We start from the raw sequence: 49,687 nt of genomic DNA, 5'->3' as shown, positions 1-49,687 counted from the left end.
ATAGAGAGGGTTATTATTAATGGAAACTAACCCACCACTATGATAAGCGATCCTAATTTCTAAAATGAAAAATAGTGTTCCAAATCAGGCTTTCCCTCGGAGCAGTCCAGACACCTCGAGACTCCTGCGGGAGGCCGGCTAAGTACGGTCACGTCCTGTGACCAATGCCGGCATTAGAACTTCCTGTTCGTCGATAGGCTTGGTGAGACCCCGCAGCAGGCTTGCCTGCGAGGAGGCTCACCAGCCGCCCGCGGAAAGCGAGAGGTGTCTGGACTGCGAACCTCCAGGAGAAACTTGCACTTACGCTGTATGAAAGTAATTCTCATTCAAAATGAAAATTCACTTTGGTCAAAAATGAGAAAGGTGAGTTGGTTATTTATGCGACTTGGCATTCGGGACAGAGGCCGTAGATTTCAAATTTGTGGTCCTCGATCATGTAGTTCTCCAGTTTATTTTCAACTTCATCCATCGGACAAATATTAATTTCTTTCGTTTTCCCGCACCTGCTGCAGATAAAATGGTGATGATGGTGGGTCGCACATTTCATCCGGAAGTGTTTCTCCCCATTTAACTCTGTGCTTTCAAGAATTTTCATTTCATCATATAAATGTAAATTCCGGTACACGGTGTCAAAGCTAATTCCTTCATATTTATCTTCCATAAATTGATGCAGTTCTTTCGCTGTCCGGTATCCATCGGCTTTTTCGAAAAAAGTTAAAATATCTTTCCTGCGCCCAGTTGATTTATACCCATTCTTTCTTAGCACTTCCATCGCATTCTGTAAATTCATTAGGCTTCCCTCATTTCTTGTTGTGATTTCCGACTCCGTTTAATCCCGATTGTTAACAGTAAAATCGTGACGGCAATCATGACAATTGTTCCACCTGGCGGGATACTTAAATAATATCCGCTTATAATACCAATGATAACAGAAATTTCACCGAACAAAATAGATAAAAACAACATTTGTTTAAACCCTTTTGCAATCCGCATCGCTGCAGCGACAGGGAGGGTCATAAGAGCGGAGACGAGTAAGACTCCAACAATCCGCATTGAAGCAGCAATAACAAGAGCAGTTAGCACAATAAATAACAGGTGAATGTGTTTCGTATGAATGCCTGAGATCGTTGCATGTTCTTCATCAAAGGATAGAGTAAGCAGTTCTTTATAGAAAAAAGTGACGATCAGAACGACGATAATAAATATTATGAAAATCAATAAGAAGTCACTTTGGCTTACAGCGGAAACCGATCCGAATAAATATCCGAATAAATCCGTGTTAAATCCATTAGCTAGAGATATGAAAATAACACTTAATCCGACACCGGCAGAAAGGATAATCGGAATTGCCAATTCCTGATATGTTTTATAAACCGTACGCAGCTTTTCAATAAAAATGGAACCGATGACGGAGAAGGCCATCCCGCTGTAAAGAGGGGGGAAGGTGATGAGAAGTAACTTCTCGATCATTAACCCAAAGGCAATCCCTGCCAATGTAACATGGGATAAGGCATCCGCAATTAAAGAAAGCCTGCGGACGACAATGAAAGTTCCGAGTAATGGAGCGATGATTCCAATTAATAAGCCAGTTATAAATGTATATCGTAAAAATTCATAGTTTAAAAAGTCAGCTAGCATAATATTCCTCCATTACGAATGATGGACAATCGTTGTGACTGGATGTCCATAAAATAAAGATAGGTCTTTATCGGAAAGGGAACAATATTCTTCAGGATTTCCATGGAAATGCAGTGTCTTATTCAAACAGACAACATCTGTCGCATATTCCGTCATAATCTCAGTGTCATGGGTGACTAAAAGAATCGTTATCTCTTGTTCCTCATTCAATTTGTGTAGTAACTCATAGAATCGTTTCACATTTTCCTGGTCAACTCCAACAGTTGGCTCATCGAGAATCAATAATTCCGGCTCACTTACAAGTGCCCTAGCGATGAATACCCGCTGTTGTTGTCCGCCAGAAAGCTTTCCGATATTTTCATTGGCAAAACCACTCATATCGACCAATTCAAGTGCTCTTAGGATGTTTTGTTTATCTTGTTTATTTAAAAATTTAAAATAGCCAAGCTTTGCCGTAAGACCGGTTGAAACGACTTCAAAAACAGTTGCAGGGAAACCTGTATTAAAGCTATTTGCTTTTTGCGAAACGAACCCGATTTTATTTCTTTCTTGAAACTTTTCCAGTGGTACGCCGAATAAAGTTACATTTCCTTCATCTGGTTTAAGCAAGCCGAGAATCAGTTTGATCAGAGTGGTTTTTCCACCCCCGTTCGGACCAACTAGGCCCATAAACTTGCCCTTTGGAAGTTCAAAATTAATCCCATCGAGTATTGGTTTGTTTTGATAGGAAAAGCTGACATTATGCATCGTTATAATAGGTTCATTCATTGGAACACATCCTTTCAATTCATTGCTTCATCGAGAACTGCTAAATTATCTTTCATAATGGAGAGGTAATCCCGATTTTCTTTAATATCTTCATCGGTGAGTACTGCAAGATTATGGATAATTAACGGTTCAGCATTTATCTCTTGCTGAATCACTTCAGCAACTCGAGTTTTTACATTTTGTTCAAAAATAATATGATTGATGTTATTTTCTTTTACTACGTCAATGATTTCTACTAATTCTTTCTGGGATGGTTCATTTTCCGTGGAAAGCCCGTGGATGGAAATTTGTTCAATTCCGTAGCGTTCTTCCCAATAACCGAAAGCTGCATGGGTGACGAGTAATTTTTTAGTTGACTTTGTTGCAAGTAATTCTGTGAATTCATCATCTATTGCTTGAAGTTGTTCTTTTAAATGGGTAAAGTTTTCCGCAAACCGTTCTGCTTCATCCGGATATTGTTCACTTAACTCATCATGAATAATCTCAGCAATCTCAATCATGCGAATCGGATCGAGCCAAATATGCGGATCCTTGTCTCCGTGGTGATGATCATGATCTTCGTGAGCGTCATGGTCATCTTCTTGGGCTAAGAATAATTGTTCATGCTGACCGATTTCGATTAACTTCACATCTTCATTTTCTAAAGCGCTGGCAGCGGTACTTGCTAATGCTTCAAGCCCTGCGCCGATATAAATAAAAGCATCACCTTCCGCAATCTTTGCCAATTCCTTTGCCGCAGGTTCATACGTATGCTCATCCACACCAGGAGGATAAACGGTCTGTACTTCAACAAGATCACCAGCAATCTCCTCAACGATAAATTGTAACGGATATATTGTTGTATATATTGTCCCTTTTGATTGGTCGGTATCATTTGATGCCGTGTTACAACCGGCTAATAATAAAATAAATAATAAAAAGATAAAATTACGTTTCAATACTCTCAATGAACATCCTCCTGTACGATGAAATTCTTCCTATAATAATTCCTTATTAATATTCAACAATCATGGACCTGAAAGGTGAGCAGAGCTCTAATATAAGCGGAAGAGCAAGAATACTTATGCTGAATGATGGCAATCAGCTTATGAAATTCTTTTCTAATCATATCGTAACCGTTACGATTTGTAAATAATAATCATTTCGATTTAGAAAAAAATCAACATCTCTGTTGCGAAATATCAGAAAGTATTTTATACTAAAAGCAGGTTAAGAGATTGTTCTCTTATTTTTTTAAAGAATAATGAATGAGCATTCATTCAAAGATATGGATTGGGGGATAAAACATGAAACGGTCAATCAAGCGAGCTGCTGTATTAGGCTCTGGAGTAATGGGGTCTGGAATCGCCGCACACTTAGCAAATAACGGCATTCCTGTACAAATGCTCGACATTGTACCATCTGAATTAACGGTGCAAGAGGAAAAACAAGGATTGTCGCTAGAAGACAAAAGAGTGCGTAATCGGATAGCCGAGAAAAGTAAACAGGCATTATTAAAGCAAAAGCCATCACCCATTACATCGAAGGCAAGTCTTGATTTGATTGAAATTGGGAACTTTGAAGATGATATGGAACGCTTAGAGGAAGCCGATTGGATTATTGAAGTAGTGACAGAGAATCTCGAAATCAAGAAGCAAGTATTTGCAAATGTGGATAAACACCGGAAGAAGGGCAGTATTGTTAGTTCCAACACATCAGGAATATCTGTAGAAGCGATGATTGAAGATTGTAGTGAGGATATGAAGAAACATTTCCTAGGAACCCATTTCTTTAATCCACCGCGTTATTTAAAATTGTTGGAAGTAATTCCAACCTCACATACCGATCCAGATGTACTTGAGTTCATGAAAGTATTCGGTGAAAATGTTCTTGGTAAAGGGGTTGTGGAAGCAAAGGACACGCCCAACTTTATAGCAAACCGAATTGGAACATATGGGCTTCTTATCACACTAAGGGAAATGCTTGAACAAGGATTTAGTATTGGGGAAGTTGATTCGGTTACTGGTCCACTTATCGGAAGACCGAAGAGTGCCACGTTCCGTACATTGGATGTAGTCGGCCTCGATACATTCTTGCACGTCGCACGAAACGTCTATGACAAAGTGGAAGGAAAAGAAAAGGAAGTATTTGATCCACCGGCATTTATGCAGAAAATGGTTGAAAATGGTTGGCTCGGTTCTAAATCAGGAAAGGGATTTTACGAGAAAAAAGCTGGAGTCATTTATGAAATTAATCCGGATACACTTGAATTTGGTGAACGAAAGAAATTACAAACACCAGCAATCGAAATGGCAAAGCAGGCAAAAGGCTCTCGCGCCAAAATGAAAGCGCTTCTATCTATGCCTGATGATCCGGCAGCTAAGCTCGTTTGGTCTTTATTAAAGCCGGTCCTTATTTATTCCGCCGAACTGGTCGGTGAAATTGCCGATGATATTACGGCTATTGACCAAGCGATGAAATGGGGATTCGGTTGGGATATCGGACCATTTGAGACATGGGATGCGATTGGTTTAAAACAAGCAACCGAGCGGATGCAACGTGAAGGGGAGACAGTGCCAAGCTGGGTGCTAGAGTTAATTGAAAAAGGATATGAATCTTTTTATAAACAAGCAGATGGAGAAATAACTTATTATAATGGCAATGATTTTGAAAAGCTTAAGACAAATCCGAAAGAAGTGAATCTAAGACTCTTTAAGAATAAATCAAATGTAATCAAGAAAAATACTGGTGCAAGTTTAATAGATTTAGATGACGGTGTCCTATTACTTGAATTCCATTCACCCAATAATGCGATTGGCCTTGATATTATGCAAATGGTGAACACAGCGATTGAGGAAGCCGAAGCTAACTATGAAGGGCTTGTTATCGGAAACCAGGGTAAAAACTTCTGTGTTGGTGCTAATCTCGCATTAATGTTAATGGAAGCACAGGATGATAATTTCTATGAACTTGATATGGTCATCCGTATGTTTCAAAATATGACGACAAACATTAAATATGCAAATAAACCAGTAGTCGTCGCTCCGTTTAATATGGCGCTTGGAGGCGGGGCAGAAGTGTCGCTACCTGCAGCAGCAATTCAAGCGTCACCGGAAACATATATGGGACTTGTCGAAGTTGGTGTCGGTCTTATACCTGGTGGGGGCGGCACGAAAGAACTTTATCTAAAACAACTTCGCAATATGCCAAAGGGGATCGATTTTGACTTATCGAAGGTCGCGAATGATGTCTTTGAAAAAGTGGCAACGGCGAAAGTATCAACTTCCGCAAAAGAAGCACAAGAGCTAGGATTTCTAGACCAAAAAGATGCGATCAGTGCGAATCCAGATCATTTAATTTACGATGCCAAACAAAAAGTACTTGCACTGGCTCATGCAGGTTACCGGGCACCTGCAAAAGAAAAAATTCCGGTCGTTGGAAATGCAGGCTATGCGGCAATGCTGCTCGGGGCAAAAAATCTCCAGATGAGCGGTTATGCATCTGAACATGATGTAAAGATTGCCGAAAAGCTAGCCTATGTCTTATCCGGTGGAAGAATTAAAGAAGGTTCGCTTATTGATGAGCAGACAATGCTCGATTTCGAGCGAGAAGCATTCTTAAGTCTAATCGGTGAACCGAAAACACAAGCCCGGATGCAACACATGTTAATGAAAGGTAAACCATTACGCAACTAAGGATTAAGGGGGAGAAAATGTGAAGGAAGCAGTTATCGTTGCAGGAGCAAGGACTCCGGTCGGTAAGGCGATTAAAGGTAGTTTACGAGACGCAAGACCGGATGATTTAGCTGCACTGACAATCAAAGAAACATTGAAAAGGGCAGGCGACTATACCGGAAATATTGATGACGTCATCATCGGTTGTGCGATGCCGGAAGCAGAGCAAGGGATGAATATGGCAAGAAATATTGCGGGGCTTGCCGGTCTTCCGAAAGAAGTTCCGGGAATTACAATTAATCGCTATTGTTCTTCCGGGCTGCAAGCAATCGCCTATGGTGCTGAACGTATTATGGTTGGCGCGAGTGATACGATTATTGCTGGTGGGGCAGAGTCGATGAGCTTAATTCCGATGGGCGGACATGTCATTAAACCAAACCCGAAACTCGTAGAAGATGCGGTTGGCTATTATATGGGCATGGGACATACGGCAGAAGAAGTGGCGAATCGTTTCAATATATCCCGAGCAGATCAAGATGCCTTCGCAGCACAAAGTCATGAGCGGGCAGCCAAAGCAATTGAAGAAGGTAAATTCGCTGATGAAATTGTCTCGGTGGAAGTCACAGAACGTGTTATCGGTAAGGATAATAAGGTTGTAGAACAGACAAAACAATTTGCAATGGATGAAGGGGTACGCGCAGATACAAATACAGAAGTCCTTGCTAAACTGAGACCTGCATTTCATATAAAGGGATCTGTAACAGCTGGAAACTCCTCGCAAATGAGCGATGGGGCAGGTACCGTCCTATTAATGGAGCGCGAGAAAGCCCAAGCAGAAGGATTAACCCCCTTATTAAAATTCCGTTCCTATGCTGTAGCTGGAGTGGAACCGGAAATTATGGGAGTAGGTCCTGTGAAGGCGATACCAAAGGCACTGGAAATTGCCGGTCTTGAGTTATCGGATATTGGATTGATCGAGCTGAATGAAGCGTTCGCATCCCAATCGTTACGAGTTATTGAAGCGCTTGACTTAGATACTTCTATTGTGAATGTAAACGGTGGAGCGATTGCACTCGGACACCCGCTAGGAATGACGGGAACGAAGCTGACGCTAACTTTAGCCCATGAGATGCGCCGCAGAAATGTTCAATTTGGAATTGTAACGATGTGTGTTGGCGGTGGAATGGGAGCAGCAGGAGTATTTGAGCTAATTTAATCTTTACAACTAACTTTTAATAAAAGGAGAAGATCAATTATGAGCGAAACAAAAGACAAACTTTTTAAAGGAGGAGCCTTCCTCATTGAAGAATTAACCGGTGAGGACATTATCACTCCTGAGGACTTAACAGATGAGCATAAAATGATTGCGAAAACAACAGAGGAATATGTTAACAATGAAGTCGTCCCGCTTATCGACAAGTTAGAAAACCACGAATTCGAACATTCCGTAGAATTATTGAAAAAGGCGGGAGAGCTAGGTCTGCTCGGTGCAGATGTTCCGGAGGCTTACGGTGGGCTTGGTCTGGATAAGATTAGCTCATCCTTGATTACAGAGAAAATGGCACCAGCGGGAGGATTTTCCATTACTCATGGAGCCCATGTCGGTATCGGCTCGCTGCCAATTGTGTTTTTCGGGAATAAAGAACAGAAGGAGAAGTATTTGCCGAAGCTTGCGACGGGCGAGCTAATCGCTGCCTATGCCCTGACAGAACCTGGCTCCGGTTCAGACGCTCTCGGGGCAAAAGCGACTGCTAAGCTGAATGAGGCAGGAACCCATTATATTTTGAATGGGGAAAAGCAGTGGATCACGAACTCCGCGTTCGCAGATGTATTTGTCGTCTATGCAAAAATTGATGGTGAACATTTCTCTGCGTTCATTGTAGAACGCGATTATCCAGGTGTGTCCACTGGTTTGGAAGAGAAAAAGATGGGGATTAAGAGTTCATCAACCCGGACACTGATTTTGGAAGATGCAGAAGTACCGGTAGAAAATCTCCTAGGTGAAAAAGGTAGAGGACATATTATTGCCTTTAATATTTTAAACGTTGGACGTTACAAACTAGCCGTCGGTGGTGTCGGTGGTTCGAAACGGGCATTTGAACTAGCGGCAAAATATGTGAATGAACGGAAACAATTCAGTGTACCAATTTCAAGCTTCTCCCTAACCCAATCTAAGCTTGCTACGATGGCGAGTGAAATCTATGCAAATGAGAGTGCGGTTTATCGTACAGTTGGATTGTTCGAGCAGCGGATGGGTGCTTTGTCTGATGAAGAACTTGAGGACGGTCGGGAAATTGCCCGGGCAATTGCTGAGTACCAAATCGAATGCTCGATTACGAAATATATGGCGACAGAATTACTTGACCGCACCGCTGACGAAGCGGTTCAGCTGCATGGTGGGTATGGGTTCATGGAGGAATATGAAGTAGAAAGAATCTACCGGGATTCCAGGATCAACCGGATATTTGAAGGTACGAATGAAATCAACCGACTGCTCGTTCCGGGAACATTGCTGAAAAAGGCAATGAAAGGGGAACTGCCATTATTACAGAAAGCCCAAGGACTTCAGGAAGAGCTTATGATGATGATGCCTGAAGAAGTTGGCACAGAACCACTTGATCAGGAAAAGCATTTAGTGCGTAATGCAAAGAAAATTGTTCTCTTAGGTGCAGGTTTGGCGGCACAGAAATACATGCAGAAACTTGAGAATGAGCAAGAAATTCTCGTCCACTTGGCCAATATGGTTGGAGATGTCTTTAATATGGAATCAGCCCTCCTCCGTACTGAAAAAGCGATTCATCAGACGGGAGAGGAGAAGAATGAGCTGAAACTGCTTTATACACAAGTATATGTACAGGAAGCATTCAATCGGATTGAGGCAGCGGCAAAAGAGATCTTAATTGCGGTGGAAGATGGAGATACTCTACGGATGATGCTCTCTTCCTTACGTAAATTGACCCGTCATGAACCGACGAATGTTATTGCGAAGAAACGGGAAATCGCCAAATCACTCATCGAAAGTGAAAAATATATCGTATAATTTCAGTTCGTCCGGAGTATAGAATATGCTCCGGACGATTTTTTTAAAACCATACGAGCTCTGTAGCAAATACATGTGTCAACAAACCTTCTATGTTAAAATAGTGGTAATTACATAAAGGAGCTGGTTTTTAAAATGAGTATGACTTTTTACTGGTATCCAAAATGCGGCACGTGCAGAAATGCGAAGAAGTGGTTGGAAGCGAACGATATCGACTTTGAGGCAGTCCATATCGTTGAGGATACACCATCTAAGGATAAGATTTTACAATTAATTGAAAAAAGTGGTCTAGAACCGAAGAAGTTCTTTAATATGAGCGGTAAAAAATATCGCGAATTGAATATGAAAGAGAAGATTAAAGATGCTTCAGTTGAAGAAATGGCAGAATACCTAGCTTCTGACGGCATGTTGATAAAACGGCCGATAGCAGCGATGGGAGACAAAATCACTGTTGGTTTTAAAGAAGACGAATACGAATCAACTTGGAATTAGTACAGAAGGTAAAGAGAAAATGTGATGTACAGTAGATTTTCTAATCTATCCATTGTATAGTTGGAGTAGAAGAAACGGAAAGGATGATAACCGATGAATTTACCAGAGGACTTACGTTATACGAAAGAGCACGAGTGGATTAAGAAAGAGAGCGACAATAAAGTGCGCATCGGAATTACTGATTTCGCTCAAGATGAACTTGGAGATATCGTGTTTGTCGAACTTCCGGAAGAGGGCGACACAGTCGAAGCGGACGATTCATTTGGCAGTGTAGAATCGGTAAAAACAGTTTCCGAGCTATATGCACCAGTCAAAGGGACAATAGTTGAAATCAATGAAGAATTGGAAGACAGCCCAGAACTTGTCAACGAATCTCCATATGAACAGGCTTGGATGATCGTTGTAGAACTAGAGGACGCAAGCGAATGGGATAATTTACTGACAGCTGAAGAATACAAAGCAATCATAGAAGAATAATACTAAAGCAAGACAAAAAAGGAGGGGGACTAACTATACAATAAAACAGTATAGTCAGCCTCCTTTCTTTCATATGCTATAATAGGTGGATGATTTGATCGGATAAGGAGTGGCAGGGTATGATAGCGCACGAAACCGAAAAAGTTATTATTGTGGAGGGGTTGACAGATAAACGTAAGATAGAAGAAATTCTAAGCGAAGAAGTCACGATTATTTGTACAAACGGCTCACTAAGCGTCCATTGGTTTGATGAGCTGTTAGAAACATATAACTTAGATGAAAATGATGTCTACATCTTTGTCGATGAAGATAAAAATGGCTTGAAACTACGAAAACAACTGGCACGGGAACTCCCTCATGCCGACCATATTTATATTAGCAGGGATTACCGTGAAGTCGCAACTACCCCTTATAAAATCCTTGCCTCCTTACTCGTTGCAAAACATTTTTCAGTACGACCAACATTTTTATATTAGTCAGGTGAGTCTATGCAGAAAGTAATATCAAAACAGCTAAAGAAAGATTCTTACTTATTATATATTTATTCGCCATTTTGTGGCACATGCCATATCGCTAGGACGATACTTGAAAAAATTGAAGACATTCATGGCGAAGAAATATTTTATGAAATGAATGCCAATTTTGAAGAAGCTTTCTTACACGAACATAAAATAGAGAACGTGCCTTGTTTATTAATTAAGGAGAATAATGAAGTAAAGGAGAAAGTGTATACTTTCTATTCTACCGGTAATATTTATCGTTATCTTTTCGAATATAAGCCTGAGCTCTTCGCTGGGGAAAGCTATTGACAGCATAACTCAACTCATGCTATGATTTCTTTATGTTAATTGAATAGGTATGCTCTTATCGAGAGCGGTGGAGGGACTGGCCCTGTGAAACCGCGGCAACCTTCAAAGTCGTTTGAAAGGTGCCAATTCCTGCTAATATCTTGATAGATAAGAGAACAAGAAATGCAACTATAGGTAAAAGCGTCTTTCTGTTCTCGAATAGAAAGACGCTTTTTTGATTTATTTGGAAGGAGATAGTACGTTGATTTCCATTAAAGGTTTAAGGAAGCAATACGTTACAAAAGAAAGGCAAATCATTGCAGTTGATGATTTGGATCTGGATATAAAAGAAGGAGAAATATTTGGCGTTATTGGTTATAGTGGTGCTGGTAAAAGTACCTTCATCCGCTTGCTCAATCGGTTGGAGGAGCCATCAGGTGGATCAGTAACAATAGGTGATAAAGACATAACACGTTTGAAGAAAAATGATCTCCGCATTGCACGCCAAGATATTGGAATGGTGTTTCAACATTTTAATTTACTATGGTCGCGGACTGTGGCAGAGAACATTGCATTCCCGCTTGAAATTGCTGGAGTGAGCAAAACGGAGCGTAAACAGCGGGTTCAAGAATTGATCGACTTGGTCGGTTTAACTGGTCGGGAAGATGCTTATCCATCTGAATTAAGTGGTGGACAAAAACAGCGTGTCGGTATTGCTAGATCACTGGCGAACAAACCGAAACTATTACTTTGTGATGAAGCGACATCTGCTCTTGACCCGGAAACGACAACATCTATTTTGGATCTACTCGTTGACATCAATGAAAAGATGGGACTCACAATTATTCTGATTACCCACGAAATGCAGGTCATCCGGAAAATTTGCCACCGGGTTGCTGTTATGGAAGAGGGAAAAGTAGTGGAAATGGGAGATGTCCTCGATGTTTTCCTTCATCCGAAACAACAAATAACAAAGAAATTTGTTAGCCAGGTGATGGGAAATGCAGAGGAAGAGGATGCGATCCCAAGTATGCTGCAAGATAATCCAGAAGGAAAGCTCATCAAACTGCAATTTATCGGAGAATCAGCAAACAAAGCTTTAATCAGTCAGCTTGCGAAACAGTTTGCCATCGATATCAATATTATCCAAGGCAAGATTACGAATACGAAGACCGGAAGTTACGGAACATTGTTTGTTCAAATTACTGGTGAGGATGCGGAAATTGACCGTGCTATTCTCTATGTTCAAACGAAAACCTCCGTGGAATTGGAGGTCATCCTAAATGTTTGAAAATGTGAATATGGACGAGCTGTTAACAGCGACTAATGAAACTTTTTATATGACAATTATTTCGCTATTAGGCACCTTGGTCATCGGAATACTTCTTGGATTATTACTATTTCTTACAGCAAGAGGCGGTATTTGGGAAAATAAAGTCATTAATGCAATAACCGCATCTGTTGTCAACGTATTCCGTTCGATTCCGTTTATAATATTGATTCTGTTATTATTTCCATTTACAAATTTCCTTATTGGGACGATTCGAGGACCAAGTGCTGCGCTACCAGCGCTAATTATCGGCAGCGCGCCATTTTACGCTCGGCTTGTGGAGATTGCGTTCCGGGAAGTTGATAAAGGTGTCATTGAAGCTGCAAAATCAATCGGTGCGAAGACGAGTACGATTATATTTAAAGTATTGATACCTGAATCCTTACCAGCTCTCGTATCAGGGCTGACCGTTACAGCTATTGCACTTATCGGCTATACCGCGATGGCAGGAATAATTGGGGCAGGCGGTCTTGGAGATTATGCTTATTTCTATGGTTTCCAGCGCCGGAACTTTGATCTTGTGTTTATTTGTACGATAATAATTTTGATCATTGTATTTATTATTCAATTTATTGGAGATTTCATTACCAATAAAATAGATAAAAGATAAAAAGGAGAGGAATAAAGATGAGAAAGTTTCTAGGATTAATTCTACTATCATTCATTCTGTTGCTGGCTGCATGTGGTACAAGTGGAGAAAAAGAAGATACCGCAAATGGTGCAGATGATGCAGATAACACCGCTGGAGAAGAAGCCACAGAACCGGTTGATATCGTTATTGGCGCATCAAGTACACCCCATGCCGAAATTTTAGAAGAAGCTAAGCCGTTGCTTGAAGAGGAAGGAATCAATATAACAATCGAGATGTATCAAGATTATGTATTACCGAATGAGGACTTGGAATCGGGTACGCTCGATGCGAACTTCTTCCAGCATATTCCGTTCCTCGATCAAACAATTGATGACACAGGGTATGATTTAGATTATATTGATGGAATCCATATTGAACCGATGGGTGTTTACTCGAAGAATATCACATCACTTGATGAGATTGAGGATGGTCAAGAGATTATCATCAGCCGTTCCATTCCTGACCATGGACGTATTCTTTCATTATTTGAGCAACAAGACTTGATTACATTGGATGAGAGTGTAGAGAAATCTACGGCAACAATTGATGATATTGTAGACAATCCATTGAATCTAACATTCTCACCAGATGTGGATCCATTGTTATTACCAGAAATGTACGAGTCGGAGCCGGATGCATTAGTTGCAATCAACACAAACTATGCCATCGATGCAGGCCTGAATCCGCTAGAAGATGCGTTATTCATTGAAGACGAGAATTCAGAGTATGTAAACGTCATCGCCGTCCGCAGTAAGGACAAAGACAATCCTGCGTTCCAAACATTAGTTGATGTTTTACAATCGGAAGAAATCCAAAACTTCATCTTAGAAAATTATGATGGGGCAGTTGTTCCGGTTGGCGGAAGCAATTAAAATTTGTGAAATCGGTAGTAAAAGGAAGCATAAGCTTAAATGTTTATGCTTCCTTTCTTTATATTACAGCATCGTTCATTTCCAGTTAAATACTCCACCCTATACGTTTATTTCTCCTTTGAGCAGGGTAGCGTTATTGTGTTAACCTTTTAATGTAGAAAACAAAGGAGTGGTTTATTATTAATTCGGTTAATAATGAGTATTATACGCAAGAAATGGAGAAGGCAATGAACGAATATCATAAAATGAGCATTGCCGAATACGAATCGAATTTAGCAAACCGAATGAAAGTAGAGCGGAAACGCGAACGGGAATATCAGGAATCAAAACAAATCATCGCTGAAATTGACAATCAGCTTGGATACTAAAAGAACAGAAGACGGGCCTACTTGGTCTGTCTTCTGCTCTTTTTAGCTCATACCTCATTCATCATACCGCGAATTGTAAAGCCGTCATTTTTAGACCATTCCGCGTAATAGATTTTACTGATTTCGGTATAGCCTAACTTCGCAAGTTCTGACTTTAGCCATGTTTCACTTTTTCCGATTTTTTCTAGTATTGTTCCTACTATTTTCCCTTCATCAATCACTAGATAGCTAAGGGCTGCTTCTTTTGGTTGGATGGAAAGCATTTCTGCTGTGACTGGTACGGATCGTTCATACTCTAACACACTCAGCTGTCTGCTTGGCTCGAGTATTCCATATTTCACTTCATTAATTGAGAAAATGCCTTGTTGCCTTAGCATTGTACGCAACTGTTCCGATTCAAGCTTATTCTTTTTCAAAGCTTTTATATCGAGTTCACCATCATGGATAATGACGGTAGGTTCTCCTTTTACTGCTTGCCTTGTTATATCGAATTTCTGAACGATCTTTTCAATACTGTAAATGAGAAGGGACCATAAGGCAATGGCTGCCAATACTTGCCAAACAGTGACTTTGTCATCATAAACCGATTCTTCGAGCAAGCCTCCGAGTACAAGGATATATACAAAATCAAATGGAGTAATTTGAGATAGTTCTTTCTTTCCTAACAAACGGACTACAATCAGTAATGCGAGTAAACCACAGATTATTTTTATTGTCATCGATGTCGCCATACTTGTTATTCACCTCTGCTTTATTTTTTTAATTGTAATACCCTTTATTGAACGAACTAATCTACTAAGTTGAATATATCGCTGCTTCCGTTTTCCACTTGGGTGACACGGGTAAGGAATACATATAAAGTGAAACTTCATTCAGTGGGGATCCTTACCGTTTCTTACCTCCCCACTGAATGTTAGTTGAATAGAATCAGGGATTTACAAATAACCAATAAAGGAGCATTCGAAAATGACGGCTGAAGTGGCAGTACTGAATAAACAAGGAATCGCAATGGCTGCAGACAGTGCAATAACAAGCGGTAGAGAAGGTGTACAAAAAGTATATAATACGGCCAATAAATTATTTTCATTATCGAAAGAACATTCAATTGGAATCATGATATATGGGGCTGGGTCCTTTATGGAAGTTCCTTGGGAAGTCATTATCAAAGCGTACCGGAATAATCTCGGGACAAAAAAGTTTCCGAATGTAAAAGATTATCTCCATGATTTCTTTTGCTTTTTGGATGAAGATGAACGGTTCAGAGATAAATATGTCGAAGAAATTATTGTGTATCGTATTTTTTCCGATAATCTAAAACGGATAGTCAAAGAAGTGGAAGAACGAATGGCAAGAAAAGAGCATATGGAGGAGGGGGTCTCGTCCGAGCGGGTTACCAACTGGCTTGGGGAAGCTACTCGTCAACTAATTAAATCCTATCAAAAAGAAGAAAATAATTTTATAGAGATGGAAGAAAATGCTTTTAAAGAACGCTTTGGTTCGGTAGTTATTGAAATAATCGATGAACTGATTAAATATGATGTTCCGGCAGAACTGACAGAGCAGTTTTACAAATTAGCTTTTGAAGCTGTTCGGAAGGACTATTTCAGCGTAGGGAGTACTGGATTTGTAATTGGCGGATATGGAGAAGAAGATATTTTTCCACGTCTATTAAATTATAGATTGGAAGGATTTATCTTTGGTCAACTGAAATATAAGAAATTAAAAGATAAAAAAATTAGTTATACGACGGATAAAGATGATGGTACAGCCACGATTACCGCATTTGCTCAAAGAGAAATGGTTGACTCCTTCATAAGCGGTATCGAACCGAATATGGAAGATCTTATATTTAATATCATTTCGGGTGTATTGAGAAATTATCCTGAAGAAATTCAAAAACGTCTATCACTCGATTTTACAAAAGAACAAGTTAAAGACTTGAAAGTAATGGGTAGAGAAATGTATGAGTCTATAGAAAGTGCTATTACAGAATACCAGGAAAGGAATTATATTGAACCCCTACTTGGTGTTGTCCGTTCCTTGCCAAAAGAAGAGCTGGCAGATATGGCGGAGGCCCTCGTCTCCTTGACGACATTTAAACGCCGAGTAACGAGAGCGACCGAATCAGCAGGACCGCCAATTGACGTCGCGATTATTACAAAGGGAGACGGTTTCATCTGGATGAAACGGAAGAATTACGTTGATGAGGAAATAAATGCCTATTTATAGCATTGGAAAGGAGAGAGTGACATGCTGCCTAAGGATAATGATTCAAAGAAGAATGCTTATTTTCAGCTGCCGCCGGAGGACCGGATGGAGTTTGAACTAGAGGATAAAGAGAAAAAAGAAAAAGAAATTGCCGTCGAAAAGGTCTACGATAAGTTGAAGAAAAATAAATAGATGTTACAAATGTTACAAGTGGAAAACAACTCTATTAAATGTCGTTTGTTGGGTTTAACTTTAATAAAATGTGGAATCTAAAGTAATGTACGAGCAAGAATTATCATCATGAAAGGAGTTTTTACAAATGGTTAAAAACAACAATAATGGTAAGATGTCTCGTGAGCAAGCAGGAAGAAAAGGTGGTAAAGTAACTTCAAGAAACCACGACCAAGATTTCTATGAAGAAATTGGTCAAAAGGGTGGCGAGGCTACTTCACAGAACCATGATCAGGAATTTTATGAAGAGATCGGTCAAAAAGGCGGGGAAGCTACAGCGCAAAATCATGACCGCGAATTCTATGAAGAAATTGGTCAAAAAGGTGGCGAGGCAACTGCACGGAACCACGACCGGGAATTCTATGAAGAGATCGGTCAAAAGGGAGGAGAAGCTACTTCCCGAAACCACGATCAGGAATTCTATGAAGAAATTGGTCAAAAGGGTGGCGAGGCAACTGCACGGAACCATGACCAAGACTTTTATGAAGATATTGGTGAAAAAGGTGGAAAATCTCGAACACGAGAGCGCCGAAACAATAATAACAACAAATAATTTAAATTATTTACACTCCACTTAAGGTGAAAAAGCGCAGCAGTCCATTCGGTACTGTCTGCGCTTTTAACATGTTTTACATAACTTACGAACGATATCTTCTGGGGGCAGCAAGCTACTTTAGAGGGCGCAACAGTGTAGGGATAGCAACATCATGTTGTAAAGTTGCTAAGCTTACCTTAAGAAGTGTATTGTTGGTGAAAAGCTTCTACTTAATCCAAAAGAACCCCACGGCTTTAACCACAGGGGTTGTCAGTTAAATGAGAACGAGATATAGTGTATACTAGATATATATTATAGAAGAAACGGGATGATCAGTTATCATGCTGTTTTTCTTATGTATAAACAAAGAGGATTGGAGGGGTAACTTTCGGCGAGAAAATAAAAAGGGCGATAATGGCGAACGCTTCTGTCCGTTGGATTTAAGCGCTTATATACAATCTTATTGCAAATAGACCGAATGGGTTGATAATTAATTTGAAATGCTTTAAGATTGTAATGAGAATAGATTGAGAATGAATATCAAGTTCATCTCGGAAAACTAGAATAAGCATTTGGAGGTATTGATTATGTCAGGATCAGTTTTAGAAATCAAAAATCTTCATGTTTCCATTGAGGATAAACAAATATTAAAAGGTGTAGACCTTACAATTAAGGGCGGGGAATTCCATGCAATCATGGGACCGAACGGAACAGGTAAATCTACATTAGCATCAGCAATTATGGGGCATCCCCTTTATGAAATAACAGAAGGAAGCATTACGTTTAATGGTGAAGACGTATTAGAAATGGAAGTAGATGAGCGCGCAAGAGCAGGTCTTTTCCTAGCAATGCAATATCCAAGTGAAATCAGCGGTGTAACAACTTCTGACTTTTTACGCAGTGCAATTAATGCAAAACGTGAAGAAGGCGATGAGATTCCATTAATGGAATTCATTAAAGAACTTGATGAAACACTTGATTTCCTTGAAATTGATAAGAGCATGGCTACACGTTACTTGAACGAAGGATTCTCTGGTGGGGAGAAGAAACGTAACGAAATCCTTCAATTAATGCTACTAAAACCGGAAATCGGTATTTTAGATGAAATTGACTCAGGACTTGACATCGACGCGTTAAAAATAGTTTCTAAAGGTATTAACAAACTACGTGATGAGAACTTCGGAACATTAATCATTACTCACTACCAACGTTTATTAAACTACATCACACCGGATTATGTACATGTCATGATGCAAGGCCGTGTCGTAAAATCTGGTGGTCCAGAGTTAGCTAAGCGTCTAGAAGCGGAAGGCTACGAATGGATTAAAGAAGAGTTAGGTATCGAAGACGAAACAATCGAACAAAATGCATAAACGTTAGGAGGAGTATCATGACTGTGGAAACAAAACTGTCATTTGATAAGGCTTATGTTGAACAGTTTTCAAAGAAAAGAAATGAGCCAGAGTGGATGCAGAAATTCCGCCTGGATGCGATAGAGCAGGCTGAAAGCTTGGAAATGCCAAAGCCTGATAAAACAACAATTAGAAATTGGAACTTTACAGAGTTCAATCATGATTTCAAAACTGGTGAATCAGTATCTTCCATTCAAGACCTTCCAGAAGAATTACGTGATTTCTTTGATGAAAAGCAAGCACCGGAAAACTTGATCATTCAGCGTAATCATTCTGTTGCTTACGCTGCATTGAATAATGAATTAAAAGAAAAAGGTGTCATCTTCACTGACATCCATACTGCTATCCGTGAACATGCGGATCTCGTTCAAAAGTATTTCATGACGGAAGATGGTGTTGCTGTTAGCGAGCATAAGCTGACTGCACTTCATGCCGCCCTTGTTAATGGTGGTGTATTCCTTTATATACCTGAAAACTTGCAAATTGAAACACCAATTCAATCCATTTTCTGGCAAGAAGACCCAGAAATCACACTCGTGAACCATGTACTTGTTGTTGTGGATAAAAACAGTTCCATCACATATGTGGAAAACTATCTTTCCCATAATGAAGAATATGAAACGGTTGCCAACATCGTAACGGAAGTATATGCACTCGACGGTGCTAAAGTTGCATACGGCGCAGTTGATAACTTTGCAGCTGCAACTACAACATATGTGAACCGCCGTGGTATCGCAAGCCGTGACGCAACAATTGATTGGGCATTAGGACAAATGAACGACGGAAATACCGTTTCAGAAAACGTCACTCGCCTAGTCGGTGATAACTCCACTTCCCAAGCGAAAGCTGTATCGGTTGGCCGTGGAAAACAGACACAAAACTTTACTTCTGTTATGCACCATGACGGAAAAGCTTCCGATGGTTTCATTTTACAACGTGGTGTAATGACGGAAGGTTCTACAGCAATCCTTAACGCGATTGGTAAGATTGAGCATGGTGGAACGAAAGCAAACTCTGAACAGGAGTCTCGCGTACTTATGTTAAGTGAAAAAGCTCGAGGTGACGCTAACCCTATTTTGCTTATCGATGAGGATGACGTTACAGCAGGACACGCAGCTTCAGTAGGTCGTGTTGATCCATTGCAAGTATACTACTTGAAGAGCCGTGGGTTGACTGAAGAGGAAGCGCAACGTCTGTTAATTCATGGATTCCTTGATCCTGTTGTTTCCCAGCTTCCGATTGAATCTGTGAAAAAACAATTAACACAAGTGATCGAAAGGAAAATCAACTAATGGACGTAAGAGCCATTAAAGAACAGTTTCCGATTCTGGGTCAAGAGGTGAATGGACACCCGCTCGTATACCTGGATTCCTCAGCTACTTCACAGAAGCCCGTTTCTGTGATAGAAGCCGTGGCCAAGTACTACCGGGAGACGAACTCCAACGTTCACCGCGGCGTGCATACTCTAGGAACACGTGCTACCGATCAGTACGAAGGAGCACGTGAAAAGGTCAGAGCTTTCATTAATGCTAAAAGTACTGCCGAAGTTATTTTTACCCGTGGAACTACAACCGCTATTAACACAATAGCTTGGAGCTATGCGCGTGCCAATTTAAAGGAAGGCGATGAAATTGTTATCACGCCGATGGAGCATCATAGTAACATTATTCCTTGGCAACAGGCAGCTAAAGCTACTGGTGCAACTTTGAAATATATTCCGTTACAAGAGGACGGCACCGTGTCACTGGAAGACGCTCGGGAAACAATTACTCCAAACACAAAAGTTGTCGCTATCGCTCATGTTTCGAATGTTCTTGGAACAATCAATCCGATCAAAGAGATTACAAAGATTGCACATGAAAATAATGCAGTTATTGTCGTTGACGGAGCCCAGGGTGCGCCACATATGCAAGTGGATGTACAAGATCTCGATGTAGATTTTTATGCATTTTCTGGGCATAAAATGTGCGCCCCAACTGGAATTGGTGTATTATATGGGAAACGCGAACTTCTAGTGAACATGGAACCGGTAGAATTCGGTGGGGAAATGATTGATTTCGTTAACCTTTATGATTCTACTTGGAAAGAACTGCCATGGAAATTCGAAGCTGGTACTCCAATCATTGCTGGTGCAATTGGTCTCGGAGCCGCAATCGATTTTCTAAATGAAGTTGGTTTAGATAATATTTTAGAACATGAGAAAAAATTGGCGGCATACGCAACAGATAAGTTGCGTGAAGTGAATGGGATTACAATTTATGGTCCAAAAGAGCGTGCTGCCCTTGTAACCTTTAATTTAGGAGAGGTTCATCCGCATGATACGGCAACCGTACTCGATGCGGAAGGAATTGCAGTTCGTGCAGGTCACCACTGCGCACAGCCGCTGATGAAATGGTTAGACGTTACGGCAACAGCTAGAGCAAGTTTCTATCTGTATAATACAGAGGAAGATGTAGACCGTCTCGTCGAAGGACTGTTAAAAGCGAAGGAGTATTTTGGTGATGTCTTATAATTTAGATACGCTTTACAGACAAGTAATCATGGATCACTATAAAAATCCGAAGAACCGCGGATTAATTGAGGGTGATTCTCTTACCGTTGATATGAACAATCCTACTTGTGGAGACCGGATTGAACTGCAACTGCAGCTTGAAGATGGCATTGTAAAAGATGCCCGCTTTGAAGGAGAAGGCTGCTCCATCAGCATGTCATCCGCATCGATGATGACCCAGGCAATTAAAGGGAAAAAGGTTGACGAAGCACTTGCGATGTCTGAACTTTTCTCTGATATGATGCTTGGAAAAGAAATCGATACTGATGGCTTTGAATTAGGGGATATTCAAGCCCTTCAAGGTGTATCCAAATTCCCGGCCCGGATTAAATGTGCAACATTGGCCTGGAAAGCTCTTGAAAAAGGTGTCCATGAACAGGGATAAGGTGTTTTGAAATATCTGAAGGAGGGTTACAACTATGGCTAGGAATATGCCTGAAATAGGAGATTATAGATATGGTTTCCGTGACAAAGACGTATCGGTTTTCCGTACGGAGAGAGGATTAACTCGAAAAGTCGTTGAGGAAATCTCCAAAATGAAAGAAGAACCACAATGGATGCTAGATTACCGCTTGAAAGCGTTGGAGCATTTCTATGCACGTCCAATGCCGCAATGGGGCGGTGACTTATCAGGACTTGATTTTGATGAGATCATCTATTATGTAAAACCATCGGAGAAACAAGGTAGAACTTGGGATGAGGTTCCAGCAGAAATTAAACAGACATTTGACAGACTTGGAATTCCTGAAGCAGAGCAGAAGTATCTTGCTGGTGTATCTGCTCAGTATGAGTCTGAAGTAGTTTATCAGAGTCTGAAGGAAGATCTTCAAGAATTAGGAATCATTTTCACAGATACAGATACTGCTTTGCAGGAGAATGAAGAATTATTTAAAGAGTATTTCGGTACAGTAGTGCCATACTCCGATAACAAGTTTGCCGCTCTGAACTCTGCAGTATGGTCCGGCGGTTCCTTCATTTATGTTCCAAAAGGAGTCAAAAGCTCAACGCCGTTGCAAGCATATTTCCGTATTAACACGGAAAATATGGGACAGTTTGAACGTACGCTAATCATTGTTGATGAAGATGCATCTGTTCACTATGTGGAAGGATGTACAGCACCAACTTATTCATCAGCATCCTTGCATAGTGCAGTAGTTGAAATCATCGTTAAGAAAGATGCATACTGTCGTTATACTACAATCCAGAACTGGTCCAGCAACGTTTATAACCTTGTTACGAAACGTGCAACTGTAGATGCGAACGGAACAATGGAATGGATTGATGGTAACTTAGGATCGAAATTAACGATGAAATATCCTTCTATTCTCTTGAAAGGTGAAGGAGCAAGAGGTAATACACTATCGATTGCGCTAGCTGGTAAAGGACAATTACAGCATGCTGGTGCAAAAATGCATCACTTAGCACCGAATACATCTTCAACGATTGTATCGAAGTCCATTTCCCGTAATGGTGGTAAAGTTTCTTATCTTGGACTTGTTCACTTCGGACGTAAAGCGGACGGAGCACGTGCGAATATCGAGTGCGATACATTGATTATGGACAATGAGTCTACATCTGACACAATTCCATACAATGAAATCTTAAATGACAATATCTCACTTGAGCATGAAGCGAAAGTATCCAAAGTTTCCGAAGAACAATTATTCTATTTAATGAGTCGTGGCTTAGATGAATTCGAAGCAACAGAAATGATTGTTATGGGCTTCATCGAACCATTCACAAAAGAACTTCCAATGGAATATGCAGTTGAAATGAATAGACTGATCAAATTCGAAATGGAAGGCTCTATCGGATAATTTTAAATAAAACATCCCCGTCACAGATATGTGGCGGGTTTTTTGTGCGTTTGGCAGCACATCGAACTAATCGCTGATAGCCTCTAACACGTCGTTGTGGCGAAAGTGTCTAGCTGAAAAGCAGCAGTGCGTGGTCGTGGGGCAATGTCGGAGGGTTTGAAGGGACAGGCGACATCAAACCAAAACCCATGCTGGCAGAAGCGGATAACCTTGCACAAGAAGGGAATATCCCATAATCGATACGGATTCCATTAGTTATGAAGGCTGGTTTCGGGGGAAAGTTCGGTGGCATGACCCGAGGAGGTCTTACTGTCTCTACTCCGTGGTAAACCTTAGGTAAGTCTGTGATGGACAAGCCAAGCTTATGGATAGTAAGAAGTAGAGCAGGGAATAGTAATGAAAAGGCCCACTGGAAAAGTTGCAAAAGTGAGTGACTCCGTATGATAAGTAGAAAATGGTGTGCTTACTCTATTGTTGTACGGGAAATTATAAATAAAAAGATGATAATAACTTGAGTTACTTGTAATGGCATGTTCTGAATAAGCTTTTTTTGTACTGTACCCGCTAAAATTGTGGAGTTTTTCAAGTAAATAGTGTATTTTAGTATGATGGAGAATGTCGAAGGAAATTACACTATTAGGATGATGATTAAGTTATGAAGAATATATGGGAAATTTTTAAAACAGATTTAAATAATATACGGAAGAAACGTGCTGCAATCATCGTGATTGTAGCTCTAATGATTTTACCTTCCATGTATGCGTGGTTCAACATTTTACCTTCGTGGGATCCATATGCCAACACGGAGAATGTTGCGGTAGCAGTTGTGAACCTGGATGAGGGCGCGGAGGTAGAAGGAGAAACGGTCAATGTCGGGGATGAGGTTGTTACAAACTTAAAGGATAATAAGAAGCTAGGCTGGCAATTTGTTGATGAAAAGGAAGCGAAAGAAGGTCTTGAAAAAGCGGATTATTATGCGTCTATTACGATTCCGTCTAATTTCTCCGAGAAATTAACGAGCGTTCTGGATGATAAACCCGAAAAGCCTGTATTGGATTATTATATTAATGAGAAAGTGAACGCCATTGCTCCGAAAATTACGAATGCAGGGGCAACTGGTATTGTGGAAAGTGTCCATCAAGGATTTATTAAAGTTGCCAATGAAGCGATTTTTACAGCATTCAATGAAGCCGGAATTGAACTGGAAGCGAACAAAGAAAGCATTGAACGCTTAAGGGATGCCATCTATCAGTTAGAAGAAGACATGCCTGAAATTGAGCGACTTTTAGGTGTTGCGGGAGATGATTTAGACAAAGCGGAAGATGCGAGCGAAAAAGCGCATGAAGGTGTTAAGAAAGCAGAAGAAGTGAGTGTACAAGTTCAGGCACTTAGTGAAAGAGCTAAGGAGATTCTTAATGAAACTGATAAGTATGTAGACGAATATGTTCCCATTGTTAAAAATGATTTAACAACAGCACAAAAAGTTATCAAAGAAGTTCCAGGGGTAATTAGTCAAATATCCGAGAAAGAAGATTCTTTTGATGAAGTTGTAACAAAAATAGAAAATAGCACAGGAAAAATCGATCAAGGAATCGAAGTCCTGCAGTTATTGGAAGAAGCGTTGAAAAATGCGGATGAAGAAGCAACCAACGGCAACCAAATCGCCAATCTTGTTGCCCAATTAGAAGAAGACAATGAACGGCTCGAAAAAGCGAAACAAGATCTACTGGCTACGATTGATGTCATCGAAAATGCACCAGATAACGGGGAAGATGCACCAAGTGAAGATGAGAAGTCTTTAGAGCAGTTAAAAGCGATGGTAGAAATTATCGAAGCTAGACAAGCAGCAATTCAGCATGCAATCGAGGCAAGTAAACAAGTTGAAGAATCTATTGCAGATGGTATTTTCCTTGACGGAGTTGATAAGGTTGCGGGTTATGAAGAAGATCTAAGACAATTCAAAGATGAAGTGCTTGCAAAAATTACTGCAGCTAAAGAAGGGAAAGCAAAACTAGCCGACGTATTAGATTATATAGAGGAACACGCTTTACGAATTAATACAACCATTAATGATTTATTAACATTTATCGATCAAGATTTAATGCCAACCTACAATAAAGAAATGAACACGGCCCGAAATGCAATTCATGAAGCAGATAAAAAAATAGAAAAAGTCACTTCCTACTTTCCGAAAGTAGAGGAAATTTTAAATAAAGTTGATGCAGGAATCGGTACAGGAAAAAAAGAGTTGGACAAAATTCAATCTGTTTTTCCTGAAGCGAAAGAGAAATTATTTAGTTTAGCGAAGAAAACGAGGGAATTAGAAGCTAAAGGAGATCTCGAAGAACTGATTGACTTTCTACGGAATGATCCGAACGCAAAGGAAGAATTCTTCGCAGATCCAATCATTCTTCAGGAACACAAATTATTCCCAATTCCGAACTATGGATCAGGCATGGCTCCGTTCTTTACGACACTCTCCCTCTGGGTTGGGGGGCTGATCCTCGTTTCTACTTTGATTGTTGACGTACCGAATAAGCATAAATACAAGGGCTATGAAGCATATTTCGGCAGATTTATAACATTTTGGTTGATTGGACTGGTACAGGCTTTAGTTGTCACTTGCGGTAATTTGTTCTTGCTTGAAACATTCGTTGTACACAAATTCCTATACGTTCTATTTGCTTTTCTGATCAGTACAGTGTTTATGGTGATTATTTATACATTTGTCTCCGTCTTTGGAAATACGGGCAAAGTGATTGCGATTATCTTGCTCGTTATGCAACTCGGAGCGTCGGGGGGTACCTTCCCAATCCAGACAACACCGCAATTCTTCCAAACAATCCACAAGTTTATGCCGTTTACGCATGGATTGGGCTTGTTAAGGGAAGCGACAGGTGGAATTGTTTGGTCCGTCGTGCTCACCCATATCGCTTGGCTTGTCGGTTTTATGATCATCTTCTTGTTTATCGGTATTAAACTAAAAGAAACAATAAATAAACGAAGCGATAAGTTCTTAGAAGAAGCACGTGAAAGTAAAGTTATTTTATAATGAAAAACCCGCCATTTTTAGTGGCGGGTTTTTCCTCATTGCATAGCGTCCTATAAAATATAAATGTTGTGCATAACTTAGATATCCAGGGCTAGCCACGTCCGCTCTGCGCCCAGCAACTATCAAACTTCACACTCCTCCAATCGATAAAGAAGACTTGCCGAGCGGTCTTTGTGAGGCTTAGTCGCCCTTATACCCTTGTGGTGAAAGCGGGCATCAACTCAAAGAGGAAGGCCGACTAAGAACGGGCCAAGGCCCAACTCACGTCTACCCTAAAGGGGCATGTTTCCTTTATCTCATTCCGTAAAGGGGAAGTTCGATTAAGTTCGCTCACGTATGGGGCAACATCGAACTACCTCCCGTCCTGGGAGGCACAGTTTGTACGTTGCTACGACGCACAGGATGTGCTAGTGCAGGTGTTGCGACAGGACGTCGCGTTTTTAACCTGCAAGGGCGCTTACGCCTTTGTTTTTTCGGGCAGAATAGGAGTAACAAATTGATTAGCTATAAGGATGGAGGTGAAAATCATTCTTGAATTACGCAAGGGTATCTGGGTAATGACGCAAACATGGAATGATCTTTTGTTCATGCACCTACCTGTTCCAGCAGACATTCTACGCGAACAAATTCCGCAGGGCTTAGAACTTGATACCTATAATGGAAAGGCTTGGATTTCGATTGTCCCATTTGCAATAACCGATATGCGTCTCCATTTTACTCCGCGACTTCCTTATTTCCATTCCTTATTGGAATTGAACGTACGCACATATGTAAAAAGAAATGGAGAAGCAGGAGTTTATTTTTTCAGCCTTGATGCGAATCAGTGGCTAACTGTTCTGGGAGGGCGGATATTTCATGCGCCATATCATTATGCGGGTATCCATATGAAGAAAGAACGGAACTGGATAAATTTTACAAGTAAGCGCAAGGGAAAATCATCGATCGGTTTTACTGGAAAGTATCGACCGGTTACTGGTGAATATAAACCGAGTGCATCGAGTCTTGCCTACTGGCTTGTGGAAAGGTATATATTCTGGTCGGAGCGAAACAGCTCTCTTTATAAAGGTGATATCTACCATGAACCATGGAAATTACAAGAAGCAGAAGTGATTCTTTCCAAACAGAATATGTTGCCCGATTTTCTAGGAATAGAAGAGGCTGGTAATCCGGTATTCCATTACGCCGCAAAGAAGAAGGTGTATTCCTGGTGCGTGAGGAAAATAGAAGAACTATAAAAAACTGCCCCTTTTTCATCATTGGACCTAAATAAGAATAAGCTATAGTACATGTCCAAATTCAAAGGAGGGGCAGCGTGAAAGAAATCTTTATAAAGAATACGCTTGTACTTGCCGGTGGGGCAATACAGGGCTTTGCTATGGGGCTGTTTCTCTTCCCGCAATATATTCCTTCAGGGGGAGCGGGCGGGATTACCGTTCTTTTTAATTATTTATTTGGAATGAGCATGGGAACTGCACTTTGGGTGATCAATTTTTCGCTCCTGTTACTCGGACTTTATATATTAGGGAAACGTTTTGCAAGCTGGACCGTGCTTGCAATTACAATGACTTCTATAACTGTAACCTTCTTTGAGCATGTTACAATTCCGAACCGATCGCTCTTCTTTGATCTTATTGTTGGTTCAATATTTTTAGGGATCGGGATTGGAATCCTGATGCGCCAAAATGTTTCCAATGGTGGTATTGGTGTCATTGCTCTAATCTTAGCAAGGAAATATGGTTTCCTGCCCGGCCGTTCTTTATTTTGGATCAATAGTTGTATCTTTTTATTCGCTGCTTTGTTGATCGACTGGAAAATAATCATCCTCGCCTTCATCAGTCAGTGGATTGCCACGAGGATTGTTAATATCATTGTTCAATTCCAGTTTACAATGAATGAGTCCTATTCGCTTGATTGGCGAAAGAAGTAGCTTATACATACGTATAGCGGAAAGCTTTCTTCGGATCCTTCTTCCCGTCTTTTCCTTTTACATGAATAAGAAAGAGAACGAGCAAAGCAACGAGGAAAGTGAAAGCAGCGATGGTTGTGAACATGCCAGTTCTGGACCAGTCCATTAACCGTGTGAATATGGGTGGTCCGAGAGCGACACCAAGAAAACGGACGGAACCGTACAAGGACGAAACGAAGCCTCTGCGTTCTTTACCGACTGCTCCAGTAATTAAACTGTTCACACACGGTAAAGTAAGTCCGGCTCCGATACTGCTTAAAGCAAGTCCTATTAAAAAGGGAACGAGACTCTCAAGCCAGATAAGCGAACTATAAGATACCGTCATAAACAGCAGTCCTATGACGGAAAAGCGCTTCATGCGGACTAAGTTATTTCCAATCTTACTCCCCGTCAGATAAGACGTACTCACCATGACGAGAAGTGGAATTGCTAAGATAAGTCCTTTTCGTACACCGTCAATTTGATACGTTGTCTCTAGAACATCGGATAAATAAAAGAGAATCCCAAATAGTGTAAATAAACAAGTGCCTCCCGCAAGATAAGCAGTGAACAGCCATCTACCTTCGTGTTTAAACACGCTGAGAAGTCCCCGTGCATACTTGCGAAATGGAGGAGGAGATTGGCGATTTTTCTTCTCTTTTACAAAAATCCAAACTAAAATTGCCGCTATGATGCTTAGAACCGGAAAAGCGAAGAACACGGCATACCAGACAATTAAAGCGAATAGCGAGCCAATTATCGGCGATAGTACTTTACCTAGCCCATTGGAAGCTTCGAATATTCCGAGAACCCGGCTGCGTTCGCCACCTTTGAATAAATCACCAATCAGCGCCATAGCTATCGGGGCACTGCCAGCTGCTCCAATACCTTGTATCGTCCGGCCGACAAGAATCCATCCATAGGAATCAAATAGTGCAGCTGCAAGCCCAGCAAGCAAAGCACCGCTTGCAAAGAGGATGAGCGATGGTAACATAATGATTTTCCGAGAATAGCGATCGGACAGATAACCGACAATCGGAATCATGATTGCTGCTGCAATTGAAAATACGGTAATTGTCAAACTAACTTGGAGCTGGGATAAGTCGAGCGAAGATTTCATCTCCGGAAGAATAGGAATTAACATGGAATTCCCAAGAGTCATCATGAGTGGAACAGATCCGACGGCTAGTATTGTCATTCCATTGTTCGTTTTTTTCAACGTTGTGCACTCCTTGCGCTTATTTGATATTAATTGGCGGAAGGACGAGCCATCCTTTTTCCCTTGCTATATCTATTATTTTCTGTTCATATTCCTCTTGTTGGCCATGGAAGTCACTGAACATGGAACGGATGTCTTCGTTTAAAGCGATTCCTGTCACATAACTGCTGTCAGCCCTCGTCGACACCAGTTCCCTCTGAATAAGGTTGAAGATTTCCGCATCATTAAATCTTGCACCGGCGGGAATATCTTCCACATCTACATTAGGTCTGTCCGGAGGTGCCGGTGGCAAGCGGATGCCAGCTTCTTTTAAAATCCCTTCGACTTGCTGTTCTTCCTGAATGAGACAGCTTTCAACAAAGTCTTCGCAATATGTTTTTAAATCATGATCTCCTGCATGATTAATAAGCACTTGCATCGTAACGAGCAGATGCTTCGTATGATATAAATAATTCCATAAATGGTACACCTCACCTGAATGGAATGGTTCATCTTGTTTCTTTGTAGTCATACTAACCCTCCTTTTAATCCTGTATAGTTTCTCTCTTCGCTTCGGATATTATCCAAGAAATGAACAAAATAGGCAGCCCCTGTTAGGCGTAGCGACATGTAATGAAGAATTGAAATAGACAGTAACCTAGATATTTTTTGTTCATAGGCTAACATCAGAAATATAATTATAAAGGATGGTAGCTATTGTGAGGAAATTGATGTTACTTGCTTTTTTTATCGTTTTATTTGTCATTGCAGGCTGCAACAGTACAGGGACGATTACCAGTTTGGATCAAGATGAAGAGATCGTTCGGATTGGATATCAGAAAAATGGTCCCCTGCTTTTACTAAAATCCTTAGGTACGTTAGATGAACGTCTGGAAAAACAAGGGTTTAAAGTTGAATGGAAGGAGTTTCAGGCGGGTCCGCTACTTGTTGAGGCGTTAAATGCGGAAGCAATCGATTTTGGCAGAACCGGAAATACACCCGTTATCTTTGCTCAAGCTGCTGACACTTCATTTACCTATGTTGCTGTAGGATTTTCCAAATATAAGGGAAGTGGTATTTTAGTACCTAACGATTCTGATATCACGAAACTTGAAGATTTAAAAGGGAAAAGAATAGGTTTTTCAAAAGGATCAAGTTCCCATTACCTGTTAATTAAAGCATTAGAAACAGCAGGACTCACGTTGGATGATATAACATCGGCATATCTTACACCAGGAGATGCCCGGGTTGCTTTTGAACAAGGTACGATTGATGCAATCGTTGTATGGGACCCGTACGTGGCATCGACTGAGCTTGAATCAAATGGCAGACTTCTTATTGATGGGGAAGGTTTAACAACAGATAGAGATTTTTTTGTAGCTACCGAAACCTTTAAGGAGAAGTATCCTGAAGTCATTGAAATAATTATAGAGGAAGTTGCCGCATCATCAAAATGGGCTAACGAAAATCCTGATGAGTTAGTTGATATGTTAGTACCTATATTGGGAATCGATGAAGCGGCTATTCGCATGATGATTGAACGGAGAACGTATGGTGTAGAAGATTTGTCAGAAGAGATCATGGAAGAACAACAGGAAATTGCAGACATTTTTTACCAACTGGATATTATACCAAAGTCCATAAAGGTTAGGGAAACAATGGAGTAACGGAAGATGGGGGTATTGATATGAAAGGAAATAAGCGAACATCAACAAGAAGCCTATTGCCTTGGCTTATTCCATGCTCGTTAATCATTGTTTGGCAACTTATGTCCATTACAGGCATTCTTTCAGAAAGAATAATACCTGCCCCAACACAAATCATCGAAGCGGCAATTCTTCTACTAGGAAACGGGGAATTGTATGACCATATGTCCATTAGCTTAACAAGAGCAGCAGTTGGCTTTATCATCGGTGGATCAATCGGTTTTATGCTTGGTTTACTAAATGGCGTATTTCGCATTTCCGATTTACTGTTTGATACATCCATTCAAATGTTGCGGAACATCCCGCATTTGGCTTTGATTCCGCTTGTGATTCTTTGGTTTGGGATAGGGGAAACATCAAAGATATTTCTCGTAGCTTTGGGGGTGCTGTTTCCCGTTTACATTAATACGTATCACGGAATTAAATCGGTTGATAAGCGATTAATTGAAATGGGTGAGTCTTATGGATTAAAAGGCTACAAACTATTTTTTCATGTCATTTTACCAGGTGCACTATCTTCCATTTTAGTTGGAATTAGATTTTCCCTTGGAGTGATGTGGTTAACACTAATCGTCGCGGAAACAATCTCTGCTCAATCGGGGATTGGCTATATGGCTATGAATGCTAGAGAGTTTATGCAAATGGATATTATCGTCTTAAGTATTCTCATTTATGCAGTGTTTGGGAAGGTGTCTGATGTTATTGCGAGGTATCTCGAAGGAAGGTTATTAAAATGGAATACATGAAGAATATTAAAGGGGGAGAAGTTGATTTGCTATCGTTACAACGAAATGGCGTAAACGTTCAAATCAATAGCCTTGAAAAAAGTTATGGTAAGCGCGAAGTATTAAATGGGGTAAACGTAAATATAAAGGCAGGAGAATTTGTTGCGATTGTAGGGAAAAGTGGTTGCGGGAAAAGTACATTCCTCCGCCTTGTTGCAGGTCTAGAAGATGCCAAGGCTGGTTCGATTCAATTGAATGAGGAGCGATTACAAGGTCTAAATAAAAAGGCCCGAATGATGTTTCAAGATGGCAGGTTGCTTCCGTGGAAGCGGGTAATTGATAATGTCTGTATCGGACTCCCTGGCGATCAGCAAAAGAAAGCTTTAGAATCCCTCACCCAAGTGGGGCTGGAAGATAGAGCAAATGACTTTCCTTCCATGCTTTCCGGTGGTCAAAAACAGCGGGTTGCTTTAGCAAGAGCATTGGTTCATGAGCCAAATTTACTTCTACTAGATGAACCTCTAGGCGCACTTGATGCGCTAACAAGGTTAGAAATGCAAGAACTGATTGAAACATTATGGACAGAAAAGAAATTTACAGCAATTCTTGTTACACATGATGTAGAAGAAGCAGTTGCAATAGCGGACAGGGTGATATTAATAGAAGATGGGAGGATAGCGTTAAACCAAAACATTGCGTTGGCACGGCCAAGAAAACGAACAAACCCGACCTTTGGTATGTATGTAGAAGAAATCCTTACAAGAATTATGAATAAAAGAACAGAAAAAGAATATACACAACCGTTTCATGAAAAATCACTATCCCTTCTTAATTCCGTAAATAATTAGAGCAACGCCAAGAAAAATCCACAGGAATTTACTAAAGGATATTTTTGTGGACATCCCGATAATCCCAATTGCAGTAGTGAGCAGGAGGATAAGGGGACCGACAAAAGCGAGTGAACTGTTAATGATTAAAGTTTTTTCTATCTCATTAAATTTAATCATTAAAAATGCCGCAAATATTTCGATCGAACCGGAAAAAATCCGTAATAAGGCTATAGACAGAACAGCCTTTTCCAATAGACTAAACATCGTACTCCCCCTGCAAAAATATGTTTATTTTTAAATATATGCCCGGCCAGTCCAAAAAAGGACTGTATGAAAAATTACAAGCTTAAAAAGGGAAGTATGTATGCAAAAGATGAAAGAAGGGGTTTATACCTTTATATAGGAAAGAGATCTGTATTCTTCCGATGACCTTACAACCCGCTGCAAAATAATATTAAAACTGCATTAAAAGCAATTTTTATTAATTTAAATACCTATCTTTTAAGGGGATTCTCTTAAAAGATAGGTATTTTCTGCAGACAAAGATAGGACCACTTCAAACAAACCATCTTACCAGCTTCGACTATGCAGAGACTGCTGCAGAGGGAGAATTCTTAATGAGACACAGCGACCGATGCAGTCTCCAAACGCACTTAGTAAATTTCGAGAGCGTTATTATGATTTGTAGGGTTTATCTCTAGTGTTATATCCCACTTTCATTTATTTAATCCAAAAACAGTAGCTGTCTGGATTTTTTCAAAAACCGTATCAAGATCTAAAATGAGATCATCAATATGCTCAATTCCAACAGAAAAGCGTAAGAGACGGTCATCGACCCCGCGACTTTCCCGCTCATCCAGCGGAATATCGGCATGGGTCTGTGTGGTCGGATATGTAATAAAGCTTTCGACACCACCTAGGCTTTCTGCAAAGGTGATCAGCTGCAGATTTTGTAAAAATGGATTAATTAAAGCTTCATCCTGTAAACGGAACGAAAGCATCCCGCCAACTCCTGGATATAGAACATTCTCGACTGCATCGCGCACATTTAAATATTCCACTATTTTCTTCGCATTCTCCTCATGACGCTTCATGCGCAGTCCAAGTGTCTTCATCCCTCGAACAATTAAAAAAGAATCGGCAGGGGAAAGCACTGCCCCGGAAGAATTATGATTCGTTGCAAGGAGTTCTGAAATATCTTCATCTTTTGCGACGACTAATCCCGCCAATACATCATTATGGCCGCCAATATATTTCGTTGCACTATGAATGACGATATCGGCACCGAGCTCTAGTGGCTGCTGTAAATAAGGTGTTAAAAAAGTGTTATCGACAATGAGTAATAAATCATGTTCTTTAGCGAGTTCGGCATATGTTGGGATATCAATTGTCTCCATGAGCGGGTTCGTTGGAGTCTCAATGAAGATAGCTTTTGTACTTTCCGTAATCAATGCCTCTACAGCAGCGACCGATGCGAAATCGGAATAGCATGCCTTTATATTGTATTTTTCCTCATATTGCTTTAATAAACGATAGGTTCCACCGTACACATCCGCTGAAAACAATAAGGAATCCCCAGATTTAAACAAGGATAATACAAGTTGAATGGCAGCCATTCCGGAACTGCAGGCAAATCCTGCATAGCCATTTTCCAAATCGGCAATGCCCTTTTCCAGGATCTCTCGCGTCGGATTTTTCGTTCTGCTATAATCGTATCCGGTTGATTCACCGAGACCCTGATGTTCATAGGCAGTAGTTAAGTAAATCGGTGTACTTACTGCTCCCGTTTTTTTATCCGATCGATTTCCTAATTGGACTAAACGACTTTCAATCTTTTGTTTTGTCATCTTATCACCCTATTCTTCGTAATAAAAAAGAGACCTTCTATAAGAAGAAGGTCTCGGTATCTACACAAGTACGCTCTTCTTATCTTCAAGACGGCAGGTCGTCAATTGGAATTAGCACCGGGCTCACGTGTTTAAGCTGGTTGCTGAGACTTCATTGGGCCAAATCCCTCCGTCTCTCTTGATAAGAAAAAATTATGAAGTTTTTAATGATTGAATATATAATAGTACAGCTATTCAGAAAATGCAAGAGAAATAAAGAATACATAATGAATATGCAAAATAGTTTGCATCAGGAGGAATCGCTGATATAGTTTCTTATAGGAATCCATTTGATTATGGACGGTTTAGGCTAAGGAGCAATATTTATGAAGGAAAAACTTTATTTTTATTATACAAATGATTTGCATAGTGATTTCAGCCAGTGGCCGCGGACAGCTGGCTATTTAAAGGATATGAAAAAGAATCGTATCGCTCGGGAGGATGCCCATTATTTAGTTGATGTTGGTGACCATATGGACCGTGTTCATCCAATATCGGAGGCTTCGATGGGAAAGGCGAATGTGAAGCTTTTAAACGAGGTCGGTTATGATGTCATCACACTTGGGAACAACGAAGGGATTACACTATCCCATGATGATTTATATCATTTATACGACGGGGCGGAATTTGAAGTTGTCTGTGCGAACTTGAAGCATAAAGAACATAATCCACCTGCATGGCTGCACGATACTCGAATTATCCAGACGGAATCGGGAGTACGGATCGGAATGATCGGGCTTACTGCTCCGTTCAATGCTTTTTACGGGCTACTCGGCTGGTACCTAACTTCCCCCTTTGAAGAGTTGGAAAAACAGCTGGCCTCTTTAAAGAAAGAAGCGGATATTATCATTCTTCTATCCCATTTAGGAATTAGTGAAGATGAAGCGATTGCGCGGAAATTCCCGGATATCGACGTTATTATTGGAGGGCATACTCACCATCTGTTGCGGACCGGTGAATATGTGAACAACAGTCTTCTCACTGCTGCTGGCAAGCATTGTATGTATGTTGGCGAAGTTATCTTAACATATGATCATGATAAAAAGGAGCTCATCCATAAAGAGGCTTATACAACAGATGTATCAAGCTATCCCGAAGATGAAGATACGAGAGGGCTGCTTACTGAATTGGAAAAAGAAGCTTCTGGAATATTGGGAACAGAAGTTGTTTATCTAGAAGAAGGGTTTCAAGCGGACTGGTTTAGCGATGTGCCGATGATGCAAGATTTGACGGAAACAGTACGGAAATGGACGGATGCTGATGCATCTTTGTTGAATGCTGGACTTCTGCTTGACGGCTTGCCAAAAGGAATGGTCACTTACGGTGATATCCACCGGATTTGTCCGCATCCGATCAACCCAGTTGTCGTGCATTTGAGGGGAGATGAATTGATTGAAGTGATCCGTGCTTCCTTGAAGAAAGATTTCATGGAGATTCAATTGAAAGGATTCGGTTTCCGCGGGAAAGTCATTGGCAGAATGCTTTTTGCTGGGTTATCCATATCTACGACACTACGGGCGAACGGAACGGAAGCAGTGACTGGGGTAACGTTCTGTGATGGTTCAGCTGTGGAAAAGCAGAAAACATATCGCATTGCTACTGCCGATACATTTACTTTCGGTCGCCTTCTCCCTGAAATTGCCAAATCAGAAATGAAACAATATTTCCTACCTGAATTTTTAAGGGATTTATTACTCGATACGTTAAGAAATAAAACACCGCAGCCTTAAGATGCCGATTGTGACAGAGGAGCCTGCTTTTGCATACTTTATTATGTAACTAAAGGAGGCATCCGGAGATGATTACTGTTAATCCAATTGAAATTGAAGGGATGCAGTTCACAGCAGTAAGTGTCGAACTGCCAAAGACGACATTACTCACGGTTTCAAACGAAGTCGGCTATATTATGTGTGCTGCACTGGATGTGGATATTTTCAATGAGATTCCGAAGTTGCGGGAAAGGGAGGTAATTGCAGGGAGAGCGATAGGCGTGCGGACGATTGACCAATTACTCGCTGCTCCACTCGAGAAAATTACGGATGCATCGAAAGAATACGGCTGGAGAGAAGGAATGACGGGAAGGGAGGCTCTTCTTCTTATTTCATAAGTTTAGCACGTCTAACCCCTTGCATCGTTGCATAAGCATGATGTGAGGGGGTTTTTACATGCGGAAGAGACGTATCCCTAGAAAATTTGGCTCACCTCCAGCGCAAATCATATTGATACTTACAGTCATTATCTTTACGATATCGATTCTTGTGAGCATTATGGTTATCGATAAGGGAATTAAGCCAACGTTAATGGAGATTGCAACGGAAAAGACGAATGAATTCGCTACCCGGGCGATTAATCGTGCAGTTAGTTTCACGGAGGACTATAATTTTTCAGATATAGCGAATATTACATATGATAATAATGGAAATGTTGCCGCTTATTCCGTGGATCCAGCAGCTATGAGTGAAATAACTCGGAATGCAACCAATCGGGTAGAGGAATACTTTCACCGTTTAAATCGGGGAGATCCGATCTTCCATGATGATGAAGAGCCTTTCCCGTATGAGGAAGGGGCAACGGATCGTATTAATGATGATCCTACCCTAGTAGAAATCCCTTTAGGGCAAGTTACAGGGAACACCGTTTTAGCCAATCTCGGACCGAAAGTACCGATTAATTTGGAAGTGATTGGCACAGTGCGAACCAATATTACAAGGGAACAGACAGAGTTCGGTATTAACGGGGTATGGATTTCCTTTTATTTGGATGTGGAAGCAGATGTACAAGTCATTATTCCATTCACTTCGGAAGTGACGACAGTAACTGCAGAAATCTATATTGATGGGGGTGCAATACTTGGAGATGTACCTGATTTTTATGGAGGCAATTCCGGTCCATCGATTGCCGTCCCAAGGAATGAAATCGGCCGGGACTTGCAGAATGCGGAATAATCTAGTATAGTAGGTTCAGAATTGAATAGTCGCCTTTTTGATCGGTGAGGTAGAGGTGCGAGTAATATGAGTAGCCAACAGGAGAATGACAACGTTGAATGTTAGTGAAAGGATTGTTTGCCGAAGCGTAATAAGCGTCAACTTATTATTTGCTGGTATGTCTTTGAATAAGGGGCATACTGTCATGCTAATACATTGCATGGAGAACTACTGATCGAAATGGAGGATAACGTATATTGTTAAAGAAACAATGATGGGTTATTTTCTATCATTGTTTTTTTATGTGAATATGTACCTTCCATTCGTTCAACTTGTACTCTATGCTATGAAATTTTTAAAATGGAGGAAAGACGAAATGGTAGGTACTTTTTATTCCCTTATTCCTGCACTTGTAATGCTCGTGCTCGTCATTGTCACGAAACGGATTCTGCTTTCTTTAGGGGCAGGAATTGTTTTGGGTGCTTTTTTCATACATGAATTCAACATACTAGATTCCTTGCAGGAAGTATGGCTCGTATTCTATGAAATATTTGTGGTAGATGGTTCCCTTAACGTTGATAATCTATTCTTACTTGCATTCCTGCTCTTATTGGGAATTATGACGGCCTTTCTTCAAGGATCCGGTGGTAGTCGGGCGTTTGGAGAATGGATGTTAAAACATGTAAAGACTCGTACAGGTGCAAAGTTAATGACAGGAGTTCTCGGTGTTATTATTTTTATCGATGATTACTTTGCCAGTTTAGCAGTTGGACAAATTGCCAGGCCGGTAACAGATCGGCACAACATATCCCGTGCGAAATTGGCCTATTTGATTGACTCTACTGCTGCTCCAATGACTGTGCTTTCGCCAATCTCCAGTTGGGGTGCATTTATTATTGGATTGTTAAGCTCCATTTTTGTAGCAAATGGTATCACGGGTATTCAGCCAATGGAAGCTTTCATTAAAATGATTCCAATGAATTTATACGCCTTGTCAGCAATCTTACTTGTGTTCCTTGTTTCTTATTTGAAAATGGATATCGGAAAGATGCGGGTACATGAGAAGCGCGCAATGAAAACAGGTGAATTGATCGATCCAACTAATAGTAAGGTCCCTGGTGACTTAGGTGATACGGTTGAGGCCCATCCAAAAGGAAAAGTCTATCATTTGATTTTACCCATTGTTGTGCTTGTCGTAGCGACTGTATCAATGATGCTAATTACAGGTGCAATCGCAACAGAAGGTAAGGTAACCATCCTTTCTATGTTTGCTAATACTGACGTGAATCTGTCTCTCTTGATTGGGGGAGCAATTGCGGTCTTGCTTGGACTTATTCTACATGTGATGCATGATCCGCCAAAAGCAAACATCGGGAATATTTTTGTCCAAGGAATGAAATCGATGTTGCCTGCGATTTATATACTAATACTCGCATGGATGATCGGATCGATTATTTCATCCCTTGAAACGGGAACATATTTAGCAGAGTTGCTTCATGGAGCAAATGTTAGTTCGATGTACTTACCTGTGTTGTTCTTTATTATTTCCGGTTTAATGGCACTCGCAACCGGTACTTCTTGGGGAACATTTACCATTATGCTTGCTATTGGTGCTGAAGTTGTGATGGTGATTGATCCTGTACTATTACTTCCAACACTTGGAGCTGTACTAGCTGGGTCCGTGTTTGGGGACCATTGTTCACCGATATCTGACACGACCATTCTTTCTGCAACAGGAGCGGGTGCAAATCATATTGATCACGTTTTAACGCAGCTGCCATATGCACTGCTTGCTGCTGGTGTGTCGGCGTTAGGATTCTTGTTGATGGGTGTGTTGGATATGATAGTTCTGCCACTAATCATTACATTAGGATTGATTGTAATTATCGGATTTATCATCCACCGCAATAATACAATGAGAGAAGCCTAATAAAGTGAAACTCATTCAGTGGGGTATTACAGACCGTTAAAAAGCATATCCTTTTTCTATATGAAAAGGGATATGCTTTTTTAATTGAAAATACGTCTAAATAGGAAGGTATCGCAATATCTATAAGAATACATCATGTTTTATAAGAATGGAGGTGGAATACGGATGTAAATGTAAGAATATTATAAAAATGATGTACTAGCACTCATAATCGTAGTGAAAAAGGAGGGTACAAAAATGAAGGCGCGTTCAGAGTGGGGAACAAGGGCTGGTTTTATTTTAGCGGCAGTTGGATCAGCGATTGGTTTGGGGAATATTTGGCGGTTTCCAGCAGTAGCGTATGAAAACGGTGGTGGTGCATTTTTCATCCCGTATTTATTTGCGCTGTTAACAGCTGGGATTCCCATTCTCATTATGGAGTTCACAATGGGGCACCGCTATCGGGGTTCTGCACCGTTAACGTTCAGGAGAATGAATAAGAAAACTGAATTTATCGGTTGGTGGGGCGTGCTTGTTGCATTTATCATTTCGACTTACTACTCTGTCATTATTGCATGGGCAATTTCTTACTCCTATTTCTCATTATCTCTTGCTTGGGGGGATGATACGGGAGGGTTTTTATTCGGTGAGTATTTAAAGCTTGCTGAAAGTCCAGGTCAGATAGGAAGTATGGTTCCAGGTGTACTATTCCCGCTGCTTATTGTTTGGGCGCTTGTCTTGTTCGTGTTGTACCGCGGTGTTAGTAAAGGTATTGAACTAGCCAATCGAATTTTTATTCCAGCACTTGTCGTTGTGTTTCTCATCATTGTAGTACGTGCGGTGACATTGCCTGGAGCGTTAAGTGGATTGGATGCTTTTTTTAGACCTGATTTTAGTCAAATTTTATCCCCTGATGTCTGGATTGCTGCATACGGGCAAATTTTCTTCAGTTTATCCATCGCATTTGCCATAATGATCACTTATTCTAGCTATCTGTCGAGAAAATCAGACATTACAAACAATGCATTTATTGTAGGATTTGGGAACTCTGGATTTGAATTATTAGCCGGGATTGGTGTATTCGGTATTCTTGGATTTATGGCAACACAGGCTGGGGTGTCCATTGATGAAGTTGTTGATGGTGGAGTTGGACTTGCGTTTGTTGCTTTTCCAGCAATTATTAATGAGTTTCCTGCCATGAATGAACTATTTGGACTCCTGTTTTTTATATCTTTGACATTGGCTGGTTTAACCTCACTTTTATCCATTACAGAAACCTATGTTGCAGGAATGGTGGATAAATTCAATGTATCCCGTAAGAAAGCTGTCCTCTTCGGTGGAGGGGTTGCAGCGATTGTTTCCTTGCTCTATGCTTCTCAAGGCGGTTTATTCTTCCTTGATGTTGTTGATTACTTCATTAACCAATTCGGTGTCGCTTTACTTGGATTAGTGGAAGTTGTTCTGATTGCATGGATTTTACGGAAATTGAAAACGTTAAAAGACCATGCAAACCCCATTTCAGACATTCAGCTCGGTTCGTGGTGGACGATTAGTTTAGCAGTTATTACACCAATTGTGATGGGGTATATGATGTTTGGTTTATTCAAGCAAAATCTGCTGAAATTATTTGATAATCCTACCGGGAACTATGAAGGGTATACGGATACGTTTATATTCTTTGGAGGCTGGGTTGTTGCTGCAGCAGCACTGATAATTGGGATACTACTCTCCTTGACGAAATGGAAGGCAAACGTTGAAATTAACAAAGATGAGAACTATTATGACGACGAGGAGGCAAGATAATGAGTGCTTCAGCAATCATAGTGATGATTATTGGAATTATTATTCTATGGGGAGGATTAGCGGCAAGTATATGGCACGCATTCCGTGATAAAGGAAAAATGAATTAAAACTAAAGAGGTTGGAGAGCAAGCGCTCTTCCAACCTCTTTAGTTTTTCGCCATCTGTTCCCATCTTCTTAAATAAGGATAAGGGTCAAAGGACCATTCTTTATAGCCGTCGTCTTTGTACATGCCGTAATGCAAATGGGGCGGGAATTTACCGGACGTACCTGGTGGGCCATATCCACTTGACCCGACACTGCCAAGAACATCACCCGGCTGTACGACTGTTCCGATTTCAATGGCATCGTTAAAGCCACTCAAATGAGCGTAATAATGATAAATATTATAAATGTCGCGTATCCCTATCCGCCAGCCGCCAAATCGGTTCCAACCCATAATTTCTACAACTCCATATGTTGTGGACTTGATCGGCGTTCCATAGTCTGCGAAAATGTCTGTACCTTCATGAATCCGAAGCCCGCCGTATCCGCGCCTATCTCCCCACGTATTCCGATAACTGTAATTATAATTTATATCCACGGGAAAATCCCGGTCTGTCAAATTGATTTCATTAAATGTTTGGAAAACTTTGGCGGTGTTCATAATTGATTTAACCGTTAAGTCTCGTTCATAAAGCTTCCATAATCCAATTTTAATATCATCCCTTGTAGGACCTTCTTGAAGCAACAACATAGCAAGTGTATAGAGAACATCTTCTTCTTGTTCAGGACTTGCCAAGCCATCGCCGTTTCCATCCAATCCGATACCATTAAATAACTTGATAATATCTGGATTCGAATTTTTCGGATAGTTTCCTATCCCATACCAGCTTTCTTCATCAAATGTAATGGAAATAAGTGGCTCATCTTCAGTAGCCGTTTCCTTATTCCGTTCGTAATTGTCAATGGCAGCGAAATAATACCAAGGTATGTGCGAGATTGCTTCCGTCTTCCGGTATAGGGCCATTCGTTCTGTATGAATTGAAGCTTCCTCCGCCTGAATTACTGACCCACTTAAGCAAAATAGGAAGAAGATAAAGCTATATATCGTGAGCCGTCTGGAGAACAAGCTTATTACCTCCAATCTTGTTCAGCGTGATCTGCTTTGATTTCCTCAATAACTCGTTCGATTACTTGGAGATCGTCTTTATTATTCATCTGCTCTCTATGCAGGCTATGGATAACATCCATATGATTAGGTTCATCGGTTGTATATATTTTATAGAAGCTTGGAAGGAGTGAACGAGCAGTCTTACCTGCAATCTCTGCGGCTAGATTTGCATCGAGATTATCACGTTTCTCAAAGGCTATGATAACCTCCTTATCTGTAACGAGGGAAGCTGCTTCATTGAAATTGCCGCTTTGGAGGATTGTTCTCGTAATCATATCCGCTAATTGTTCCCGATCAAAGTTGATTTCGTTGTTATCATCTTGTACAGCGAGATCCTCTTTCGTATATCTGACATAGCCCAACTTGGCCCGACGCTCTTCATTCACCGCCTCCCCACGATTATTGGGATTCAGTATTTCCAATTGTTCATTAGTGTTTTCCGTTTGGCCGCAACCACCGAGATAGAGTACGATTCCAAGCAATGCATGGATTAGAATGAATTTCTTCATGGTTTCTCTCCTTAATTCTATTTGTGATTTAGTTTGGTTTAAAGATGGGAAAACATACATGCAAATATTTCACTTCTGATGTGCATATGGTAAACTAATGGAAGGTAAAACAGGGGGTGTAACAAGTGATTGAACTAGGTGGCAAGCATTATGAGTTAGTGAAAAATATAAAAGAGGGTTTTCAGGAAGATGCAATCCGGGATCGGTATGCGGATATATTAGGGAAATATGACTATATTGTCGGTGACTGGGGCTATGAACAGTTACGGATGAAGGGATTTTACCATGATCGGAATGCAAAAGCGCCAATTGATTCCAAGTTCAGCGCTATAGAGGATTATTTATTGGAGCATTGTAATTTTGGATGTGCTTATTTTGTCCTGAAAAAAGTTACAAAATAACAATAAATGGCACGTGAAAAACTCCTTTCTCATACTAAGAAAGGAGTCACTGACGTTTTAATCCAATCTTTTGCACCGTCTATACCCGTGATATTTCTTTTCAATAATGGAACCGAGTCTAAAAATGGCTGCTTCGTTTCCAATAGAACTGATGATTTGAATACTTACAGGCATATCGTTTTCGTCTTTACCGACGGGCAATGTAAGGGATGGGAGACCCCATACATTTGCATAAGCGATATATGGCATATAGTCCAAAAACGTTTTACGAATGGAGAAAATCTCTTTAAATACTTGCCCATGTATTGGAGCAGCAGTATGATAAACAGGAAAAATAAGTAGTCGATTGTTTAAATAATCATTTAACCATTCATCACCACGGAGAATAATATCGTTTATTTCCCGAACTCGTTTTTTCGATGGTTTGAACATTTTCGAACCAAGTATTGCCCAGGATAGATAAGGGTGCATCTTTGTTCTGTTCGTCAATCGTTCTTTTAAATAGGAACGGATGAGAGGTGAACGGTCATTACTGAAAGCCTCCTTCTCGACAGCAGCACTTCCATCGATGGACATAATCTCCTGCCAAAGTTGCGCACTTTCATCAAATAGTGGTGGCGCGCCACGTTTCGTCTGAATTAATTGAATGAGGAAATCCTCTATTCCCCGCATTATATTTTTGGTGCTTTTCGCTAACGGGTAGGTCGTCTGTTCGACTAATATCTCAACTTTGTACTCATTTAGAAAGACTGGTTTCGGATTCGTGCCAGTTAGAATCCTGTTCATCAGTTCCATATCCCTCACAGATTTCCCCATTGGACCGATCCCGAGCATTCTTTGCTGCAATGGATGGGTTGGTTCTGGATAATGACCTTCGACAGTGACTTGGTGCATTCCCGGTTTAAAACCGACGACACCATTGAAATGGGATGGAAAACGGATCGACCCACCGATGTCAGAGGCGATTCCCACTGCAGCTCCACCTGCTGCAAGTAAAGCACCTTCACCGCCACTCGAACCTCCAGCAGTCCGGTTAATATCCCATGGGTTATTCGTCCGTCCATAAAGCTTATTATCGGTTTCCTGGCAATAGGAAAGGGCTGGGGTATTTGTTTTGCCTAAAATAATGGCACCTTCCTTGCGCAGTTTCGTAATCGCTTTCGCATCATCCCGAGAAATTAAATCTTGACGATGTTCAAGGCATCCCGTTGTTTTCATGTTGGTAACATGGAATGCTTCCTTCACACTGATTGGTACTCCAGCAAGCTTTCCGGTTATTCTTCCCCCCATGCTCTTTGTTTCATCAAATTGTTTTGCCTCAGCAATTGCTTTCTCGAAGCGATCTTCTACTAGTGCGTTAATGGGAGGGTTTACTTTTTTGATATGATTGATGTAAGTTGTTACGACCTCTTCACTTGTCCAAGTTCCATTTCTTAACATTTCGGCAAGTGCGGTCGCATCTAAATCCAATATCGCAGTAGATATTTTCATTTCCCCCTCTGTTAAGTATGTATTCCTCCACTTTCAGCAACCAATACCTTTTATCAAACATCAGAAAACCAGCGCCATTACTTTCATTCAGCGTAAGTCCTCAACTCTCTTTCCGGGGTCCGCAGTCCAGACACCTCTCGCTTTCCGCGGGCGGCTGGTGAGCCTCCTCGCGGGCAAGCCCGCTGCGGGGTCTCACCTAGGCCTATCGACGAACAGGAGGTTCTAATGCCGGCATTGGTCACAGGACGTGACCGTACTTAGCCGGCCTCCCGCAGGAGTCTCGAGGTGTCTGGACTGCTCCCAGGGAAGACCGAATTTGGAATACTAATTTCGTTTCAATAGAGCAATATTCGCTAAGATGGAATAATTTCCATTAAGAATAATCTTCCGCACGAGTTCAGTTGCTCGGCGGACGGTGACTCCTACGGGAAAAGCACGAGTCCAGACCTGAGCAGGAAGCGATTTTCTTCCGAGGCAGACTAAATTCGCTCTCGTATGTGGCAACGTCTGACATTAACTTCCTGCGCATCGAGGCTTCGGCTGTGCCTTAGGATGCGCATCCGTCCGCCGGGCAACTGAACGGTAATTAGAACGCCAATAAAATGAATGCGCAAAATACTTTCGCTGAATGAAAGTATTTGGTTGTTAAGGTGTGAAAGTTGAGTGTATTACATTAACTATAGCATTTTCCCTCCAAAATCCCAATTTATATGGTATGATTAAAGGGGAAGATAGATAATGGAGGGGCATAGCATGTATTTTGTCGACCGGAAAAAGATAGAAGAAAACTTAACATATATGGATCATTTACTTAATTTATTAGAAAATGAATCATTTGATTCACCAATCGAAAAACTTGGCAAAGAGCGAATTGTTCATATCTTAATTGAATCTACACTTGATGTTGGGAATATGATGATTGACGGATTTATTATGCGAGATCCGGGAAGTTACGAAGATATTATCGATATCCTTGTCGATGAAAAAGTAATTCCTGCCGAACACGAAGTAGCTTATAAAAATTTTATCTCGCTGAGAAAGAATCTCGTCACGGACTATGTGAATGTGGAAGAAGTGCAGCTGGATGAAACGATTGCTGAGTGTCTTCCGGTGCTTAACGGTTTTAGCTCACATATTCAAGCTTATTTGAAAAATGAACTTGGTGTCGCAAACGCTTTTTTAAAAGAGTAAGCAAAGGTGATGGAGATGAAACAAACGACGAAGGACAGACTCATCGTGATCTTAAAGAAGAATAAGGCAATCACGATGGATGAATTGATGAAGTTTTTCACAATATCGGAACCAGCGGTGCGTAAACATCTTCATGAACTTGAAAACCAGGAGCTTGTTAAGAAGAGCAAGCATAAACAAGAGATTGGCCGTCCTTACTATACGTATGAGTTGACCAATAAAGGACATGGTCAGTTTCCGAACCAATACGAACAATTACCGGTTGAATTATTACAGGATTTGGAAGAACTTCAAGGTCCTGAATCGGTGAAGGCATTGTTATATAAACGGATGGAAAGAGAACAGGGGCAATTGCTTGAGAAGCTAGATGGAAAGAGCTTTGATGAAAAGGCTCATGCCCTTGTTGAGATGCAGAACGATGCTGGCTATATGCTAGAAATTGAGAAAACATCAGATGGGGATTATATATTGACGAACTATAATTGCCCAATTGTTAACATTGCTAAAGAGTATCGTCACGTCTGTTCCAATGAAAAAATAATGTATAATCATGTATTCGATGAAAGTGAAGTAAGGCCAGAAGGATATATCACAACTGGTGCCCATGTATGTAAGTGGGTTATAAAAGCACCAAAAAAAGATGATTGATCGCGCAATCATCTTTTTTATTGCAAAGAAACTAAAAATACGGTGGTTCTAGTGATAGCCACATCCGCTCCGCACGTACTTAGCTTGTAACGGCGCTTGCGCCTTTGATTTTTCTAGTCAATTAAATTTTCGGGGTCGACGGTGGAGTGGGCGAGTCTGCTAGATGCCGCTGCCGCGATTGCACCGACAATGTCATCAAGGAATGTGTTGACGCTGCCAGTTGAATGGTCATTCAGCTTTTTTAAAATACCTGGTTTCTGTTTGTCGATATAGCCGTAGTTTGTAAGCCCGATTGATCCATAAACGTTTACAATCGAAAGGGCAATAATTTCATCAATGCCGTATAAGCTTTCGTCTGTAACGATCGTTTCAAGTAAAGGCTCGTCCAAAAGTTTTTTCTCCGCCAGAACGTCTAATTGAATACCAGTAATGACAGCATTTTGCACTTCTCGTTTGGAGAGGACACGGTTGACATTGAAGCGGCATTCATCCATCGTTAACTTGTTATGATAGCTTGACTGCAAATAATAAACGAGTTCCGCAATATCCTCGATTTTTACCCCACGTTTCTCAAGAAGCTCTCTGGCTTTCTTTTCTAAATCGCTTAACTTTACATGTTTATTCATTTTATCACCTTTTTCAAATAGTGGTTAAGTTAAGTTCTTCTTATTCATATAGTTTAAGTATACCCATATCATCATGAGGAGGATCTTAACTTGTCTTTGCGTGAGTTGTTAACTAATTATTATCAAATACATCCGGAAGAAAAATTGGTGATTGATGGAAGAACTGGCTATCTTGCGGACGGTTTCGTTTATTTTAACATGGAATCCCGGAATCTTGAAATGATTCAGATGGAACAAGCGGTACTTGCTTACTACTTAATGGAAAATGGTTTCCGACATATTGCGCTACCTGTTAAAAATATGAAAGAAGAATGGTTTACAGAATATCAAACGTCTACGTACTTAATTTATCAAGTGAGTGATCGGAATACGGTAAAAGAAAGCTTAGGCAGAAATTTAGCGTTATTTCATGAAACGGGTTCCGCGTATTATTATGAGCCCCAGTCCATTTCAAGTTATGGGGAATGGAAGCGCCTATGGACGGATAAGCTGAACTTATTTGAAGAACGGATAGCTCAGCTCACAACAGAGGAAACGGTAACTCCAATTATTTTTGATGTTCTACCCTATATTATAGGTATGAGTGAAAATGCTATTCAATACCTGCGGGAAACAGAAGAAAATGAAGCACGTTATACGGAAGCCGATCAAGGGACAATAGCCTTTCTCCGGTTCAATAATCAAGTGGAGCGTGAAGTAATCTGGCCCGATGAGCTAGGCTTCGATCATCCTGCCAGGGATATAGCTGAGTATATCCGCAATTGTCTTTTAAGTGGACAGTCGGACAATGTATTGCATGAATTCTTTAGAGATTACCAGGCAATAAGGCCGCTATCCGTATTTAGCTGGCGACTAATTTATGCACGCTTACTTTTTCCCATTCATTTTTTTGATGCGGTGGAACCATTGATCAATGGGGAAAACAGTAAAACAGGAGAGGCTGCACTTTATAAAATGATTAAATTGCAGGAAGTATATGAGGAGCGCTTACGTAATTTTTACGAGAAAATGGAAATCGATAAGGAAGCATTTGAGCTTGTTGAGGTGGATTGGCTTTCATGAGGGTAATTATGATTTGGCATAAAAAGAAAAAAGGCAGCTGTAGTTCGCTGCCTCATTAGAATACTTGTTCAATTTCCTTAACGCCCGGAACTTCTGCCATTAAAGCACGCTCAATTCCGGCTTTTAATGTAATCGTGGAACTAGGGCAGTTACCACAAGCACCCATCAAACGGAGTAGGACAATACCGTCCTCATCCACATCTATTAATTCAACATCTCCACCATCACGGAGCAAAAATGGACGTAATTTGTTTAAAACTTCTTGTACTTGCTCATGCATGAATCACATCCCCCTTTCGTCATACTAGTAAAAAAATGGATTTGCTAATGAATCTATTGGTAATACTTAAAACTTCTATCGGTTAATTATATTGTACCTTTGCTTCTCTATTTTGTAAAATGAAAGAAACTCCCTTTTTATAAATCAAGGAGAGGTAGGAGGCGTGCCAATGAGTGAAAAAGTTAAAGTTACCATCTACGGGGCGGAACTGCTCTGTGCCAGTTGTGTAGGAGCACCAGGTTCAAAAGATACGTATGAATGGCTGCAAGCTGCAATCGGACGGAAATATGGAACAGATGCCATTTCTTATGAGTATGTCGATATAGATGAGACACAAACAGAAGAGAAGCACCAGGACTTTGTTCGTCGAATCGTTGAGGAAGATTTATTTTGGCCAATTGTATTTGTCGATGAGGACTTGGTCGCGGAGGGGATTCCCCGCTTGAAAACAATTTATCAATCATTGGAAGCAAAGGGACTCGTGCCGGTTGAGGAGATATAAACAGAACGATTGCTTAAATTATTTATCATTTGTATAATTAAAGGAAAATGAGACCGAAGGAGGTAATGCATATGTCAATTATTATAACGGATAAGGCGAGCGTTCAAATCAAAGAGATGATGCAGGATGAAGAGGAAGGGGTACGCCTTCGTTTTGGTGTGCAAGGTGGAGGCTGTAGCGGCCTTTCATACTCCTTAGGATTTGATGAAGAAATCAACGAAGAGTTAGATGTCGTGGAAGAAATAAATGGTATTCCTGTCGTCCTATTCAGCCAGGACATCCCTATTATTGAAGGGACGAAGATTGACTTTAAAGAAAACTTGATGGGTGGGGGATTCAGTATCGATAATCCCAATGCTGTACTGTCCTGTGGTTGCGGCTCATCTTTCCGTCCGAAAGAGTATGATGGACCAGTTGAAAAGTGTTAAAGGACACGAGTAGACTTTGTGTAGCGAAAGTTCCATTCTTCAACCATTTAACGCATGAAGAAATGGTTAAAATTGCTGAAAGAAGTACCCATAAGAACTATCGTAAAGGGGAAATTATTATCCATGATGGCGACCCATTGGATTACTTATACATCGTCCACCAGGGAAGAGTGAAGATTTACCAAGTTTTTGAATCTGGTAAAGAGCAATTATTACGGATCTTGGAACCTGGTGAGTTCATGGGGGAAATGGCGATTTTCACAAAGAAAGAAATGGACAGCTATGCAGAAGCGATCGAAAAGTCGGAGATCTGTGCAATCCATCGGGACGAGATGCAGTTATTAATGAAGGAACACCCATCGATTGCACTGAAAATCTTAGAGCAATTTAGTAAGCGTTTGGACCAAACAGAGAAGCTTGTTGGAGAATTGAGTTCGAAAGATGTGGAAATGCGGATTGCTACGTATTTAGTAGAACTCGTGGAAAAAGATAAGCAGCTGGACATTGTGCTCCCAATGAGTAAAAAAGATCTTGCGTCCTATTTAGGAACAACGCAAGAAACAGTAAGCAGGCGGCTGTCTACATTTCAGACAAACAATTGGATTGTGC

Annotated in this window: 52 protein-coding genes and 3 riboswitches (1 of these 55 running past the window's edge); of the genes, 38 read left to right on the top strand and 14 right to left on the bottom strand. The window is 40.7% G+C overall.

The annotated features are described in order from the left end of the window. Positions 1-376: 376 nt before the first annotated feature. Genes WKU33_RS08245 through WKU33_RS08230 form a run of 4 tightly spaced genes read right to left on the bottom strand, consistent with a single transcriptional unit; the run spans position 377 to position 3,353 of the window. On the bottom strand, positions 377-790 hold the full coding sequence (locus tag WKU33_RS08245) for a Fur family transcriptional regulator (protein ID WP_156855794.1): 414 nt from the start codon (positions 788-790) through the stop codon (positions 377-379). Next, complete coding sequence (locus WKU33_RS08240; RefSeq protein WP_336253155.1) at positions 790-1,638, bottom strand: metal ABC transporter permease; 849 nt, start codon at positions 1,636-1,638, stop codon at positions 790-792. The genes WKU33_RS08245 and WKU33_RS08240 overlap by 1 nt, the downstream gene beginning before the upstream one ends. 12 nt (positions 1,639-1,650) lie before the next feature. Beyond that, positions 1,651-2,406, bottom strand: coding sequence for a metal ABC transporter ATP-binding protein (locus WKU33_RS08235; RefSeq protein WP_336253156.1), 756 nt, complete (start codon positions 2,404-2,406; stop codon positions 1,651-1,653). Positions 2,407-2,420: 14 nt separating this feature from the next. After that, on the bottom strand, positions 2,421-3,353 hold the full coding sequence (locus tag WKU33_RS08230; RefSeq protein ID WP_336253157.1) for a metal ABC transporter solute-binding protein, Zn/Mn family: 933 nt from the start codon (positions 3,351-3,353) through the stop codon (positions 2,421-2,423). 339 nt (positions 3,354-3,692) lie between these two features. Here WKU33_RS08230 and WKU33_RS08225 point away from each other — a divergent pair, with 339 nt between their 5' ends. The 11 genes from WKU33_RS08225 (at position 3,693) to WKU33_RS08175 (ending at position 14,057) form a co-directional block, all read left to right on the top strand. After that, positions 3,693-6,080: a 3-hydroxyacyl-CoA dehydrogenase/enoyl-CoA hydratase family protein gene (locus WKU33_RS08225; RefSeq protein ID WP_340454096.1), complete on the top strand. Its 2,388-nt coding sequence runs from the start codon at positions 3,693-3,695 to the stop codon at positions 6,078-6,080. A 19-nt stretch (positions 6,081-6,099) separates the two neighbouring features. Beyond that, complete coding sequence (locus tag WKU33_RS08220; RefSeq protein ID WP_156855802.1) at positions 6,100-7,275, top strand: acetyl-CoA C-acetyltransferase; 1,176 nt, start codon at positions 6,100-6,102, stop codon at positions 7,273-7,275. A 39-nt stretch (positions 7,276-7,314) separates the two neighbouring features. Continuing rightward, positions 7,315-9,099, top strand: a complete 1,785-nt coding sequence (locus tag WKU33_RS08215; RefSeq protein ID WP_156855804.1) for an acyl-CoA dehydrogenase family protein — start codon at positions 7,315-7,317, stop codon at positions 9,097-9,099. Between the two features lie 135 nt (positions 9,100-9,234). Beyond that, complete coding sequence (locus WKU33_RS08210) at positions 9,235-9,591, top strand: arsenate reductase family protein (protein ID WP_340454093.1); 357 nt, start codon at positions 9,235-9,237, stop codon at positions 9,589-9,591. Positions 9,592-9,684: 93 nt separating this feature from the next. Next, positions 9,685-10,068, top strand: a complete 384-nt coding sequence (gcvH, locus tag WKU33_RS08205; protein WP_156855807.1) for a glycine cleavage system protein GcvH — start codon at positions 9,685-9,687, stop codon at positions 10,066-10,068. A gap of 119 nt (positions 10,069-10,187) precedes the next feature. Continuing rightward, on the top strand, positions 10,188-10,544 hold the full coding sequence (locus tag WKU33_RS08200; protein WP_156855809.1) for a toprim domain-containing protein: 357 nt from the start codon (positions 10,188-10,190) through the stop codon (positions 10,542-10,544). Between the two features lie 12 nt (positions 10,545-10,556). Next, on the top strand, positions 10,557-10,877 hold the full coding sequence (locus WKU33_RS08195) for a thioredoxin family protein (protein ID WP_156855810.1): 321 nt from the start codon (positions 10,557-10,559) through the stop codon (positions 10,875-10,877). 52 nt (positions 10,878-10,929) lie between these two features. Continuing rightward, positions 10,930-11,031, top strand: a riboswitch (SAM riboswitch). Positions 11,032-11,118: 87 nt separating this feature from the next. Then, a complete protein-coding gene (locus WKU33_RS08190) occupies positions 11,119-12,147 on the top strand; it encodes a methionine ABC transporter ATP-binding protein (RefSeq protein WP_156855811.1) in 1,029 nt (342 codons plus the stop codon). Next, a complete protein-coding gene (locus WKU33_RS08185) occupies positions 12,140-12,796 on the top strand; it encodes a methionine ABC transporter permease (RefSeq protein ID WP_188858228.1) in 657 nt (218 codons plus the stop codon). Before WKU33_RS08190 ends, WKU33_RS08185 begins: the two co-directional genes overlap by 8 nt. 17 nt (positions 12,797-12,813) lie before the next feature. Beyond that, the gene (locus tag WKU33_RS08180; RefSeq protein WP_340454090.1) at positions 12,814-13,689 is read left to right on the top strand and encodes a MetQ/NlpA family ABC transporter substrate-binding protein; all 876 of its coding nucleotides are present in this window, start codon (positions 12,814-12,816) and stop codon (positions 13,687-13,689) included. A gap of 227 nt (positions 13,690-13,916) precedes the next feature. After that, positions 13,917-14,057: a hypothetical protein gene (locus WKU33_RS08175; RefSeq protein ID WP_198042602.1), complete on the top strand. Its 141-nt coding sequence runs from the start codon at positions 13,917-13,919 to the stop codon at positions 14,055-14,057. 47 nt (positions 14,058-14,104) lie between these two features. Here WKU33_RS08175 and WKU33_RS08170 read toward each other — a convergent pair whose 3' ends face one another. Next, positions 14,105-14,788 (bottom strand): DUF421 domain-containing protein, encoded by a 684-nt coding sequence (locus WKU33_RS08170; RefSeq protein WP_340454089.1) that lies wholly within the window; start codon positions 14,786-14,788, stop codon positions 14,105-14,107. Between the two features lie 235 nt (positions 14,789-15,023). Here WKU33_RS08170 and WKU33_RS08165 point away from each other — a divergent pair, with 235 nt between their 5' ends. The 11 genes from WKU33_RS08165 to WKU33_RS08115 all read left to right on the top strand — a co-directional run bounded on the left by WKU33_RS08165 (position 15,024) and on the right by WKU33_RS08115 (position 27,790). Continuing rightward, positions 15,024-16,286 carry a hypothetical protein gene (locus WKU33_RS08165; RefSeq protein WP_336253160.1) on the top strand — a complete coding sequence of 421 codons (1,263 nt, stop codon included), beginning with the start codon at positions 15,024-15,026 and terminating at the stop codon, positions 16,284-16,286. 21 nt (positions 16,287-16,307) lie between these two features. Beyond that, on the top strand, positions 16,308-16,457 hold the full coding sequence (locus WKU33_RS08160; protein ID WP_156855818.1) for a hypothetical protein: 150 nt from the start codon (positions 16,308-16,310) through the stop codon (positions 16,455-16,457). A gap of 127 nt (positions 16,458-16,584) precedes the next feature. Then, positions 16,585-17,049 carry a KGG domain-containing protein gene (locus WKU33_RS08155; protein ID WP_156855819.1) on the top strand — a complete coding sequence of 155 codons (465 nt, stop codon included), beginning with the start codon at positions 16,585-16,587 and terminating at the stop codon, positions 17,047-17,049. A gap of 569 nt (positions 17,050-17,618) precedes the next feature. Continuing rightward, positions 17,619-18,404 carry a Fe-S cluster assembly ATPase SufC gene (gene sufC, locus WKU33_RS08150; RefSeq protein WP_156856685.1) on the top strand — a complete coding sequence of 262 codons (786 nt, stop codon included), beginning with the start codon at positions 17,619-17,621 and terminating at the stop codon, positions 18,402-18,404. A gap of 17 nt (positions 18,405-18,421) precedes the next feature. Next, entirely contained in the window at positions 18,422-19,735 is a 1,314-nt protein-coding gene (gene sufD, locus WKU33_RS08145; protein ID WP_156856686.1) for a Fe-S cluster assembly protein SufD, read from the top strand. After that, complete coding sequence (locus WKU33_RS08140; RefSeq protein WP_340454086.1) at positions 19,735-20,955, top strand: cysteine desulfurase; 1,221 nt, start codon at positions 19,735-19,737, stop codon at positions 20,953-20,955. The genes sufD and WKU33_RS08140 overlap by 1 nt, the downstream gene beginning before the upstream one ends. Beyond that, positions 20,945-21,379: a Fe-S cluster assembly sulfur transfer protein SufU gene (sufU, locus tag WKU33_RS08135; protein WP_336253162.1), complete on the top strand. Its 435-nt coding sequence runs from the start codon at positions 20,945-20,947 to the stop codon at positions 21,377-21,379. The genes WKU33_RS08140 and sufU overlap by 11 nt, the downstream gene beginning before the upstream one ends. A 34-nt stretch (positions 21,380-21,413) precedes the next feature. Continuing rightward, positions 21,414-22,811, top strand: a complete 1,398-nt coding sequence (gene sufB / locus WKU33_RS08130; protein WP_340454083.1) for a Fe-S cluster assembly protein SufB — start codon at positions 21,414-21,416, stop codon at positions 22,809-22,811. Between the two features lie 655 nt (positions 22,812-23,466). Then, positions 23,467-25,863, top strand: coding sequence for a YhgE/Pip domain-containing protein (locus tag WKU33_RS08125; protein WP_340454082.1), 2,397 nt, complete (start codon positions 23,467-23,469; stop codon positions 25,861-25,863). A gap of 512 nt (positions 25,864-26,375) precedes the next feature. Continuing rightward, positions 26,376-27,098 carry a DUF2071 domain-containing protein gene (locus WKU33_RS08120; protein ID WP_156856691.1) on the top strand — a complete coding sequence of 241 codons (723 nt, stop codon included), beginning with the start codon at positions 26,376-26,378 and terminating at the stop codon, positions 27,096-27,098. A 77-nt stretch (positions 27,099-27,175) separates the two neighbouring features. Next, a complete protein-coding gene (locus WKU33_RS08115; protein ID WP_229782725.1) occupies positions 27,176-27,790 on the top strand; it encodes a YitT family protein in 615 nt (204 codons plus the stop codon). 1 nt (position 27,791) lies between these two features. On the opposite strand, the gene WKU33_RS08110 is transcribed toward WKU33_RS08115, so the two are convergent. After that, complete coding sequence (locus WKU33_RS08110; RefSeq protein ID WP_156856755.1) at positions 27,792-29,006, bottom strand: MFS transporter; 1,215 nt, start codon at positions 29,004-29,006, stop codon at positions 27,792-27,794. A gap of 40 nt (positions 29,007-29,046) precedes the next feature. Then, complete coding sequence (locus WKU33_RS08105) at positions 29,047-29,538, bottom strand: DUF3231 family protein (protein WP_156856692.1); 492 nt, start codon at positions 29,536-29,538, stop codon at positions 29,047-29,049. 187 nt (positions 29,539-29,725) lie between these two features. On the opposite strand from WKU33_RS08105, the gene WKU33_RS08100 reads away from it, so the two are divergent. Genes WKU33_RS08100 through WKU33_RS08090 form a run of 3 tightly spaced genes read left to right on the top strand, consistent with a single transcriptional unit; the run spans position 29,726 to position 32,285 of the window. Further along, the gene (locus WKU33_RS08100) at positions 29,726-30,673 is read left to right on the top strand and encodes an aliphatic sulfonate ABC transporter substrate-binding protein (RefSeq protein ID WP_336253136.1); all 948 of its coding nucleotides are present in this window, start codon (positions 29,726-29,728) and stop codon (positions 30,671-30,673) included. Positions 30,674-30,693: 20 nt separating this feature from the next. Continuing rightward, a complete protein-coding gene (gene ssuC, locus WKU33_RS08095; RefSeq protein ID WP_188855506.1) occupies positions 30,694-31,458 on the top strand; it encodes an aliphatic sulfonate ABC transporter permease SsuC in 765 nt (254 codons plus the stop codon). Then, positions 31,455-32,285, top strand: coding sequence for an ATP-binding cassette domain-containing protein (locus tag WKU33_RS08090; protein WP_336253140.1), 831 nt, complete (start codon positions 31,455-31,457; stop codon positions 32,283-32,285). Before ssuC ends, WKU33_RS08090 begins: the two co-directional genes overlap by 4 nt. Here the strand turns inward: WKU33_RS08090 and WKU33_RS08085 are convergent. Continuing rightward, positions 32,256-32,531, bottom strand: a complete 276-nt coding sequence (locus WKU33_RS08085; RefSeq protein ID WP_156856695.1) for a YqhV family protein — start codon at positions 32,529-32,531, stop codon at positions 32,256-32,258. The genes WKU33_RS08090 and WKU33_RS08085 overlap by 30 nt on opposite strands. Before the next feature lie 452 nt (positions 32,532-32,983). After that, positions 32,984-34,114 (bottom strand): methionine biosynthesis PLP-dependent protein, encoded by a 1,131-nt coding sequence (locus WKU33_RS08080; RefSeq protein WP_340454079.1) that lies wholly within the window; start codon positions 34,112-34,114, stop codon positions 32,984-32,986. Between the two features lie 76 nt (positions 34,115-34,190). Beyond that, a riboswitch (SAM riboswitch) is annotated at positions 34,191-34,302 on the bottom strand. Between the two features lie 177 nt (positions 34,303-34,479). Between WKU33_RS08080 and WKU33_RS08075 the strand changes: the two genes are divergently transcribed. The 6 genes from WKU33_RS08075 to WKU33_RS08050 all read left to right on the top strand — a co-directional run bounded on the left by WKU33_RS08075 (position 34,480) and on the right by WKU33_RS08050 (position 40,896). After that, entirely contained in the window at positions 34,480-35,883 is a 1,404-nt protein-coding gene (locus WKU33_RS08075; RefSeq protein ID WP_340454077.1) for a bifunctional metallophosphatase/5'-nucleotidase, read from the top strand. Between the two features lie 68 nt (positions 35,884-35,951). Then, a complete protein-coding gene (locus WKU33_RS08070) occupies positions 35,952-36,260 on the top strand; it encodes a YunC family protein (protein WP_156856698.1) in 309 nt (102 codons plus the stop codon). A gap of 58 nt (positions 36,261-36,318) precedes the next feature. Then, positions 36,319-37,098 carry a sporulation protein YunB gene (gene yunB, locus WKU33_RS08065; protein ID WP_336253133.1) on the top strand — a complete coding sequence of 260 codons (780 nt, stop codon included), beginning with the start codon at positions 36,319-36,321 and terminating at the stop codon, positions 37,096-37,098. A gap of 42 nt (positions 37,099-37,140) precedes the next feature. Further along, positions 37,141-37,316, top strand: a riboswitch (Lysine riboswitch). 137 nt (positions 37,317-37,453) lie between these two features. Beyond that, the gene (locus tag WKU33_RS08060; RefSeq protein ID WP_340454074.1) at positions 37,454-39,007 is read left to right on the top strand and encodes a Na+/H+ antiporter NhaC family protein; all 1,554 of its coding nucleotides are present in this window, start codon (positions 37,454-37,456) and stop codon (positions 39,005-39,007) included. A 237-nt stretch (positions 39,008-39,244) separates the two neighbouring features. Then, the gene (locus WKU33_RS08055) at positions 39,245-40,789 is read left to right on the top strand and encodes a sodium-dependent transporter (protein ID WP_340454072.1); all 1,545 of its coding nucleotides are present in this window, start codon (positions 39,245-39,247) and stop codon (positions 40,787-40,789) included. Then, a complete protein-coding gene (locus WKU33_RS08050; RefSeq protein WP_336253130.1) occupies positions 40,789-40,896 on the top strand; it encodes a methionine/alanine import family NSS transporter small subunit in 108 nt (35 codons plus the stop codon). The genes WKU33_RS08055 and WKU33_RS08050 overlap by 1 nt, the downstream gene beginning before the upstream one ends. A 39-nt stretch (positions 40,897-40,935) precedes the next feature. Here WKU33_RS08050 and WKU33_RS08045 read toward each other — a convergent pair whose 3' ends face one another. Both WKU33_RS08045 and WKU33_RS08040 read right to left on the bottom strand, forming a co-directional pair. Then, complete coding sequence (locus WKU33_RS08045; protein WP_442946204.1) at positions 40,936-41,898, bottom strand: M23 family metallopeptidase; 963 nt, start codon at positions 41,896-41,898, stop codon at positions 40,936-40,938. Positions 41,899-41,903: 5 nt separating this feature from the next. Beyond that, positions 41,904-42,449 carry a YhcN/YlaJ family sporulation lipoprotein gene (locus WKU33_RS08040; protein WP_340454070.1) on the bottom strand — a complete coding sequence of 182 codons (546 nt, stop codon included), beginning with the start codon at positions 42,447-42,449 and terminating at the stop codon, positions 41,904-41,906. Positions 42,450-42,574: 125 nt separating this feature from the next. Between WKU33_RS08040 and WKU33_RS08035 the strand changes: the two genes are divergently transcribed. Beyond that, a complete protein-coding gene (locus WKU33_RS08035; RefSeq protein ID WP_336253128.1) occupies positions 42,575-42,850 on the top strand; it encodes a YutD family protein in 276 nt (91 codons plus the stop codon). 57 nt (positions 42,851-42,907) lie between these two features. On the opposite strand, the gene WKU33_RS08030 is transcribed toward WKU33_RS08035, so the two are convergent. Continuing rightward, positions 42,908-44,341, bottom strand: coding sequence for an amidase (locus WKU33_RS08030; protein WP_336253127.1), 1,434 nt, complete (start codon positions 44,339-44,341; stop codon positions 42,908-42,910). A gap of 738 nt (positions 44,342-45,079) precedes the next feature. On the opposite strand from WKU33_RS08030, the gene WKU33_RS08025 reads away from it, so the two are divergent. Together WKU33_RS08025 and WKU33_RS08020 are read left to right on the top strand one after the other, a co-directional pair. Continuing rightward, entirely contained in the window at positions 45,080-45,532 is a 453-nt protein-coding gene (locus WKU33_RS08025; RefSeq protein ID WP_336253641.1) for a DUF86 domain-containing protein, read from the top strand. Between the two features lie 9 nt (positions 45,533-45,541). After that, the gene (locus WKU33_RS08020; RefSeq protein ID WP_340454107.1) at positions 45,542-46,180 is read left to right on the top strand and encodes a helix-turn-helix transcriptional regulator; all 639 of its coding nucleotides are present in this window, start codon (positions 45,542-45,544) and stop codon (positions 46,178-46,180) included. A gap of 113 nt (positions 46,181-46,293) precedes the next feature. Here the strand turns inward: WKU33_RS08020 and WKU33_RS08015 are convergent, their stop codons facing one another. Then, a complete protein-coding gene (locus WKU33_RS08015; protein ID WP_336253125.1) occupies positions 46,294-46,806 on the bottom strand; it encodes a phosphatidylglycerophosphatase A family protein in 513 nt (170 codons plus the stop codon). 90 nt (positions 46,807-46,896) lie between these two features. Here WKU33_RS08015 and WKU33_RS08010 point away from each other — a divergent pair, with 90 nt between their 5' ends. Then, positions 46,897-47,868 carry a hypothetical protein gene (locus WKU33_RS08010; protein WP_336253124.1) on the top strand — a complete coding sequence of 324 codons (972 nt, stop codon included), beginning with the start codon at positions 46,897-46,899 and terminating at the stop codon, positions 47,866-47,868. Between the two features lie 55 nt (positions 47,869-47,923). Here WKU33_RS08010 and WKU33_RS08005 read toward each other — a convergent pair whose 3' ends face one another. Further along, positions 47,924-48,148, bottom strand: a complete 225-nt coding sequence (locus tag WKU33_RS08005; RefSeq protein ID WP_156856711.1) for a NifU family protein — start codon at positions 48,146-48,148, stop codon at positions 47,924-47,926. A gap of 169 nt (positions 48,149-48,317) precedes the next feature. On the opposite strand from WKU33_RS08005, the gene WKU33_RS08000 reads away from it, so the two are divergent. The 3 genes from WKU33_RS08000 to WKU33_RS07990 all read left to right on the top strand — a co-directional run. Then, the gene (locus WKU33_RS08000; RefSeq protein ID WP_340454067.1) at positions 48,318-48,650 is read left to right on the top strand and encodes a YuzD family protein; all 333 of its coding nucleotides are present in this window, start codon (positions 48,318-48,320) and stop codon (positions 48,648-48,650) included. A 71-nt stretch (positions 48,651-48,721) separates the two neighbouring features. Then, the gene (locus WKU33_RS07995) at positions 48,722-49,078 is read left to right on the top strand and encodes a HesB/IscA family protein (RefSeq protein ID WP_336253123.1); all 357 of its coding nucleotides are present in this window, start codon (positions 48,722-48,724) and stop codon (positions 49,076-49,078) included. After that, positions 49,072-49,687, top strand: the 5' portion of a protein-coding gene (locus WKU33_RS07990; RefSeq protein WP_340454066.1) for a Crp/Fnr family transcriptional regulator. The gene runs 68 nt beyond the window's last position; only the first 616 of its 684 coding nucleotides appear in the window; the start codon lies at positions 49,072-49,074; its stop codon lies off the right edge, out of view. Before WKU33_RS07995 ends, WKU33_RS07990 begins: the two co-directional genes overlap by 7 nt.

Origin of the sequence: Oceanobacillus sp. HCA-5259, assembly GCF_037892815.1 — a bacterium.
Taxonomy (GTDB): domain Bacteria; phylum Bacillota; class Bacilli; order Bacillales; family Amphibacillaceae; genus Oceanobacillus; species Oceanobacillus indicireducens.
This window is presented reverse-complemented; position numbering and strand designations above follow the sequence as displayed.

Excerpts from the sequence above, each read along its gene's own strand:
- yunB (WP_336253133.1), top strand. The coding sequence starts at position 36,319 with ATGCGGAAGAGACGTATCCCTAGAAAATTTGGCTCACCTCCAGCGCAA.
- WKU33_RS08110 (WP_156856755.1), bottom strand. The coding sequence starts at position 29,006 with ATGACAATACTAGCCGTCGGATCTGTTCCACTCATGATGACTCTTGGG.
- WKU33_RS08210 (WP_340454093.1), top strand. The coding sequence starts at position 9,235 with ATGAGTATGACTTTTTACTGGTATCCAAAATGCGGCACGTGCAGAAAT.
- WKU33_RS08240 (WP_336253155.1), bottom strand. The coding sequence starts at position 1,638 with ATGCTAGCTGACTTTTTAAACTATGAATTTTTACGATATACATTTATA.
- WKU33_RS08200 (WP_156855809.1), top strand. The coding sequence starts at position 10,188 with ATGATAGCGCACGAAACCGAAAAAGTTATTATTGTGGAGGGGTTGACA.
- WKU33_RS08000 (WP_340454067.1), top strand. The coding sequence starts at position 48,318 with ATGAGTGAAAAAGTTAAAGTTACCATCTACGGGGCGGAACTGCTCTGT.
- WKU33_RS08090 (WP_336253140.1), top strand. The coding sequence starts at position 31,455 with ATGAAGAATATTAAAGGGGGAGAAGTTGATTTGCTATCGTTACAACGA.
- WKU33_RS08005 (WP_156856711.1), bottom strand. The coding sequence starts at position 48,148 with ATGCATGAGCAAGTACAAGAAGTTTTAAACAAATTACGTCCATTTTTG.
- sufC (WP_156856685.1), top strand. The coding sequence starts at position 17,619 with ATGTCAGGATCAGTTTTAGAAATCAAAAATCTTCATGTTTCCATTGAG.
- WKU33_RS08175 (WP_198042602.1), top strand. The coding sequence starts at position 13,917 with ATGAACGAATATCATAAAATGAGCATTGCCGAATACGAATCGAATTTA.
- gcvH (WP_156855807.1), top strand. The coding sequence starts at position 9,685 with ATGAATTTACCAGAGGACTTACGTTATACGAAAGAGCACGAGTGGATT.
- WKU33_RS08245 (WP_156855794.1), bottom strand. The coding sequence starts at position 790 with ATGAATTTACAGAATGCGATGGAAGTGCTAAGAAAGAATGGGTATAAA.
- WKU33_RS08015 (WP_336253125.1), bottom strand. The coding sequence starts at position 46,806 with ATGAATAAACATGTAAAGTTAAGCGATTTAGAAAAGAAAGCCAGAGAG.
- WKU33_RS08125 (WP_340454082.1), top strand. The coding sequence starts at position 23,467 with ATGAAGAATATATGGGAAATTTTTAAAACAGATTTAAATAATATACGG.
- WKU33_RS08030 (WP_336253127.1), bottom strand. The coding sequence starts at position 44,341 with ATGAAAATATCTACTGCGATATTGGATTTAGATGCGACCGCACTTGCC.
- sufU (WP_336253162.1), top strand. The coding sequence starts at position 20,945 with ATGTCTTATAATTTAGATACGCTTTACAGACAAGTAATCATGGATCAC.
- WKU33_RS08050 (WP_336253130.1), top strand. The coding sequence starts at position 40,789 with ATGAGTGCTTCAGCAATCATAGTGATGATTATTGGAATTATTATTCTA.
- WKU33_RS08235 (WP_336253156.1), bottom strand. The coding sequence starts at position 2,406 with ATGAATGAACCTATTATAACGATGCATAATGTCAGCTTTTCCTATCAA.
- WKU33_RS08195 (WP_156855810.1), top strand. The coding sequence starts at position 10,557 with ATGCAGAAAGTAATATCAAAACAGCTAAAGAAAGATTCTTACTTATTA.
- WKU33_RS08215 (WP_156855804.1), top strand. The coding sequence starts at position 7,315 with ATGAGCGAAACAAAAGACAAACTTTTTAAAGGAGGAGCCTTCCTCATT.
- WKU33_RS08070 (WP_156856698.1), top strand. The coding sequence starts at position 35,952 with ATGATTACTGTTAATCCAATTGAAATTGAAGGGATGCAGTTCACAGCA.
- WKU33_RS08060 (WP_340454074.1), top strand. The coding sequence starts at position 37,454 with ATGGTAGGTACTTTTTATTCCCTTATTCCTGCACTTGTAATGCTCGTG.
- WKU33_RS08180 (WP_340454090.1), top strand. The coding sequence starts at position 12,814 with ATGAGAAAGTTTCTAGGATTAATTCTACTATCATTCATTCTGTTGCTG.
- WKU33_RS08055 (WP_340454072.1), top strand. The coding sequence starts at position 39,245 with ATGAAGGCGCGTTCAGAGTGGGGAACAAGGGCTGGTTTTATTTTAGCG.
- WKU33_RS08185 (WP_188858228.1), top strand. The coding sequence starts at position 12,140 with ATGTTTGAAAATGTGAATATGGACGAGCTGTTAACAGCGACTAATGAA.
- WKU33_RS08025 (WP_336253641.1), top strand. The coding sequence starts at position 45,080 with ATGGAGGGGCATAGCATGTATTTTGTCGACCGGAAAAAGATAGAAGAA.
- WKU33_RS08140 (WP_340454086.1), top strand. The coding sequence starts at position 19,735 with ATGGACGTAAGAGCCATTAAAGAACAGTTTCCGATTCTGGGTCAAGAG.
- sufD (WP_156856686.1), top strand. The coding sequence starts at position 18,422 with ATGACTGTGGAAACAAAACTGTCATTTGATAAGGCTTATGTTGAACAG.
- WKU33_RS08160 (WP_156855818.1), top strand. The coding sequence starts at position 16,308 with ATGCTGCCTAAGGATAATGATTCAAAGAAGAATGCTTATTTTCAGCTG.
- WKU33_RS08040 (WP_340454070.1), bottom strand. The coding sequence starts at position 42,449 with ATGAAGAAATTCATTCTAATCCATGCATTGCTTGGAATCGTACTCTAT.
- WKU33_RS07995 (WP_336253123.1), top strand. The coding sequence starts at position 48,722 with ATGTCAATTATTATAACGGATAAGGCGAGCGTTCAAATCAAAGAGATG.
- WKU33_RS08225 (WP_340454096.1), top strand. The coding sequence starts at position 3,693 with ATGAAACGGTCAATCAAGCGAGCTGCTGTATTAGGCTCTGGAGTAATG.
- WKU33_RS08080 (WP_340454079.1), bottom strand. The coding sequence starts at position 34,114 with ATGACAAAACAAAAGATTGAAAGTCGTTTAGTCCAATTAGGAAATCGA.
- sufB (WP_340454083.1), top strand. The coding sequence starts at position 21,414 with ATGGCTAGGAATATGCCTGAAATAGGAGATTATAGATATGGTTTCCGT.
- WKU33_RS08165 (WP_336253160.1), top strand. The coding sequence starts at position 15,024 with ATGACGGCTGAAGTGGCAGTACTGAATAAACAAGGAATCGCAATGGCT.
- WKU33_RS08075 (WP_340454077.1), top strand. The coding sequence starts at position 34,480 with ATGAAGGAAAAACTTTATTTTTATTATACAAATGATTTGCATAGTGAT.
- WKU33_RS08155 (WP_156855819.1), top strand. The coding sequence starts at position 16,585 with ATGGTTAAAAACAACAATAATGGTAAGATGTCTCGTGAGCAAGCAGGA.
- WKU33_RS08120 (WP_156856691.1), top strand. The coding sequence starts at position 26,376 with ATGGAGGTGAAAATCATTCTTGAATTACGCAAGGGTATCTGGGTAATG.
- ssuC (WP_188855506.1), top strand. The coding sequence starts at position 30,694 with ATGAAAGGAAATAAGCGAACATCAACAAGAAGCCTATTGCCTTGGCTT.
- WKU33_RS08085 (WP_156856695.1), bottom strand. The coding sequence starts at position 32,531 with ATGTTTAGTCTATTGGAAAAGGCTGTTCTGTCTATAGCCTTATTACGG.
- WKU33_RS08105 (WP_156856692.1), bottom strand. The coding sequence starts at position 29,538 with ATGACTACAAAGAAACAAGATGAACCATTCCATTCAGGTGAGGTGTAC.
- WKU33_RS08020 (WP_340454107.1), top strand. The coding sequence starts at position 45,542 with ATGGAGATGAAACAAACGACGAAGGACAGACTCATCGTGATCTTAAAG.
- WKU33_RS08170 (WP_340454089.1), bottom strand. The coding sequence starts at position 14,788 with ATGGCGACATCGATGACAATAAAAATAATCTGTGGTTTACTCGCATTA.